This is a genomic window from Haloarcula sp. S1AR25-4, from assembly GCF_031624555.1.
Lineage (GTDB): Archaea > Halobacteriota > Halobacteria > Halobacteriales > Haloarculaceae > Haloarcula > Haloarcula pellucida.
The window spans coordinates 1-54,986 of record NZ_JAMQOR010000007.1; the positions used below are offsets into that span (position 1 = coordinate 1).

At 59.7% G+C, this 54,986-nt stretch carries 60 protein-coding genes, 1 tRNA gene and 1 pseudogene (1 of these 62 running past the window's edge); 36 read left to right on the plus strand and 26 right to left on the minus strand.

Features of this window, described 5'->3' with window-relative positions:
- Positions 1-83: 83 nt before the first annotated feature.
- From NDI85_RS20150 to NDI85_RS20160, 3 genes are all read left to right on the plus strand, one after another.
- Positions 84-527, plus strand: coding sequence for a disulfide bond formation protein B (locus NDI85_RS20150; RefSeq protein WP_310897979.1), 444 nt, complete (start codon positions 84-86; stop codon positions 525-527).
- 98 nt (positions 528-625) lie between these two features.
- Entirely contained in the window at positions 626-1,351 is a 726-nt protein-coding gene (locus NDI85_RS20155; protein WP_310897980.1) for a type II CAAX endopeptidase family protein, read from the plus strand.
- 168 nt (positions 1,352-1,519) lie between these two features.
- Entirely contained in the window at positions 1,520-2,674 is a 1,155-nt protein-coding gene (locus NDI85_RS20160; RefSeq protein ID WP_227262395.1) for a multicopper oxidase domain-containing protein, read from the plus strand.
- A 205-nt stretch (positions 2,675-2,879) separates the two neighbouring features.
- Here NDI85_RS20160 and NDI85_RS20165 read toward each other — a convergent pair whose 3' ends face one another.
- Together NDI85_RS20165 and NDI85_RS20170 are read right to left on the minus strand one after the other, a co-directional pair.
- On the minus strand, positions 2,880-3,065 hold the full coding sequence (locus tag NDI85_RS20165) for a hypothetical protein (protein WP_092635601.1): 186 nt from the start codon (positions 3,063-3,065) through the stop codon (positions 2,880-2,882).
- A gap of 167 nt (positions 3,066-3,232) precedes the next feature.
- Positions 3,233-3,796 (minus strand): plastocyanin/azurin family copper-binding protein, encoded by a 564-nt coding sequence (locus NDI85_RS20170; RefSeq protein WP_310897824.1) that lies wholly within the window; start codon positions 3,794-3,796, stop codon positions 3,233-3,235.
- Between the two features lie 98 nt (positions 3,797-3,894).
- Between NDI85_RS20170 and NDI85_RS20175 the strand changes: the two genes are divergently transcribed.
- From NDI85_RS20175 to NDI85_RS20190, 4 genes are all read left to right on the plus strand, one after another.
- A tRNA-Glu gene (locus NDI85_RS20175) sits at positions 3,895-3,969 on the plus strand.
- 40 nt (positions 3,970-4,009) lie between these two features.
- On the plus strand, positions 4,010-4,429 hold the full coding sequence (locus NDI85_RS20180) for a hypothetical protein (protein WP_310897825.1): 420 nt from the start codon (positions 4,010-4,012) through the stop codon (positions 4,427-4,429).
- A 536-nt stretch (positions 4,430-4,965) separates the two neighbouring features.
- Positions 4,966-5,769: a hypothetical protein gene (locus NDI85_RS20185; protein WP_218124107.1), complete on the plus strand. Its 804-nt coding sequence runs from the start codon at positions 4,966-4,968 to the stop codon at positions 5,767-5,769.
- 55 nt (positions 5,770-5,824) lie between these two features.
- Positions 5,825-6,007 (plus strand): hypothetical protein, encoded by a 183-nt coding sequence (locus NDI85_RS20190; RefSeq protein WP_227262400.1) that lies wholly within the window; start codon positions 5,825-5,827, stop codon positions 6,005-6,007.
- 63 nt (positions 6,008-6,070) lie between these two features.
- On the opposite strand, the gene NDI85_RS20195 is transcribed toward NDI85_RS20190, so the two are convergent.
- Complete coding sequence (locus tag NDI85_RS20195; RefSeq protein WP_310897827.1) at positions 6,071-8,446, minus strand: cation-translocating P-type ATPase; 2,376 nt, start codon at positions 8,444-8,446, stop codon at positions 6,071-6,073.
- A gap of 361 nt (positions 8,447-8,807) precedes the next feature.
- Here NDI85_RS20195 and NDI85_RS20200 point away from each other — a divergent pair.
- Positions 8,808-9,087: pseudogene (locus tag NDI85_RS20200) on the plus strand (PadR family transcriptional regulator).
- A 118-nt stretch (positions 9,088-9,205) separates the two neighbouring features.
- Here NDI85_RS20200 and NDI85_RS20205 read toward each other — a convergent pair.
- The gene (locus tag NDI85_RS20205; RefSeq protein WP_236044897.1) at positions 9,206-9,511 is read right to left on the minus strand and encodes an SHOCT domain-containing protein; all 306 of its coding nucleotides are present in this window, start codon (positions 9,509-9,511) and stop codon (positions 9,206-9,208) included.
- A gap of 114 nt (positions 9,512-9,625) precedes the next feature.
- Positions 9,626-10,192 carry a DoxX family protein gene (locus NDI85_RS20210; protein WP_220581175.1) on the minus strand — a complete coding sequence of 189 codons (567 nt, stop codon included), beginning with the start codon at positions 10,190-10,192 and terminating at the stop codon, positions 9,626-9,628.
- Positions 10,193-10,303: 111 nt separating this feature from the next.
- On the opposite strand from NDI85_RS20210, the gene NDI85_RS20215 reads away from it, so the two are divergent.
- The gene (locus tag NDI85_RS20215) at positions 10,304-10,654 is read left to right on the plus strand and encodes a winged helix-turn-helix domain-containing protein (RefSeq protein ID WP_144927678.1); all 351 of its coding nucleotides are present in this window, start codon (positions 10,304-10,306) and stop codon (positions 10,652-10,654) included.
- Between the two features lie 3 nt (positions 10,655-10,657).
- The gene (locus NDI85_RS20220) at positions 10,658-10,933 is read left to right on the plus strand and encodes a hypothetical protein (RefSeq protein WP_310897828.1); all 276 of its coding nucleotides are present in this window, start codon (positions 10,658-10,660) and stop codon (positions 10,931-10,933) included.
- Between the two features lie 55 nt (positions 10,934-10,988).
- Here the strand turns inward: NDI85_RS20220 and NDI85_RS20225 are convergent, their stop codons facing one another.
- Positions 10,989-11,672 carry an NAD(P)-dependent oxidoreductase gene (locus NDI85_RS20225; RefSeq protein ID WP_119712797.1) on the minus strand — a complete coding sequence of 228 codons (684 nt, stop codon included), beginning with the start codon at positions 11,670-11,672 and terminating at the stop codon, positions 10,989-10,991.
- Positions 11,673-12,008: 336 nt separating this feature from the next.
- Here NDI85_RS20225 and NDI85_RS20230 point away from each other — a divergent pair, with 336 nt between their 5' ends.
- On the plus strand, positions 12,009-12,284 hold the full coding sequence (locus tag NDI85_RS20230; protein WP_119712796.1) for a hypothetical protein: 276 nt from the start codon (positions 12,009-12,011) through the stop codon (positions 12,282-12,284).
- Between the two features lie 271 nt (positions 12,285-12,555).
- On the plus strand, positions 12,556-13,350 hold the full coding sequence (locus NDI85_RS20235) for an alpha/beta hydrolase (protein ID WP_310916813.1): 795 nt from the start codon (positions 12,556-12,558) through the stop codon (positions 13,348-13,350).
- Positions 13,351-13,354: 4 nt separating this feature from the next.
- Here NDI85_RS20235 and NDI85_RS20240 read toward each other — a convergent pair whose 3' ends face one another.
- Positions 13,355-13,675, minus strand: coding sequence for a YHS domain-containing protein (locus NDI85_RS20240; RefSeq protein ID WP_119712794.1), 321 nt, complete (start codon positions 13,673-13,675; stop codon positions 13,355-13,357).
- Positions 13,676-14,090: 415 nt separating this feature from the next.
- On the opposite strand from NDI85_RS20240, the gene NDI85_RS20245 reads away from it, so the two are divergent.
- From NDI85_RS20245 to NDI85_RS20260, 4 genes are all read left to right on the plus strand, one after another.
- Positions 14,091-15,563, plus strand: a complete 1,473-nt coding sequence (locus tag NDI85_RS20245; RefSeq protein WP_310916814.1) for an AarF/ABC1/UbiB kinase family protein — start codon at positions 14,091-14,093, stop codon at positions 15,561-15,563.
- A gap of 72 nt (positions 15,564-15,635) precedes the next feature.
- Positions 15,636-16,364, plus strand: a complete 729-nt coding sequence (locus NDI85_RS20250) for an SDR family NAD(P)-dependent oxidoreductase (RefSeq protein ID WP_119713009.1) — start codon at positions 15,636-15,638, stop codon at positions 16,362-16,364.
- 179 nt (positions 16,365-16,543) lie between these two features.
- Positions 16,544-17,044 carry a cyclic nucleotide-binding/CBS domain-containing protein gene (locus NDI85_RS20255; RefSeq protein WP_058365806.1) on the plus strand — a complete coding sequence of 167 codons (501 nt, stop codon included), beginning with the start codon at positions 16,544-16,546 and terminating at the stop codon, positions 17,042-17,044.
- Positions 17,045-17,103: 59 nt separating this feature from the next.
- Positions 17,104-17,739: an adenylate kinase gene (locus NDI85_RS20260; RefSeq protein ID WP_080508370.1), complete on the plus strand. Its 636-nt coding sequence runs from the start codon at positions 17,104-17,106 to the stop codon at positions 17,737-17,739.
- 259 nt (positions 17,740-17,998) lie between these two features.
- On the opposite strand, the gene NDI85_RS20265 is transcribed toward NDI85_RS20260, so the two are convergent.
- The 4 genes from NDI85_RS20265 to NDI85_RS20285 all read right to left on the minus strand — a co-directional run bounded on the left by NDI85_RS20265 (position 17,999) and on the right by NDI85_RS20285 (position 22,412).
- Entirely contained in the window at positions 17,999-19,099 is a 1,101-nt protein-coding gene (locus NDI85_RS20265; protein WP_058365807.1) for a succinylglutamate desuccinylase/aspartoacylase family protein, read from the minus strand.
- Complete coding sequence (locus NDI85_RS20270; protein ID WP_092893792.1) at positions 19,096-19,713, minus strand: isoprenylcysteine carboxylmethyltransferase family protein; 618 nt, start codon at positions 19,711-19,713, stop codon at positions 19,096-19,098. The genes NDI85_RS20265 and NDI85_RS20270 overlap by 4 nt, the downstream gene beginning before the upstream one ends.
- Before the next feature lie 5 nt (positions 19,714-19,718).
- Entirely contained in the window at positions 19,719-22,091 is a 2,373-nt protein-coding gene (locus NDI85_RS20275; RefSeq protein WP_396275600.1) for a copper-translocating P-type ATPase, read from the minus strand.
- A gap of 123 nt (positions 22,092-22,214) precedes the next feature.
- Positions 22,215-22,412, minus strand: coding sequence for a heavy-metal-associated domain-containing protein (locus NDI85_RS20285; RefSeq protein WP_115819795.1), 198 nt, complete (start codon positions 22,410-22,412; stop codon positions 22,215-22,217).
- Between the two features lie 132 nt (positions 22,413-22,544).
- On the opposite strand from NDI85_RS20285, the gene NDI85_RS20290 reads away from it, so the two are divergent.
- From NDI85_RS20290 to NDI85_RS20320, 7 genes are all read left to right on the plus strand, one after another.
- Positions 22,545-23,135: an AsnC family transcriptional regulator gene (locus NDI85_RS20290; protein WP_115819513.1), complete on the plus strand. Its 591-nt coding sequence runs from the start codon at positions 22,545-22,547 to the stop codon at positions 23,133-23,135.
- A 160-nt stretch (positions 23,136-23,295) separates the two neighbouring features.
- Positions 23,296-25,902: a heavy metal translocating P-type ATPase gene (locus tag NDI85_RS20295; protein WP_115819514.1), complete on the plus strand. Its 2,607-nt coding sequence runs from the start codon at positions 23,296-23,298 to the stop codon at positions 25,900-25,902.
- 20 nt (positions 25,903-25,922) lie between these two features.
- The gene (locus tag NDI85_RS20300) at positions 25,923-26,147 is read left to right on the plus strand and encodes a hypothetical protein (RefSeq protein WP_049983691.1); all 225 of its coding nucleotides are present in this window, start codon (positions 25,923-25,925) and stop codon (positions 26,145-26,147) included.
- Positions 26,144-27,145 (plus strand): DUF63 family protein, encoded by a 1,002-nt coding sequence (locus NDI85_RS20305; RefSeq protein WP_310916816.1) that lies wholly within the window; start codon positions 26,144-26,146, stop codon positions 27,143-27,145. The genes NDI85_RS20300 and NDI85_RS20305 overlap by 4 nt, the downstream gene beginning before the upstream one ends.
- A gap of 2 nt (positions 27,146-27,147) precedes the next feature.
- Positions 27,148-27,606: a hypothetical protein gene (locus NDI85_RS20310; RefSeq protein WP_115819516.1), complete on the plus strand. Its 459-nt coding sequence runs from the start codon at positions 27,148-27,150 to the stop codon at positions 27,604-27,606.
- A gap of 13 nt (positions 27,607-27,619) precedes the next feature.
- A complete protein-coding gene (locus NDI85_RS20315) occupies positions 27,620-28,324 on the plus strand; it encodes a DUF1405 domain-containing protein (RefSeq protein WP_310916817.1) in 705 nt (234 codons plus the stop codon).
- 41 nt (positions 28,325-28,365) lie between these two features.
- Positions 28,366-28,746, plus strand: a complete 381-nt coding sequence (locus tag NDI85_RS20320) for a plastocyanin/azurin family copper-binding protein (RefSeq protein ID WP_310916818.1) — start codon at positions 28,366-28,368, stop codon at positions 28,744-28,746.
- A gap of 23 nt (positions 28,747-28,769) precedes the next feature.
- Here NDI85_RS20320 and NDI85_RS20325 read toward each other — a convergent pair whose 3' ends face one another.
- The 3 genes from NDI85_RS20325 to NDI85_RS20335 all read right to left on the minus strand — a co-directional run bounded on the left by NDI85_RS20325 (position 28,770) and on the right by NDI85_RS20335 (position 31,027).
- Positions 28,770-29,282 (minus strand): metal-dependent hydrolase, encoded by a 513-nt coding sequence (locus NDI85_RS20325; protein WP_310909323.1) that lies wholly within the window; start codon positions 29,280-29,282, stop codon positions 28,770-28,772.
- Between the two features lie 57 nt (positions 29,283-29,339).
- A complete protein-coding gene (locus NDI85_RS20330; RefSeq protein WP_310909324.1) occupies positions 29,340-30,638 on the minus strand; it encodes an APC family permease in 1,299 nt (432 codons plus the stop codon).
- 92 nt (positions 30,639-30,730) lie between these two features.
- Entirely contained in the window at positions 30,731-31,027 is a 297-nt protein-coding gene (locus NDI85_RS20335) for a hypothetical protein (protein WP_310916819.1), read from the minus strand.
- Positions 31,028-31,507: 480 nt separating this feature from the next.
- Between NDI85_RS20335 and NDI85_RS20340 the strand changes: the two genes are divergently transcribed.
- The gene (locus NDI85_RS20340; protein ID WP_310909326.1) at positions 31,508-32,842 is read left to right on the plus strand and encodes a permease; all 1,335 of its coding nucleotides are present in this window, start codon (positions 31,508-31,510) and stop codon (positions 32,840-32,842) included.
- A gap of 170 nt (positions 32,843-33,012) precedes the next feature.
- Here NDI85_RS20340 and NDI85_RS20345 read toward each other — a convergent pair whose 3' ends face one another.
- The 5 genes from NDI85_RS20345 to NDI85_RS20365 all read right to left on the minus strand — a co-directional run bounded on the left by NDI85_RS20345 (position 33,013) and on the right by NDI85_RS20365 (position 39,182).
- The gene (locus NDI85_RS20345) at positions 33,013-33,693 is read right to left on the minus strand and encodes an isoprenylcysteine carboxylmethyltransferase family protein (RefSeq protein ID WP_220619855.1); all 681 of its coding nucleotides are present in this window, start codon (positions 33,691-33,693) and stop codon (positions 33,013-33,015) included.
- 6 nt (positions 33,694-33,699) lie between these two features.
- Positions 33,700-34,254 carry a DoxX family protein gene (locus NDI85_RS20350; RefSeq protein ID WP_310902004.1) on the minus strand — a complete coding sequence of 185 codons (555 nt, stop codon included), beginning with the start codon at positions 34,252-34,254 and terminating at the stop codon, positions 33,700-33,702.
- 95 nt (positions 34,255-34,349) lie between these two features.
- The gene (locus tag NDI85_RS20355) at positions 34,350-35,519 is read right to left on the minus strand and encodes an NAD(P)/FAD-dependent oxidoreductase (protein WP_277524700.1); all 1,170 of its coding nucleotides are present in this window, start codon (positions 35,517-35,519) and stop codon (positions 34,350-34,352) included.
- Positions 35,520-35,632: 113 nt separating this feature from the next.
- A complete protein-coding gene (gene acnA / locus NDI85_RS20360) occupies positions 35,633-38,410 on the minus strand; it encodes an aconitate hydratase AcnA (RefSeq protein ID WP_310916820.1) in 2,778 nt (925 codons plus the stop codon).
- Between the two features lie 103 nt (positions 38,411-38,513).
- Positions 38,514-39,182: a S16 family serine protease gene (locus NDI85_RS20365; RefSeq protein ID WP_310916821.1), complete on the minus strand. Its 669-nt coding sequence runs from the start codon at positions 39,180-39,182 to the stop codon at positions 38,514-38,516.
- A gap of 210 nt (positions 39,183-39,392) precedes the next feature.
- On the opposite strand from NDI85_RS20365, the gene NDI85_RS20370 reads away from it, so the two are divergent.
- Positions 39,393-39,926, plus strand: a complete 534-nt coding sequence (locus tag NDI85_RS20370) for a hypothetical protein (protein ID WP_144927782.1) — start codon at positions 39,393-39,395, stop codon at positions 39,924-39,926.
- Here NDI85_RS20370 and NDI85_RS20375 read toward each other — a convergent pair.
- Both NDI85_RS20375 and NDI85_RS20380 read right to left on the minus strand, forming a co-directional pair.
- Complete coding sequence (locus NDI85_RS20375) at positions 39,919-40,344, minus strand: hypothetical protein (protein WP_142980475.1); 426 nt, start codon at positions 40,342-40,344, stop codon at positions 39,919-39,921. The two genes, NDI85_RS20370 and NDI85_RS20375, sit on opposite strands and share 8 nt — an antisense overlap.
- Positions 40,345-40,404: 60 nt before the next feature.
- Positions 40,405-41,052 carry a plastocyanin/azurin family copper-binding protein gene (locus NDI85_RS20380; RefSeq protein WP_310916822.1) on the minus strand — a complete coding sequence of 216 codons (648 nt, stop codon included), beginning with the start codon at positions 41,050-41,052 and terminating at the stop codon, positions 40,405-40,407.
- Between the two features lie 116 nt (positions 41,053-41,168).
- Between NDI85_RS20380 and NDI85_RS20385 the strand changes: the two genes are divergently transcribed.
- The 3 genes from NDI85_RS20385 to NDI85_RS20395 are packed head-to-tail and all read left to right on the plus strand — an operon-like array spanning position 41,169 to position 42,088.
- Positions 41,169-41,519 (plus strand): helix-turn-helix domain-containing protein, encoded by a 351-nt coding sequence (locus tag NDI85_RS20385; protein ID WP_142980477.1) that lies wholly within the window; start codon positions 41,169-41,171, stop codon positions 41,517-41,519.
- A 2-nt stretch (positions 41,520-41,521) separates the two neighbouring features.
- Positions 41,522-41,809 carry a hypothetical protein gene (locus NDI85_RS20390; RefSeq protein WP_049983676.1) on the plus strand — a complete coding sequence of 96 codons (288 nt, stop codon included), beginning with the start codon at positions 41,522-41,524 and terminating at the stop codon, positions 41,807-41,809.
- 3 nt (positions 41,810-41,812) lie between these two features.
- Positions 41,813-42,088: a hypothetical protein gene (locus tag NDI85_RS20395; protein ID WP_115819528.1), complete on the plus strand. Its 276-nt coding sequence runs from the start codon at positions 41,813-41,815 to the stop codon at positions 42,086-42,088.
- Positions 42,089-42,100: 12 nt separating this feature from the next.
- Here NDI85_RS20395 and NDI85_RS20400 read toward each other — a convergent pair whose 3' ends face one another.
- From NDI85_RS20400 to NDI85_RS20410, 3 genes are read right to left on the minus strand one after another with little or no spacing between them, the layout of a single operon-like run.
- The gene (locus NDI85_RS20400; protein ID WP_310916823.1) at positions 42,101-43,000 is read right to left on the minus strand and encodes a universal stress protein; all 900 of its coding nucleotides are present in this window, start codon (positions 42,998-43,000) and stop codon (positions 42,101-42,103) included.
- A 24-nt stretch (positions 43,001-43,024) separates the two neighbouring features.
- Positions 43,025-43,558 carry an SRPBCC family protein gene (locus NDI85_RS20405; protein ID WP_310916824.1) on the minus strand — a complete coding sequence of 178 codons (534 nt, stop codon included), beginning with the start codon at positions 43,556-43,558 and terminating at the stop codon, positions 43,025-43,027.
- Between the two features lie 16 nt (positions 43,559-43,574).
- Complete coding sequence (locus NDI85_RS20410; RefSeq protein WP_310916825.1) at positions 43,575-43,817, minus strand: hypothetical protein; 243 nt, start codon at positions 43,815-43,817, stop codon at positions 43,575-43,577.
- 378 nt (positions 43,818-44,195) lie between these two features.
- Here NDI85_RS20410 and NDI85_RS20415 point away from each other — a divergent pair, with 378 nt between their 5' ends.
- Both NDI85_RS20415 and NDI85_RS20420 read left to right on the plus strand, forming a co-directional pair.
- On the plus strand, positions 44,196-45,599 hold the full coding sequence (locus NDI85_RS20415; RefSeq protein WP_220619864.1) for a permease: 1,404 nt from the start codon (positions 44,196-44,198) through the stop codon (positions 45,597-45,599).
- A gap of 129 nt (positions 45,600-45,728) precedes the next feature.
- Positions 45,729-46,331, plus strand: a complete 603-nt coding sequence (locus NDI85_RS20420; protein WP_220619865.1) for a MarR family transcriptional regulator — start codon at positions 45,729-45,731, stop codon at positions 46,329-46,331.
- A gap of 15 nt (positions 46,332-46,346) precedes the next feature.
- Here NDI85_RS20420 and NDI85_RS20425 read toward each other — a convergent pair whose 3' ends face one another.
- On the minus strand, positions 46,347-48,170 hold the full coding sequence (locus NDI85_RS20425; protein ID WP_310916826.1) for a class I SAM-dependent methyltransferase: 1,824 nt from the start codon (positions 48,168-48,170) through the stop codon (positions 46,347-46,349).
- A 147-nt stretch (positions 48,171-48,317) separates the two neighbouring features.
- Here NDI85_RS20425 and NDI85_RS20430 point away from each other — a divergent pair, with 147 nt between their 5' ends.
- From NDI85_RS20430 to NDI85_RS20440, 3 genes are all read left to right on the plus strand, one after another.
- The gene (locus tag NDI85_RS20430; protein ID WP_220619867.1) at positions 48,318-48,479 is read left to right on the plus strand and encodes a hypothetical protein; all 162 of its coding nucleotides are present in this window, start codon (positions 48,318-48,320) and stop codon (positions 48,477-48,479) included.
- 230 nt (positions 48,480-48,709) lie between these two features.
- On the plus strand, positions 48,710-49,264 hold the full coding sequence (locus NDI85_RS20435; RefSeq protein WP_310916827.1) for a hypothetical protein: 555 nt from the start codon (positions 48,710-48,712) through the stop codon (positions 49,262-49,264).
- A gap of 60 nt (positions 49,265-49,324) precedes the next feature.
- On the plus strand, positions 49,325-49,681 hold the full coding sequence (locus tag NDI85_RS20440) for a four-helix bundle copper-binding protein (RefSeq protein ID WP_220619869.1): 357 nt from the start codon (positions 49,325-49,327) through the stop codon (positions 49,679-49,681).
- A 125-nt stretch (positions 49,682-49,806) separates the two neighbouring features.
- Here NDI85_RS20440 and NDI85_RS20445 read toward each other — a convergent pair whose 3' ends face one another.
- Positions 49,807-50,592 carry a sulfite exporter TauE/SafE family protein gene (locus NDI85_RS20445; protein WP_310916828.1) on the minus strand — a complete coding sequence of 262 codons (786 nt, stop codon included), beginning with the start codon at positions 50,590-50,592 and terminating at the stop codon, positions 49,807-49,809.
- Positions 50,593-50,881: 289 nt separating this feature from the next.
- Between NDI85_RS20445 and NDI85_RS20450 the strand changes: the two genes are divergently transcribed.
- The 3 genes from NDI85_RS20450 to NDI85_RS20460 form a co-directional block, all read left to right on the plus strand.
- Positions 50,882-52,666 carry a 5'-nucleotidase C-terminal domain-containing protein gene (locus NDI85_RS20450; RefSeq protein WP_310916829.1) on the plus strand — a complete coding sequence of 595 codons (1,785 nt, stop codon included), beginning with the start codon at positions 50,882-50,884 and terminating at the stop codon, positions 52,664-52,666.
- 63 nt (positions 52,667-52,729) lie between these two features.
- Positions 52,730-53,878: an MBL fold metallo-hydrolase gene (locus tag NDI85_RS20455; protein WP_310916830.1), complete on the plus strand. Its 1,149-nt coding sequence runs from the start codon at positions 52,730-52,732 to the stop codon at positions 53,876-53,878.
- On the plus strand, positions 53,868-54,986 hold the 5' portion of the coding sequence (locus NDI85_RS20460) for a multicopper oxidase family protein (protein WP_310916831.1). It continues 315 nt past the right edge of the window; the window shows 1,119 of its 1,434 coding nt (coding positions 1-1,119); it begins with the start codon at positions 53,868-53,870; its stop codon lies beyond the right edge, outside the window. Before NDI85_RS20455 ends, NDI85_RS20460 begins: the two co-directional genes overlap by 11 nt.

A 54,986-nucleotide genomic window follows, 5' to 3' on the forward strand; every position in this document is an offset into this window, starting at 1 on the left:
CGACGCCACACCCACGCTCCTCATCGATGGCACGACGGTCAATCCACTCGGGAACGAAGAACGAACAAGACAGTTGATCGAAGATGCAACTGGATCAAACTGAGTCATGGCTGTCCGACGGACGATTCTGGCTTGCAGGCGGGGCAGGTGTCGCGGCGGTTGCGACCCTAGGAAGCCTCTGGTTCAGTCTCGGCCTCGGTCTCGTTCCGTGTACCCTCTGCTGGTACCAACGTATCCTCATGTATCCGCTTGTCGTCGTTCTCAGCGTTGGCGCCTTCGAGAGTCACAACACAGTCTGGCGAACAGTCGTGCCACTATCCGTGGTGGGCGCTTCAATCGCGGGATATCACTCCGTACTCCAAGCAACGACGGCCTCATGCACCTTTGCTGGTCCCTGTGCAGTCGTCCAGTGGCAGGCACCGGTGCTCGGTCTCACGATTCCGAATCTCTCACTCATCGCGTTCGTGCTCGTGACGATCACAGTCCTCGCTGGATCGAACCTCGTCGAACCTGAACATCAGCCATGAATAAAATCACTACCGCGGGAAGTCTTGGAATGAATAGCGCCGGAGTCGACCTATCGAAGCCAGCTTGTAGGGTGGAACCCTACGCTCACATCTGATTAATGTCGTCGATATCTCGTTTCCGGTCTGTCGCCTCGGCGATTGGTCTCACGTATGGATCATACGTCGCGGGTGCTATCGTCATCCTTGCCGTCGCGACGGTCGTCGGGTTGTTCGGAGTCAACCTCGCGTCGCGCCCAGCCCTCAGACTGGTTTTGAGTACGTTCTTCCTCCAAGGAGTGACGTTTGGAGGCATCGCCATCCTCTATCTCAAAGGCCGTGATCTCGGATTTGGGTTCGTTCCAGTTCGTCTACCTGACAAGCGTGATGGGGCGGTGATTGTCGGGGGGAGTATAGCGATCCTGGGGTTGCTCTTTGTGGCGTCCTCAGTAATCACAGCCCTCGGTCTGAACTCGGCTCAGAATCAGATCGTCGAGGTCGGGCGACAAAATCCGAGTGTCTTCCTTCTTCTGATCCCCCTCCAATTCCTGTTGGTCGGCCCGGGAGAAGAGCTGTTGTTCCGGGGCCTCGTTCAGGGCACCCTCCGTGAAAGTCTCCATCCGGCCCGTGCAATCGTCCTCGCAAGCGCTCTGTTCGCATCGATCCATCTCTTCTCGTTGTCAGGGGAAGGCAAACTGGTGTACATCGGTATCGCATTCGTCCTAGCCTTAGTACTGGGAGCAGCGTACGAGTATACGGACAACCTCACAGTGCCGGCTGTGATTCACGGGACGTATAATGCGGTGCAGTTCGCAGGAGTCTATCTGTCGTCCACTGGCGGGCTCTAACAATCTGATCGCTTTCTAGGCCCAATTTCGGACTCCTGACAGCGAACAAGTCTAGGTGAAAAGCCCCCATCTCCATTCGCCTTGTGCCGAACATATCCACGCGCTGTCCCGTGAATTGGAACACCGCAGTCGCCCTATGTTTAGGCCAACCAAAATGCCGAGTGTATCATGACAACACGTTTCGGCGCACCCGGAACCGGACTGTCCCGGCGTGAGTTTCTCGCGGCAACTGGCGCGACCGGTATCGCTTCGTTAGCAGGCTGTTCTGCGGGCGGAGCCAACGAGCCAGCAGCAACGAGCGATACGCCCACGCAGGCACAAACTGACTCGCCTGATCTCCCCTACACCAGCCCTCCAACAGTCGTCAACGTCGACGAGCAGGGCGGCGAAGTGACGATGCGGACTCAGCAGGCCCGCCACGCCGTCCACCCGCTCGATACGATGGGTGGGTCCGTCGAATTCCCACGCGTCTGGGCGTTCCAGGCCGACGACAACGACCCTAGCGTCCCCGGCCCAATTCTCAGAACGACCGAGGGTAACGCGATGGAAGTGACACTCGACAACACCGATGGCCGACGTCCCCACACGATTCACTTCCACGGGGTTCGCAAGACGTGGGAGAACGATGGCGTCCCGACGACGACCGGCATTCAGGTCCCGCCAGGGGAGAGTCACACCTACGAGATTCCCGCGAACGTCCCTGGGACGCATTTCTACCATTGTCACTTCCAGACCCACCGGCATATCGACATGGGCATGTACGGGATCTACCGAGTCGATCCCGAAGGCTACGAACCGGCGGACCGCGAATACTTCATGACGATCAAGGACTGGGATTCGCGGGTTCCACGGAAGTGGGCCGGAGAGGCGGACTTCACCTACAATTCGGCCAGTCGCAATCCAGACGTGTTTACCGTCAACGGGAAGAGCGCACCCCGAACGCTGCACCCCGAAGAAGGGTCACCGATCATCGTCGACGAGGGCGACTCAGTTCGTATCCACCTCGTCAACGGTGGGTACATGTCGCACCCGATGCATATCCATAACCACCGCTTCCAGCGTGTTGAAAAGGATGGCGGGACGATTCCGGAGGCTGCCCGCCACGACATGGACGTCACGAACGTTGCCCCTGCTGAACGACACACGATCGAATTTACTGCCGATGCAGACCCCGGCATCTACCTGATGCACTGCCATAAGGTCAATCACGTGATGAACGGCACGTTCTATCCCGGCGGGATGCTCACCGGCGTGGTCTATCGGTCCGTCATGGATACGGAAATCTTCAACCAGCTCATGGAGTACGCCGGCTACTCCACGTAGAGGCGCTCTACATGACGACCAGAACTGGATCTAACTGAAACATAGTGGTTGACCGGCTCTGGTAGACTCCTGGTGGTTCGACATCGTCCCGCTGAAACAGCCGTCGCTCGGACTCCGAATCGGTCATCGAAACGAATCGGAATCGACACCGCTAGGAGCTTGCGTGGACCGCAACCCGGCGGATTCCGGCTACCGGATCGGGCTGTTACGGACTGGCACGGAACTCGCCGTGTTTCATCCCGAAGAAGAACGCGATGACCGAGAAGACAATCATCGAGGGCAGAACCATCATGAAGACTGTCGAGGAGGTCATCACGGTCGTGAGCGCAATCGCTGCGACGGCGACAATTACGACGAGAGGAGCCACCGAGCGCACGAAGTCGAATTCCATATGTACTGTTGTGACCGGATAGACAAAACCGTTAACAAAGTAGATTTACTGGAAACCGGCAGTAATCGGGTGCCACATAGATTCCTGTAGGTCCGAAGCCTAGTCAATGTCGGCCATATGGTGTACAAGCGATTCCAGAGCGCACAGCTCGCAGTATACGCGGCCGCCTACCCGGAGAACGAGCTGTACGAGACGCTGCCTTGATCGACGATGGTCTGGCTTTCGGGAACGTCTCCGTCCGGCGGCATACTCCCCTCCGCGGGACCGCCGGGTTCGCCGACGACGATCCGGCCGACCATCCCCAGGGTCTTGTGCGGGATACAGAAGTAATCGTACGTCCCTGTGGTCTCGAACGTGTGCTCGTACGTTGCGCCCTGTTCACTCAGCGTTTCGCTATTGAACGTTTCTGCGCTTTCGGGAATCCGGGTAACTGATGCTGAGCTCGTTCCCTCTTTGTAGGCGGTTGCCGAGTGGCTCCCGCTCTGGATTTCGAATGTCACAGTTTCCCCAGATTCGATGAACAGACCGATGGGATCGAAATAGTACTCGCTCCCTTCGGTTACCATCATGACGGTATTCGAGTCTCCAGACCCACCAGCTGTCTCCTGCGGTTCAGTCGTGGTCGGCTCACCGCCACCATCTCCGTTCCCCGAACTACTACATCCGGCGAGACCAGTCACGCCACCTGTAGCCAGAATTCCAGCCGTCTTGAGAATCTGTCGACGCTCCATACCACAGTATCAAAGACCCCAACATAAGGGGAAACGGCGGATTCCCACTGAGTAGGACACCGGTCGTATTTGAAGTACTGAGGCCCCAAGTTAGAAATGCTCCGTTGGTGTAGCTCGGCCAATCATCTCGGCATCTCTCGTCGAGGACCGGGGTTCAAATCCTCGACGGAGCATCCCTGATCCATTCCACTGCTCTACTCATAACTGTCACAGATGGCCATCGCACAACAAGAGACCGAGGAACACATTTTGACCCGCTATCTCTCCGTAGAGATCGGTACAATCACTAGCCCGTGTCTGTTTGTTCTTGCCGCCGCCACGGTCGTATATAGCTGGCCACCGGCTGTACTCGAATGGTTTGTATCCGGCTTACTCGGACTTCTTGTCGCAGTAGCTTCCGGCCGGACGTCAGCGGTCGAGTTCAGTCTCATCAAGTGGCCCCGGCCTGAGTCGAAAGGCGATTTAGCGGTGAATGCGATTGCATACAACGGCGTCTTGATTATTGGAACCGTACTTGGACAGATCGTGTGGACGGCATCGAATAGTCTCCTACTCGCTGCAGGAGTTGGGGCCGTTCTTCCGGTCTGGTTCCTCAAGCACATACAGTTCCTCGTGTTTCTGGACGGCGAGTGAATTCACCGTGCCGGTCATACTTTCGGAGGAGGATATTTCCACACACAGCATGAGCCAACGACAGTCAAATCCAGAATATGAGAGGTGAATCAGTCAGGTAGAAGTGGCTCCCTGTCCAAGACAGAATAATGTCACCAGAAGAGCGTCAACCACGTGGGGACCCCTCCCGTGGACAGACCTCTCGAATCGGATCTATTCGGCCTCTCTCTGTACTTCTCGCCGCGATTGGTACGCTCACTCAGGTTCCCGTCGCGTCTGCCCACGGTACAACCGGAAGCGGTGGACTCTCGCAAGGACACGGTGTAATTATTGCTTTCGTTGGTGCCGTTATTCTCGGTGGATTCATCCTTCTCAAACGGACAGATCGGATCACGGCGACAACCGCTCTGTACGGCGTGTTCGCCGGTATCGCTATCACTGCACTCGGAGCCGTACTCTTCGAAGGGCTCTCCCCAGATCCGACATATACTGCGAGTTCGATGCCGTTCCCCCGAGCGTGGTATCAGCCACTGGCCCTGCTGAGTGGTTTGGGCATCATGGTCGCGAGCTTCGTCGTCGGGTGGCTCCGCTGGCCATCCCGACCACGGTACACGTTCCTCGGCATCCTCATGGGATTGTGGATCTCGTACCCCTACCTCCTTCCAGGACTGGCAAGCGATACGCATCCACTCGGGTACGCAATCGTCCTCGGCACGCCAATCCTGGTCGGTTATGTCGTCTGGAAGGACGCAGGGAGTGTCATTCGCGCAGTCATGCGTGATCCGGTTGCGCGTCGCTTCGGCATCGGCGTCGGTGTCGTATTAGCCCTCTTTTTCGTCTCGATAACGGGGTACCTCTCGTTGTTCCCCGAGGAAGGCTTCCCTGAGGAAGTGACGGTCGTCGTTCTGCCCGCAATCTATCAGCTGGTATCGTGGCCGACGCTCGAAATCGCGATTCCGCATCTTCCGTTCATACATATCCCGTTCTTCCTGGCCGTGTCGCCCGGTCAGGTCATCGTCGTCGGGATGCTGAGCGCACTCATCGGGTTAAACGCCGCTCTCATCGCCCGTCACTGGCGCGTCGAGGAACGAGCCGGCATGACCGAAGGGACCGCCGGAAGTGCTGCAATCGTCGGGACGTGTACCTGTGGGTGCTGCGGGCCACTCGTCGCGAAGATCGCGGTACTTGCTGCCGGGCCATCGATTGCCGCCCCCCTCTACTGGGTGTTCGTCGATTCGGCCTCGCCGCTCAGTGCAGTATTCATCGTAGGAAGCTTCGTCCTCTTCACTGGGAGCCTGATCTACTCGGTCCAAGCAGCCCGACAGCCCGATCAATCGGCCGCCATCATCCCCGCCGACTGAGATGACGGATCTGCCGTGAGAACACGGTCCTTAGGGTGGACGAATATCTCAAGATATGAAGAGGAAACGTCGACAGTACGTGTTTTTGGGACTGGCAGCAGTATTAATCGTTGTCGGCACCCTCGCGACCGGCTTCCTCCCGTCAACGCCGTTCTACCAAGTCCTCTCCGGAGGCATCATCGTTGCGGGCTTTGCGGTCGGGTACGCGGGCCTCAGTGCCTTCGAATTGCTCGACTGAAGCGATAGGACCCGTCTTCACCCGGTTACAGCAGGTATCTGCCGCTTCGCGGAGTGGGAGCCGCTACTCGTGAAGTAGGTCTCGAAACGAATTCGCTGCGAGGAGACCGCCGGTCGCCACGACCGCACCCATCGCGAACACCGGATTCAGCAACCCCGTCGCTGCGAGTGGCATCGTGACCCCATTATAGAGCAGCGCTAGCCCGTTGTTCTGTTTGACACGCCGACGAGCTGCATCTGCGAGGTCGAACGTCGTCCCCACCGCTGCGAGGTCATCATCGACGATAGAAATATCCGCGGCATCGGACGCGAGTGCCGTCCCACCACCGAGGGAGATTCCCAAGTCTGCTGTCGCTAGGGCCGGGGCATCGTTCGTCCCATCACCGACCATCGTAACCTGCCCACGAGACTGTAACCGCCGGATCGTCGCGGTCTTGCCTGCCGGCGGGACCCCCGCGAACACGTGATCGACGGCAGGATGGCTGTCGAGAAAGTCAGTAGCAGCCTCGTCATCACCAGTCAGAACGATGATCTCGATATCACGGTCACTCAGTTGCGTGAGTGTGTCATCCCAACTCGGGCGTGGTTCGTCGCCCACGACGATGACGCCCTCTGCACGACCGTCACGACCAACGACGACCGGAAGGTGACCGGCCGTTCGTGCCTCTGCGGCACGCGTCTCGATCTGTTCGCTCACCGACCACCCCAGTTCTGCGAAGAGATCGAGGTTCCCGACGAGAACGCGCGTATCTTCGACGACTCCTTCCACGCCGGTCGCATGGCTCGTGAATTCAGTGATGTCCTCTGCGTGCTCGTGGTCACTGCCATCGGCAACCCCCCCATCGGCTCTCGAGCGATCGCCCTCCTGATTCCTTTGTGCAAACGTATTCACGATTGCGTCGGCCGCTGGGTGGGATGCTCGCTGTTCGAGGGCCGCGACGATTGCAAGCAGATCCGACGGTGCATCCGCCTCGAGGACATCCATCTGGCCGGTCGTGAGAGTCCCCGTTTTGTCGAAGACGACGACATCGACGTTCCGAAGGCGCTCGAAGACGGTCTCGTCGAAGATGACGATGCCCCGCTCTACCGCTTGTTCGATACTGGTTGCCACCGAGAGCGGGGTTGCCAGGCCAAGTGCCCACGGACATCCAACCAAGAGAACCACCAGCGCCGTCAGGACGGCGACGGGAATGCCAGTCCCAACCAGAAGCGACCCCAATCCAGCGAGTACCGCCCCACCGACGACGGCCGGGATGATGACTGACGCGAGCCTATCGGCCTGCCGCTGGACGCCGTGATCCCCACTCTGGAGATTCCAGACAGAGGTGATGAGGCGATCGATACTACTGGTTGTCTCATCGCTCACCGTGAGGACAGCAGCCCCATTTGTGACGACCGCCCCGCCGACGACCTCGTCCCCAGCTTGTTTCGATACCGGGAGCGACTCGCCCGTCACGATCGCTTCATCGACCGTGCACTCACCCTCAGCGAGAACACCATCGACTGGGATGCGTTCGCCCTCACGGACGAGAACCCGTTCCCCGGGTTCCAGACCGTGTACGTCGACCATCGTCGTCGTCCCATCGGCGCCATACCGCCTGGCTTCGGTGACGTGGGAGATAGTGAGATTAGTCAGGCGATCCATCGCTCGCTGCTTGCTCAGTGATTCGTAGAAGATGGCAGCCACCACACTCGCGGCAACCACAATCGTGAGGTCGTAGAACACATCGATCCGACCGAGGAGAAAGGCGATCGTACTGTACACGTAGGCACTCACGATGGGGAGTGCGACAAGCAGGTCTGTGTTCGGCTGTCGCATCTTCAGACTGACATACGCACCCTGTAACAACGGCAGGCCGGTGAACAACAGAACCACCCCTGTCAGAACGAGAAAGAGCGGCAGGATCAACAGGCCATCTCCACCGCCGATCCCGGACGCACTCGCGAACATATCCAGCGTCCCCTCACCAAAGAACGACGAGAGCTGCGCCGGATAGAGGAGGACCGCATACGGGAGGAGCATGAACGTCCCGAAAATGACGCCAACAGCGTAACGGAATCCCAGCACCTCGTCAATTCCTCGTTCATTCAGCTCGTCCGACCGGCGCGACTGTCCGATTATAGTCGGTGCGTCATCACTCCCTCCAGCACGGGGGGTTGCCGAATAGCCGAGTGTACTCAGGGTATCACAGAGAGTACCCTTCGAGACGCGGTCAGGGTCGTATGTGATTCGGATCGTCTCGGTGACGTAACTCGCCGCGGCGTCAGTGACGCCCTCGCAGCCTTCAGCAATCGATTCCAGAAACGCTTCACACGTCGCACAGTGCATCCCGTCGACCTGGAAGAAGGCTCGTTCCTCAGTCCCCGTTGGACGCGGATCTGCCTCGCGTTCGCCCGCTTTAGTTCCGGATTCATGTATAGTGCCATCTGTCGAGGCCATCTGACTGTGAACCCCATCACCACCGAGCACTCGATGGACGTTTCGGCATCCAACACAGCAAAAGTCGATGTCATCCTCACCCACGACTTGATCGTCAGTGACAGCCCTACCACAAAGCGCGCACGGGGGAGATAGTGATTGAGATGAAGACACAATTGATTACCACCTGCTGACAGCGCGCCGAGTACAGCCACGGAACCTCAAGGGCGACCTCGTCCGAAGGGCCATTACCGGAGATACGGATGCCTCGATATTAAACGCTATTCGGTGACGAGTACACTAGTAGATACTCTTGGTCCAAATCTCCGCCTTTGAGGACCAGAGAGAACATATGCCACCCCTCAAAAATAGGGAACAAACGATGCACGACCTAACTGGGTTCCAGCGGGGACATCTTGTATGTGATCGCCGGCCTCTAAGATTCTCACGGCCTCGCCATCAAGCAGGAATCCGAAGACTACTACCAGAAGGGGATCCATCACGGGCGACTTTACCCGAATCTCGATACGCTCGTCAAGAAAGGCGAGAAAGACCGACAGACGAACGTCTAGACGCTCACGCGGCGCGGCCGCCGTGAAATCGAAGCCCGCCGTGAGTGGGAACGTCAGTACATCGAGATTGGTGAGTCTGCGCCTGTGTAGGTTCTCTCGTACAGATCAGCTACTCCATTGTCTATGAATCATCTGAAAATCCGCGATGGGCGTGATTTCCATCTCGGATGATGTCGGTAGTAGCTCTCCTCTTCGGGAGCGACGTACGTCAGCGATTCGCCGTGAGGCGGCCACGGCGGCGTTCGAATTCTTCGTCGTCGATCTCACCGCGGGCGTACTGCTCACGGAGAGCCACGAGGGCTCTATCCTCGGCGGGTCCGTCAGTCTGAGATCGAGCCACCAGCCAGTAGACGAGATAGATGGGAAGACCGATGATGAGGGCCATCCAGAGGAGGCCGAACAGCATCATCCCCCATCCCCATAGTCCCCAGCCGGTCATGTGGCCGTCGTCCCACATTCCGTAGTGCCAGTCCCACATCACCGCATCCGGGACGGCTGCGTGCGTCAGGGCCATACCCCCGATAACCGCGACCGTCAGCGCACCGACGACGATCAGTCCGAGGGATCGAGTACCGCGTGGTTGAATTGAGTTTGTCATGTGTATTTCTCCTGAAATGGTTCGGCGTGGTTAGCCGAGGATGTACTCGAGGACGGGGTAGCGCTCGACGAGCGCCTCGCCGCCGACCTCGTACTGTTCGATGTACTGGTCGAGCCCGAGGATGCGGCCCGCACCGAACGCCGCAACCGCGAGGAACACGAGCATGTACGCGAAGTCACCGTTGATGACGCCGTGGGCGATGTCCCAGTTCCCGAAGTAGAACATGAGCATCATGAGCGCGCCGAAGAACGCCGCGAGGCGGACGACGGCACCGACGAGCAGTCCGAGACCGATGAACAGCTCGCCCCACGGGACAGCGACGTTCGCGAACTCGACGAACCACGGGGTCGACCCCATCCACGCGAACATACCCGCGAGGGGGTTGCCGTTGGTCGCCGCGACGTTCGCCAGATAGCCACCCGCCGAGAACGGCTCGGCGGCAACGATCTTCGTGAATCCCGAGTACGCAAACGCGTAGCCCATCATGAGCCGTAGCGCGAGCACGAACCATGCGCTCAGGCTGTGGACACGACCACCGATGGTCAGTCCGCCGACCTTGCTCTCTAGCTGGTTGACTCCAGAGGGAATCGTAGACATTGTTACTTCACCGAGTGAGTGTAGGCAGGGAGAGACGATATACCGGTGAGCCAGTGTTCTGAGTCAGAAAACCGGGCGGCTATTTTACCCCACTAGGACGAGTATGCGAGTGTGACTGAGGAGTTGAGCCCACCAGCCGTCTTTGCCACACTCGACGACGAGTACGCTCGCGATATTCTCGTGGCGACGAACACGGACCGACTCTCTGCAAAAGAACTCAGCGAGGAATGCGATATGTCACGCCCAACCGTCTCTCGTCGCGTCAACACACTCGTCGAGCAAGGACTTCTCGAAGAGTACACGCACGTCGATCCCGCTGGTCGGCACTATCGGGAGTATGAGGCACGTCTCGAACGTATCGAAGTCCTCCTCCAAGACGAGGGGTTTGACATCCAGATCGATGTCCGGCCGGATCCCGCGGACCGGATCACCTCCATCTTTGAAAACATGCGGGGAGACTGATTCATGGAACACACATTATTCGTCATCGCCAAGTTGTTCATGACCGCGTTGGCTCTGGTTATCGCGTACCAAGCCTATCGCGGCTACCAACGCCACGGAACACAGCTGATGCTCTACGTCGCCTTTGGGTTCGCACTAATTGGCCTCGGTGGACTCCTCGAAGGAGTTCTATTCGAACTGCTCCAGGTGTCAATCTTCCAGGCAGGTCTCGTGGCTGCACTAGTCGCGGCGGCGGGAATGCTTTCTATCTTGTACGCGCTCTATGCGCCGAACCCCTGAATTCCCGATTCAGCAAAGTATCTTGGAATCGTGAATTAGTGAGACGGTTATTCACTCATCCTCGTAGACGTTGCGCGACAGCCGTGACTTGGTCCCAGAGGAATTCGGCGTCAACGCTCTGGTTCGTCGTTACGACTGGCACGTCACGGAGATAGGAGTCCGTCTGAAGGATCTCAAGGAGGAAGTCCGCAACGTCAGCGCGTGAAATCGGACCAGCCGTGGCGTCAATGTCGACGCCGTGTTCGTACTCCCCGGTTTTGGGTCCATCTGTAAGACCGCCGGGGCGGACGATCGTCCAGTCGAGACCGCTCCCAGCGACGAGTTCCTCCTGTCTGGCTTTGTCGGCCATCAGGTCATAGAGCACCGTCACGTTCGCAAGGCGGACGTACCACGGAACCTGCTGGACGCTCGATCCTAACCCCATCGATGTCAGGACGACCAGGCGTTCGATCCCCCGTTCCTGCATTGCATCGATAATGTTCGCGGTCCCGCGAGAGACCACGTCGGAGGGATTGTCCGACGTTCGACCGAGAAGACAGATGACCGCATCTGATCCGTTTACGGTGGCTTCGACCGCGTCCGGATCGAGTACATCCCCCTCTACGGCGGTGACTGCCTGGTTCGGTGGGAGTTTTGCAGGGCTTCGAGTGAGCGCGCGAATCGAGTGATTCACTTCGGTCGCTTGTGCCGTCAGTTCACGTCCGGTCCCGCCTGTCGCACCGAAGAGTGCCAGTTCCATATGGTCACCTACGTTTTCATGTTGGTTGTCGTTCCCCTCGTTTCAGTCGATTACGCTTACAATTCTAAAGGACGACCGAGCGTTCGCTCTGGACGCTCGATTACCAGAGAACTCCGAAATTTGATTCGACAGGTTGGGGTCATCGTCACTACAGCCACGGATCGGTTTCACATTCTAACGAGAGGTGTTCTGTCATGCCAGTATCGAAACCACAATCGTAGTGAAATAGGCGACCGTAGCCGGTGCTACAAGTATGACAGACATGCTGGGTTTGTTCGCTGATGAAACCGCCCCTGAAGAGCGACCAGCTCATGACTCGATAGGAGAGGCGGAACCATGAGCGAGGAAATCTCCGCCAACCGGGCAGGACTCATATTCGGTGCCATCTTCGCAGCGTCGCACGCTGCATGGATCGGATTCGTCGTCTCGGGCGTCTCTGAAACAGCGGTCGCCACTGTCGCCCGGACCAACTTCGTTGAGTACGAGGACACGGTCGATTTCGACCTCTCTCTGGCTGGTGCCGGCCTCATGATCGCGTTAGTTGCAGGATATCTCATGGGCGGGTTGTTCGCCCTGCTCTGGAATCGGCATGAGATCCACGATGACGGGTAACCCGGTCATCCAGACAATCGCCCTCAACCGATAACTGTCAAGGATGGTTAGTGTCCACCGAGACGATCCTCGGAGCAGGCTCTCAGATGGACCGTCTATTCGACACCACCGCAGGGGGTATCTCTAACTCAGTATGGCGTCACCATCTTTTCCACCGGGATACGTCCGGTTCGACGACGTTTCCGAAACGCTTCCTGAACCGACACCCGTTCCGGTGTCGGAATCAGTTGAACTGGAGACGCTTCACCTCCCCGGGCCGGACCCGGCGATCGTGTTCGTCCACGGTGGTCTCGGGTCGCTTTGGAACCCGTATCCACAACTAGACGCGTTCGAGGGGCCCCACGAGTTGGTCACGTATGCGCTCGCCGGCAACGGAAACTCGACCATGCGGCAGGAGCAGTCCCTCTCCGGGCATGTAGCTGACCTCCTGAATCTCCTTGATGAACTCGGTATCACGAATCCGATCATCCACGGCCACAGTTACGGTACCGCCCTCGCTATCGAGTACGCGAAGCGCCATCCCACAGCCGGGCTCGTGTTACACGCAGGGGGCGATCATGATCTCACCCCCGCGGGGGAGAAACCGCTTTTGCGACTATTTCTGGCACTCCGACTCTATAAGATACCCGCGAACGACGCGCTCATCCGGCAGTTAGCCTACAGCGTCGGCTTCCACGAGGAGACGCCATCGGTCGTGGTTGAGGACTTCCTGCAATCGAACCCGCTTCCCCACCGTCGCTCAGCGTGGACGACTGTCACCGAGGCCTTCTGGGGGTACGACGGTCGCCCCGATATTGAGCGAGTCGATGCCCCAACGCTCGTCATCCACGGACCAGCCGACGGTATTGTTCCCATCGAGGTGGCACGCGGAACCGCGAGGCGGATTCCCGAGAGCGTTTTCTGCAGGCTACAGCGTACCGGTCACGTCGCTATGATAGAGCGCCCGAATGCGTATAACAGTCTGCTTGAAGCACTCATCAAGACGGTTCGAGAGGACCGGGATTTGGAAATGACGGTTCGAGAATCGGTCGACGAAAACGGTAGCGAAGTATCCGAAGTTCGCTAAGGAATCAGGATCGTTCTGCAGCTTTATTCGCCCGTTCGAGATCGAACTGAAGGTCGGTGTCGTCCTCGAGACCGACGCTCAGCAATTCCGGGTCGGCGACCGTCAGGTTGAACTCACCGACGGCGCGGCCGTAGTGCAAGCGCGGTACCATTACGCCACTCGCATCACAGAGGTGGGGTCGTGGCTCGTCGACGAATCGCTTCGGGTGCTCTTCGAAGAAATCACGACAGTCGGACGAACAGAAGTAGAACGTCGTCCCCTCGAAATCGGCGGTGATTTCGCTTGAGTCGCTGGCTTCCATACCGCAGACCGGCTCAACTGGCATACTGGCAGTACGCCTCGCCCTTCCATAAACGTCAGTCGGCCATTTGCTACTGTGCGTAGGCTCCCTACTCGGTGTATACTGCGGGCTGTTTCTCGAAGCGCTGTCGACATTCTTCGCTACAGAGATAGTACGTCACCTGGTCGTGCCGGACTGAAGCTACCGCTTCGTCAACTCTGAGTTGCATACCGCAGACGGGATCCCTCGGCATTCTGTTCACAGATCCGTCTCCAAGCCGATTGGGTATTTCGAAGTAGGTCGACGGGCACGTATTAAGGGCCGTCGGAAGAACTCTATGACAACGCCCATGGTTCGATTTCTTCTCCGTCTAATTCGTATTCTTGGGACGTTCACCCCGTTCATCCTACGCTTTCTCCGTGATCGGCATCGGTTTCTGATCGTCGGTGGGTCACGCACTGTGCCACGGGACCAGCACGAGCAGCGTGCCCGCCGTCTACGGGAGGCGATGCTCAACCTTGGGCCGACGTTCGTAAAGATCGGCCAAGTTCTCTCGACGCGCCCAGATCTCGTTCCGCAAGTGTACGCGGAGGAGTTCGCAGTGCTCCAAGATGCGATCCCGGCGGGTCCGTATCGCGAGATGATTCCGGCTCTCGCCGAAGACGTCGGGTATCACTCGTACGACGACTTCGATCCCGAACCCATCGCCGGCGGATCGCTAGCACAGGTCTATCGGGCGACCTATCAGGGAAAACAGGTGGTCGTGAAAGTAAGACGCCCCGGAATCAAGGACCTCATCGAGACCGATCTGCGCATTATTCGTCGCCTCGTTCCCCTTGCATTGTTTCTCGCACCTGATCGGTTCAGTTTCTCACTCCGGAACATGGCGGACGACTTTGAGCGCATCATTCTGGAGGAACTGGACTTCGAGCGAGAGGCCCAGATGATGGAGGAGATTCGGGAAAATTTCGCTGCCGACGAGAATGAGACCGTTACGATCCCACGCGTGTTTCGTGACGTCTGCTCCGAACGTGTCCTCACCATGGAGTACGCCGAGGGAACGAAGGTTACTGACCTCGAGGAACTCGAAGCGAAGGGCTACGATCCGGAGAACGTCGCCCGACGAGTGGCGAATGCCTACTTCACGATGGGACTCGATCACGGTGTGTACCACGGCGATCCCCATCCTGGAAATCTCGCTGTCGACGATGATGGCCGCATCGTCTTCTACGACTTCGGGATGAGCGGTCGGTTCACGCCGGCGATGCAAGCGAGCGTGATCAACCTCTATCTGGCCGCTGTCAACCGGGATGTCGAATCCCTCATCGACGAACTTGTCGCCCTTGGTGCACTCGATCCCGACGCCGACAGGGCCGCCGTCGGCCACGTTCTCGAGTTAGTTATCGATGACCTCGAAGGGAGTGGTGATGTGAACTGGCAGCAGATAATCGACGTGGTCGTCGGAATGCTCCGAGAGTTTCCGTTTCGTATCCCGCCAGACGTGATGTTAGTCATTCGGGTGGGATCGATCGGTGAAGGTGTTCTTAGACAGCTCGATCCCGAGTTCAATATCCTCGCAGCTGCGCAGGCGTTCCTCCGTGAACACGGCTTCCTCCAGCGAGCAGCCCGGATGAAACTCGCCGAAGCTCAGTCCGACATCGAAACCTCCCTCTGGGCCCTCCTCCGGCTACCCACGAAATTGGATCGTGAACTGGACGCACGAGAACAGGAACGCACAGTGATACCTCAGGAGATCGCACAGAGCCAACGACGGCAGACTCGTTCGATCGGGTACGCCATCCTCGCAGGAGGAACATTTGTAGCGAGTGGTCTCGCATTATCCGTAAGTCAGATCTCTGCTACTGTTGGGATCGTCGTCGCACTCGGCTTCACCATTTTATTCATTCATTCATCAAGGCAACAGCGTCGATAACTGGTATCTCGAATACGGAGTACCCCCACGACGCCTCAAACTATTTTGTGGCGTCTATGCGAAGTACCTGATATGCTCAAAGATAAAGTTGCGATCATCACTGGTGGTGCAACCGGGATCGGCAAAGCAATTGCTTCGAAGTACATTGATTACGGAGCCGAAGTCGTTATCGCAGGTCGCACGGAAGAAACCGGCCGAGAGACTGCCGAAGAACTCGGCTGTGAATTCCACCAATGTGACGTCACGGAGTATGAGCAGGTAGAGACCCTCGTCAACAGTACGGTTGACGAATACGGACAGCTTGACGCAATCGTAAACAACGCTGGAATTGGCCAAGTAGGGTCCATCGAAGAAATGTCGCTCGAAGAGTGGGATACGGTCATTCAAATTAATCTCACAGGGGTTATGTACGGCTCGCGAGCGGCGATCCCGTATCTCAAAGACAGTGAGGGGTGCATCATTAATGTCGCGTCGATTTATGGCCTCGTTGGTGGTCCTGGATCACCTGCCTATTCGGCAGCAAAAGGTGGTGTCGTGAATTTCACACGAGAGCTCGCCATCGACTACGCCACAGAAGGGATACGTGTCAATAGTATCTGCCCTGGATTCGTTGAAACGCCGATGACAGACGACTACCTCGACCAGGAACAGTTCTACGAGTTCGTCCGAGACGAGACACCCATGCAGCGAGTGGCCGAACCCGAGGAGATCGGCGGCATTGCGATGTTTCTCGCCTCTGATGAGGCGACGTACATCACAGGCACAAACATTCCTGTCGACGGAGGCTGGACTGCCCACTAGTAACTACGGTCGCACATTCACCACACTTGGTTCCAACATTACGCGGGAGACCAGTCGGATAGTAGCAGCGCAAAACGTGCTACTATCTACCGAAGGCAAGCACCGTAACTCCCTGAGATGCTTCTATGAAGTGAGGAACTGCCGCCATATTATTTAGTCTCTCTAACCAATCCCCCAGTATGGAACAGAATCGATCCGATCTCACACTACGTGTTGGGAGTATCGCCGACGAGTCAGTTGGTCGCGTTATTCCGGATACGTCGGTAGCAGAGGTCGCCCAAACGATGGTCGCGCAAACCAAATGTGCCCGCTACGTCGTTGTGGAAGAAAACGACCAGCTCGTGGGCATCATTACAGATCGAGATTTGATTGGCGCGCTCCTCACGCCAGATAGTGAGTTCAACGTTCTCGCAACGGATCAGAGCGAATCCAACATAACCGCCGGAGATGTGATGACCTCCGACCCCCTCACCGTAACGCCTGAGGCGGAGGTACCGAGGGTACTGCGACAAATGAACGAGGCGGCTGCCCGCCATGTTCCCGTTGTCGAAGATGGCTCAGTTGTGGGGATCGTCACCCTTGACGATCTCATCACTCACCTCGCGGGAGAAGCTGCCCATGTCTCCGCACAGATGGACAATCTCTCCGGGATCATCCGGTCAGAGTCCCAGAGAAAGTAACCTCCGCATCTGAGACTCTCGATACGTGTCTTTTTCGTGACTGACATCAAAAGAGAGACATGGCCGAACCACGGATTCTAATCCTCGGTGGACCAGGCGCAGGAAAGGGGACGCAGAGTAGAAAGGCTTCTGAGGAGTTTAATGTAAAGCATATCACTACCGGGGAGCTCCTTCGGGCAAATAAGGACAGGGATATTTCAGAATTTGAATCAGAGTATGATGTCCCGCGCACATATATGGATCAAGGTGAGCTTGTTCCGGACGAGGTTGTCACTCTGCTCGTTAAAGAGGCTCTATCGCAAGTCAATGGCTTTGTTCTGGATGGGTATCCCCGCAACGTAGAACAGGCTGAGGAACTCAATAATATGACCGACGTTGACGTTATTCTATATCTTGACGTAGACGAGGAGGAACTTGTTCAACGACTCACGGGTCGCCGTATAGACCCAAAAACAGGGGACACTTATCATATAAAATATAGTCCGCCTGAAGATCCTGAAGTTGAAAGACGACTTGAGCAGCGGGATGACGATACCGAGGAGACAGTCCGTGAACGTCTACGTGTATTTCGTGAGACCACTGAACCAGTTATTGAATACTACGAAGAACGAGGTCAACTGGAACGTGTCGACGGAAAACAGTCTCCTGATGAAGTCTGGGTTGACGTAAGGAAAGCGGTTGAAAACGCGCAATAGGTCGCGAAAAAGTTGGGGTGAGCGTTACTATACCGGGCATCACCTAGCAGATCTGCACAGTTTACACACTGGTACCCGGCGAGTCTGTAGTTGAGAGGGCACGATCTTGCTGAGGTGATCTCGACGATGTTCGATAAAAGCCGACCATCATACCGTACGAATTAGAACTTGGAACGGTTATTGGCCGAAGAACGATCCAGTAGGCAATTATGGGGGGCTCTTCGAACCGATGAAGAGCCTGTCAGCAGACGCTGGCCCGTCAAGAGAGCGGATCTCGTCCTTCATACTCACCGCTCTCACCATATTCCGGCCGCTGGAAACCACCCTCACGGTAGACATCGAACTCACCCCGCTCGATGTCGTCCCGGATGATGTCTGCGGTCGTTTCGTCGACGCTCACGAAGTGACACAGCGGATGCCCCGGGTACGCGACTGCGTTCTCGAGGACACCGACGACGAGGCCAGTTGACGGTGCACGAACGACTTCGACCTCATCTTTGAAGTGATCGGAGATAGTGAACAGCTGCTCCCCGTCCTCGACGAGCGGCTGTGGGCCCCACTTCATATCGACGAGTCCGCCGGTGGCAGCACGAAGCCACGTCTTCTCACCGTCGCGTGCGACCACACGCGTCCACCCAGGCCAAGAGACCGGCCGGTCTGGCAGAACCTCATGTTCAGCGAGGACACTCGCCACGCAGTGAAGGGCGCGTTCGAGATGCGTCGATTGGAACCGGTGGGCGCGCCCCATCTCCACAGTTACGGTCGGAACCCCCGTCTTCGATGCTGCCTTTCGGAGCGTCCCGTTTGAGCCTTCACCGTCGAGAATCACGCTCGTTCCGAATGCACGGGCGATGCGTTCGACGTCAGAGTCGCGCATATCTGCCCGAACGTGATACATCGTCGTCCTGTTGCGCGTCGAGGTGTGGAAATCCAGCCCTAGGTCGCACTTCGAGACGAATTCCTCGAAGATAGTATGGGCGAGACGTTTCGCCATCGTTCCCTGTGGATTCCCGGGGAACGACCGGTTGAGGTCCTCGTCATAGATCGGGATGTAGCGCTGTTGGGCCATGAATCCCGGGACGTTCAGTACGTGGAGGCAGACGAGTGCCCCGTGGATGTCCGGGGGACCGTAGGTTTCTGCGACCTCTTGGACGATCTTGATGCCGTTCAGTTCGTCGCCGTGCACGGCAGCACTGAGGAACATCGCCGGGCCATCATTCTCTCCGTTGACGACCGTGACCGGAATGTCGATCGGGTCGCCGTGGAAACTTGTTCCCACCGAATAGCGGAACTGGCGCTTCTCTCCGGGTGAGATGGTTCGGCCGCCGACCTCAATCGGTTGTGTCGCGGATCCAGTCATTGAGAATCACTCTCGGACTGCTCTGAATGTGTCTGCGCTGCACGTCTACTGGGTTTACCAAGGAATCGTGGAACCGCCTCGCAGTATGACTCGTATTCGCCCCCGTACTGCTCGCGGAGCCACGGCTCTTCGGCGAGTGGTGCGAGCAGGAACCACACGATTCCACCGATAGCGAGAATGACCGTTTGAATCGAACCTGCGAGGAGGCCTCCGCTGGCGAGCATGGTGATGAACCCCACGTACTGTGGATTGCGAGAGAAGCGATACGGTCCCTCAGTTTGAAGGTGGCCTTCGAGACCACTGCTCTCCCAGAATCCGAGTGTCCACATCGCCCAGATAGACAGCGCTGTGCCTGCTACGAAAACAAGCACACTGACGAGTTGCACCACCACCGGTGGTTCGTACCAGTGCCACCAGTCGAGGTATGCAATGCCGACCAGACCCACGACGTATAGCGTCCAGGCTGTCCAGCTGACCCAGAACGTCCAGTTCCGCGTCCCGTGCGGCCAGAACCGGAATGTCGGACTGACGATGGTGGCAAGGAGGCCACCCAGTAGGAGTCCCCCGGATAGGAGACTGACGCTGAACAATGTCTGTGTCGCCTGGAGTGCCATAGGGATCACGCACCAATGTCGGGCACGGAAATATCGGCGCTGCGGAGACGACGGGCGTTGATAGCGACGATGATTGTCGAGAGAGACATGAACACCGCGCCGATCGCCGGCGACAGCAGGATACCGATAGGCGCGAGGACTCCGGCAGCGAGTGGGAGCGCGAAGACGTTGTAGCCGGTCGCCCAGACCAGATTCTCCTGCATCTTCCGGTAGCTCGCCTTCGAGAGCTTGATGAGACGGACGACATCCAGGGGATTGTTGTCGACGAGGATGATATCGCCCGACTCGATGGCGACGTCAGTCCCAGAACCGATGGCGATACCGACGTCGGCTCGTGTGAGCGCGGGCGCGTCGTTGACGCCGTCGCCGACCATCGCGACCAGTTTCCCCTCGGACTGGAGCTGTTCGACCTTCGTATCCTTCTCGTCGGGGAGTACCTCCGCGAAGTACTGGTCGATGCCAAGTTCCTCCGAGACAGCCCGTGCGACGTCCTCCGAGTCACCGGTCAGCATCGCCACCTCGATATCCATCGCGTGTAGCGCCTCGATGGCCTGCCGGCTTTCTTCCCGAATAACGTCCGCCAGCGCAAATGCTGCGACAACTTCGGATTCGTCGTGAACCAGGTAGATAACCGTCTCTGCGTTCGAGCCAGCTTCCTCCGCGAAGGCAGCGATTTCGTTGGACCGCTCGATACCGAATTTCTCAATCAGGTTCGGTCCACCGATATGAACCGTCTCGCCGTCCACAGTGGCTCTGACGCCGAGACCGCGGAAATTCTCAAAGTTCGAAACCTTCGCTCGCTGGATATCCCGTTCCTCGGCGGCGTCTCGGATGGCGCGAGCGATCATATGCTCGGAGTCACCCTCGACACCAGCGGCGACTTCGAATGCTCGCTCTTCAGTCCAGTCGCCTGCCGTCTCAACACCGACGACGCCCTGTTCGCCCTTCGTGAGGGTCCCGGTCTTGTCAAACATCACCGTGTCCAGATTTCGAGATTCCTCCATGGCGATGCGGTCGCGGATGAGCATCCCGTTTTGGGCAGCCGTGGAAGTGTTGATCGCGACCACGAGCGGGACGGCAAGTCCAAGTGCGTGGGGACACGCGATGACCAGGACCGTCACGACGCGCTCGAGGACGGTGATGTTGTACCCGACCGCGACGACCCACGCGACGGCAGTAATCGCCGCGACGCCGAGTGCAATATAGAACAGCCAGCCAGCTGCCTTGTCGGCGAGCAACTGGGTTCGAGATTTGGACTGCTGGGCCTCGTCGACCAGTCGCATGATGCCCGCCAGCGTCGTCTCGTCGCCGGTCTTCGTGATTTTGACGCGGAGACTCCCGTCCTGGTTGACCGTCCCGGCGACCACCTCTGATCCGGGCTCCTTCCCAACTGGTCTGGATTCGCCGGTAATCATCGACTCGTCAACGGACGACTCGCCCTCGACGACTTCGCCGTCGGCAGGCACGCTCGCGCCCGGGCGAACGAGCACGACATCGTCCTCGCCGAGTTCGGAGACGGGCACTTCCTCGGTATCTCCACTCTCGGTGATACGCTCGGCGGTATCGGGCATGAGCTTCGCGAGTTCGTCCAGCGCCCCCGAGGCCGCCCGGACCGACCGCATCTCCACCCAGTGGCCCAGCAGCATGATGTCGATCAGCGTGACGAGTTCCCAGAAAAACGGTGTCGTCCCTTCGAGAAACAGACTCGCGATCGAGTAGACGAACGCCACCGATATCGCCAGCGAGATGAGCATCATCATCCCCGGCTCGCGGTTTTTCAGTTCCGTCCGGGCCATCGAGAGGAAGGGCACGCCACCGTACGCGAAGATCACGACCGCAAGTACCGGCGTTATCCACGTACTCCCGGGGAACGTAGGGGCCGTATAGCCGAAGACGTCCTGAATGAATTCGCTGAAGACGATGACCGGAATCGAGAGGACGAGCGACACCCAGAACCGCCGCCGAAACATCGCCTCGTGGCCTGAGTGATCCGTGTGATCGCTGTGATCCCCGTTTCCACCCCCGTGTCCCTTCTCGTGGGCGTTACCACCATGGTCGTGCTCGTCGTGTACGTGCTCTGCTTCTGTAGAGTGAGCGTGCTCGGCCGCAGCGTGGCGGTGCGCGTGTTCGGCTTCGTGGTCGTTATGTGCGTGTTCGTCCGTGGATTCGGACTCCGTGGTGGCGTCTGCCGCAGTGTGAGTGTCGTCCTTCGGGAGTTTGGACTCCGGCTCGGATGACGCGTGGGCTGATGCTCGTGGTTCCGACTCTGCTTTCAATCGGCAAATTCGACAACAGTAGACGGGTCCTTCGGATTGATGCGAGGGGTGCCCCTCTTTAGAGGGATTTTCGGATGTCTCGTGGTCTGGATTGTTGCTCATGGCGTGGGTATTGGTGCCGTCCCTTATTATGCTGTCCAGACCCTGATACGGCGCGGTACCGTCAAGAGGGCCGGTGTCGAACGAGAACGGCGGGGCACTTGTGGACGTACGTTCCGGCGGTTCTCAGGCGTGGGCGGTGTATCCAGCGTCCTCGACGGCTTGAACGAGTGACGTGACGTCAGCATCGCCATCGACGCTCGCCTGTTTGGCCTCGCGATCGGCAGTCGCGTCGGTCACGCCGCTCACTTCTCGAAGCGCGTCTTCGACTGTCTGTTCACAGTGACCGCACGTCATTCCTTCGACAGTGATGGTCTGCGTCATACACTGGTACATACGGGAGGGGAATCTTTGTCAGTTTCTGCTTCGAATCCAAAGTCTATCTTGGAAGTGGGATGGCATTCAAATCTTGGCGCTGGGAAACAATATTGTGGTTCGGGGGTTCAATGGGGAGATATGCGTGATTTAGACGAGACAGACATGGAGATCCTCTCGCTACTAGCAGAGGACGCGCGACGCCCGTTCAGCAGCATCGGTGAGGAGGTGGATCTCTCGGGGCCAGCCGTATCAGACCGCGTGAAACGGTTAGAGGAGGCCGACATCATCAACGGCTTCACCGTCGACGTGAATCGCGCACAACTGCGAGCTGGCGTTCCGGTGTTCGTCCAGCTCGAAAACGATACCGCTGCCATCGAGTCACTTCGAAGCCGGCTCCACGACGCGGATGGTATCGAACACCTCTTCGTCACTGCCGAGGGGAAAATATGGTTCTACGGTCGTGCGGAAGGACAGAACGTTCGCCGGTGGGTCGAGGGTCTCCTCGAAGACGCGCCATCAACGGAGTACTCGGTGACGCTCGTCGACGACCTCGAATGGACACCCTCACTCGACGGCACCGAGTTCGCAATCACGTGCGCCGAGTGTGGGAATACGGTCGATAGCGAGGGCGAATCCGCTCGAATCGACGGAGACATCTATCACTTCTGTTGTCCGTCGTGCCGTGGCCGCTTCGAAGACCAGTATCAACGTCTCGAAGACGGAGTCTAGTTGTAGCCGCGATTTCCGCTCCAGATCGGCGAAGTCGATATTGGCATCCTTCGGTAGTGGAACGGAACTAGGCCTTTGAATCTAAATTCTATACTGGTCTAAAACACTGGTTTCGAAACAGTAACTGCACTAAGGAAGGACTACGTAGTATAGGGCAAGAATGGGAACGCGAACTGCACATCTCGACATCACAGGGATGACCTGTGCTAACTGTTCGGCGACAGTTGGCGACGCGCTAGAGTCCTTCGACGGCGTCGTTGAGGCGAACGCGAACTTCGCCACGGATGAAGGCTCCGTCGAGTACGATCCTGACGAGGTATCGCTCGAAGAGATATACGAGGCGATCGAAGATGCCGGGTATGGTGCAGTGTCTGACACAGTGACCATCGGCATCTCCGATATGACCTGTGCCAACTGTGTACAGACCAATGAGACTGCCCTAGAGAACACACCCGGTGTCATCGCGGCCGAGGCGAACTTCGCCACCGACGAAGCCCAGGTCCGGTACAACCCCGCGGACACGTCGCTGGATGCACTCTACGATGCCATCGAGAGCGCGGGCTACTCGCCCGTCCGAGAGGACGGCGACGACAGCGACTCTGGCGAGGACGCGCGCGACGCCGCGCGACAGGCTGAAATCCGTAAGCAGCTTCGACTGACCCTGTTTGGTGCGGTGCTGTCGGCACCTCTCCTCTTTTTCCTCGCCGAGAAGTTCCTCCTCGGCGGTGGCGTCCTCCCGGAGACCATTCTCGGAATCGAGTTCGGCTGGGCAGAGTTCCTGCTGGCGACGCCCGTCCAGCTGGTGCTCGGTTGGCCGTTCTACAAGAACTCGTACAATGCGCTGGTGAACAACAAGCGCGCCAACATGGACGTCCTGATCGCGCTGGGCTCGACCACTGCGTACGTCTACTCTGTCGCAGTCCTCTCAGGGCTCATCGCGGGCGGCCTGTACTTCGACACCGCCGCGCTCATCCTCGTGTTCATCACCCTCGGGAACTACCTTGAAGCCCGCTCGAAGGGCCAAGCCGGCGAGGCGCTCCGCAAGCTGCTGGAGATGGAGGCCGAGACGGCCACCGTCGTCGATGAGGCCGGCAACGAGGAGGAGATCCCACTTGAGGACGTCGAGGTCGGCGATCGGATGAAGGTTCGGCCTGGCGAGCAGATTCCGACCGACGGGGTCGTCGTCGATGGCCAGTCAGCGGTCGACGAGTCGATGGTCACCGGCGAGTCTGTCCCCGTCGAGAAGAGCGAGGGTGACGAGGTCGTCGGCTCGACTATCAACGAGAACGGCGTGCTCGTCGTGGAGGCGACGAAGGTCGGGAAGGACACGGCGCTTCAGCAGATCGTTCAGACGGTCAAGGACGCCCAGTCGCGCCAGCCCGACATCCAGAACCTCGCCGACCGCATCTCGGCGTATTTCGTGCCGGCAGTCATCGCCAACGCCGTTCTCTGGGGTGTCGTCTGGTACTTGTTCCCCGGAGCGCTCGCGAGCTTCGTCGAGTGGCTCCCGCTGTGGGGTGCCGTGGCAGGTGGACCTGCAATCGCTGGAGGGACCGTCACCGTCTTCGAGTTCTCGATCATCGTGTTCGCGTCGGCCGTACTGATCGCCTGTCCCTGTGCGCTGGGCCTTGCGACGCCTGCCGCGACGATGGTCGGGACGACTATCGGTGCACAGAACGGCGTCCTGTTCAAGGGCGGTGACATCCTCGAACGAGCGAAGGACGTCGACACGGTCGTCTTCGACAAGACAGGGACGTTGACGAAAGGCGAAATGGAGCTCACCGACATCGTCGTGTTCGACGGTGACGGACAGCCTCTCACGGATGGCGGCGATACTGCTGCAGATGGTGGCCAACTGACCGCTCGTGACCGTCTCGGTGAGGAGGATGTCCTGCGGCTCGCGGCCACGGCCGAACATGCGAGCGAACACCCGCTCGCCCGTGCCATTGTCGACGGCGCCGAAGAACGGGGGATCGACGTGAGCGACCCGGACCACTTCGAGAACGTCCCCGGCCACGGCATCAGAGCGACTGTCGGCAACAGTGAGGTCCTGGTCGGGAATCGGAAGCTCCTCCGTGACAACGATATCGACCCCTCGCCCGCGCAGGACACGATGGAGCGCCTCGAGAACGAGGGGAAGACGGCAATGCTCGTCGCCTACGAGGGCGAACTCGTGGGTGTGGTCGCCGATGCCGACACAATCAAAGAGAGCGCGAAGGACGCTATAAGTCAGCTCCAAGAACGTGGTGTCGACGTGATGATGATCACCGGCGACAACGAGCGGACCGCCCGCGCGGTCGCCGAGCAGGTCGGCATCGCTCCCGAGAACGTCCGCGCGGGGGTTCTCCCCGAGGACAAATCCGATGCCGTCGAGAGCATTCAGGACGAAGGCCGGAAGGCGATGATGGTGGGCGACGGCGTCAACGATGCGCCCGCCCTCGCCGTCGCGTACGTGGGGACGGCCATCGGCTCGGGGACGGACGTGGCCATTGAGGCGGCGGACGTGACGCTGATGCGCGACGACCCCCTCGACGTCGTGAAGGCCATCCGCATCTCGGACGCGACGCTCGCGAAGATCAAGCAGAACCTCGTCTGGGCGCTCGGGTACAACACCGCGATGATCCCGCTGGCGTCGCTGGGCCTACTCCAACCGGTGCTCGCTGCCGGTGCGATGGCGTTCTCCAGCGTGTCGGTGCTGTCGAACAGCCTGCTGTTCCGACGGTACACCCCCGATCACGACTACAAACTGCTCGGGAAACTCCGCTGAACGCCAAAGCCACTTGCTCCATGTCCTCTATTTCCCGCCGCACGGTGCACGCGTACCTCGTCGAGACGGCCGATACTGAGCCCACGTACCTTCGGGCTCGGGATATCGCCAGCGACCTCGACGGATCGCCGAAAGCCGTCGCACAGTATCTGAGCCAGCTCCAGGACGACCTCACCGACGTGTCGCTCGAACAGTGGGGACGCTCGAAAAGCACGACGTGGCGACTGGAGGTGAGCGAGTCGTGAGCACCGTCACTCGCCGCGTCGGATCCGCCCTCCCCGCCACTGGAACTCGGGAGTGGTGGGTCCTGTATCTGCTCGCCCCGGTCGTCCTCGTCGGTGCAGCACTCCTCGCATTCCCGACGCTCGTCTACGACCGATTCGTCTGGCAGTATCTCTGGGGCCCGGTCGTCGCTGACGCTGCCGGCCAGCCAGTCACGCACGAGGGAATACGGGCCGTCCGCGGATACAACGCCGTGAACACGGTGACGTACCTCGCGGCCGTCGTGTACAGTCTCCCCGGGCTCCGAGCGTATCTCGACTCCCTCGATGTCACGTACGACGCTCGACTCGCGTACGGGTTCGCGCCAATCATCGTTGCTGGCGGAGCGATGCGCGCCCTCGAGGATATCGGCCTGCTCGGTGACTACGCCGTGCTGTTCATCACGCCGTCGATCTACTTCGTCGTCACCGCCGTCACCGTCCTCTCACTCGGCGTCGGCGCACTCGCGCGTAACCGGAATATCGGGCCCATCCCGTCGATAGTCGGTCTCGTTGGAACGGTCTGGGCGATCGGTGCCGTCGGGTGGGCGCTCTGGCACGGGCTCTCGACGTCGGCTCCACTCCGCGTGTGGGTGCCGGTCGCGACGACGGGGATCGCCCTCGGTGTGACCGCGCTCTACTACTGGGGAGCGAGTCTCGTCGATGTCGCACACCTTCGACACCCGTTGTTCCTGCTGGCCGTCTTCGGCCAGATGTGGGATGCGGCGCAGAATCTCATCGGCGTCACGTTCCTCGGCTATTCACCCAAGCTGGTCGTGACGAATCTCGTGTACCAGGCGACCGGCTTCTCGGGGTCGACGTTCGTCCTCAAACTCCTCGTGACCGGCGGTATCGTGTGGTACCTCGCGGACGCGAAAGACGAAATGAACCACACCTGGTGGTGGCTCATGACGTTCTTCATCGGAGCGATTGGGCTCCCGATGGGCGTCCGTGGATCGCTTCGGATGATGCTCGGAGTCTGACAATGGAGACGATGAACACAAACGGTACGACACGACAGTACGGCGCGGCAATCGCACTCGTCTCGGGAGTCTACTCGCTGCTCTCCGCGACAGGTGGCACCGGGATGATGGGCTCGAACAGCGGGCTCCTCATGGCGCTCCTCGGCGTCGTCGTGGTCGTCCACGGCGTCGTTCTGCTGACGCCCTATGCGGATCGGCTCGGGAACGCGAGTGGTCCCCTGATGATCGGCTACTCGCTCGTGATGTTGCTCAACCAGGCGCTGGTCGGCGTCACCGGGAGTGTGAACTGGGGAATGGGTAGCGGGATGGGGTCCGGTATGAACGGCGGGATGAGCGGCGGCATGGGGTCGTCGATGACTGCCGGGATGGGCTGGGACCTCGGAATGGTCGCGCTCGCAGTCCTGATGTTGATCAGCGGCGTGATTATGACGAACCGACGAAACGACAGCACAGGGATGTAATTCGGCGAGACGAATGACATCCGCACCTACAGCGACCACGAATCGACTGCCCAGCTACCTTGCCCCACTCCCCCGGCGCGTCGAGGACTTCGCACTTCGGTACGCGTGGGTCATCGTCGCGATTAATCTGGCCGGGACTGCGTTCGGGTTCTGGTACTACCGCTTCCAGCTGGCCCAAACCCCGATAGTGATGTGGCCGTTCGTCCCCGACAGCCCCGCCGCGACGCTGTTCGTCGCGCTCAGTCTCGCCGCGTGGAAACTGGATTACGACGTCGAGTGGCTCCATATGCTCGCCTTCTTCGGCAACATCAAACTCGGTCTCTGGACGCCGTTCGTCCAGCTGGTTCTCAACGGACCGGGCGGTATCGAACCCTGGCTCTACTGGTTCCTCATCGTAAGCCATCTCGCGATGAGCCTCCAGTCGTTCCTGATCTATCGCTACGCCGAGTTCACGGTCGGTGCGGTCGCCGTCACCACCGTCTGGTACGGCCTCAACGACATCGTGGACTACTTCGCGCCGCTCGTCGGGGAGTTCCACCACACGTTCCTGCGGGCCGAACTCGTCAACGGCGCACTCGATCACTCGGTGCGAGCGCACGACCTCGCAGCGGCCGCGGCCGTGACGCTGACGCTCGCCGCGACGTTTCTCGCACTAGCGACACGGGTGAAGAAGCTCGAAACAACTGAGGAGTCCTCCGCACGAGGGGTGCGCCGATGAACGGCTATTCACGACGGTCGGTACTTCGCCGGAGCCGGAGTGTGCTAGCAGTCGGGGCAACCGCGATTGCTGGCTGTCTCGGAGGTAGCGGCCCGTCGGGTCCGACGGTCACGATGACGGGCGACCTCCGATTCGATCCGGCCGAAGTCACAATCGACCCCGGTCAGCAGGTCACCTGGGTGAACGAGAGTGGAGTCCCCCATACCGCATCGGCATACGAAGAAGCGATTCCCAACGAGGCGTCGTACTTCGCAAGCGGCGGCTACGAGTCCGAGCAGGCCGTCCGGCAGAGTACGTCAGCGAGAGGGTTTCTCGAACGAGGCGAAACCTACAGTTACACGTTCGACGTCACGGGGACGTACCAGTATTTCTGCCTGCCACACGAGGAAAGCGGGATGGTCGGACGTGTCATCGTCGAATGACCACGAGACTCGACCTCACTCGATCACTGACGGTGGATCGATGGGTATCCCGGCATTCCATCGGCCATCCATAGCCAGAGCCCCAGTATCGTGACGACGGTTTGTCCGAGTACATACGGGGTCGGAGACACCAGCGCGAGCAGGTCTCCGATCGTCTCGACATGGTGATAATCAGTTACGACCGGCCAGAACAGAAACAGTAGCGTCTCCCCGGGGACGAACAGGTAATCCACGAGGTCCGCAGCGAGGTGTGATCCATATCCGAGCGCGTACGCCGCGCCGACCTCCCACCGGTCTCTGTGTTTCGTGACGTAGAAGACAATCAGGACGACGAGTGCCGCGGCGAACACTGAGTGCGCGACCGACCGACTCGGGAGCGATGGAAGTACAAACGCGAGTGGTTTGTCGACGAGATCCGGGAGCAACGCGCCTCCGAACAGGGCGATGATCGGGACATCGTCACATCGGTCAGTAGCGCCACCAGAAATGCCTCGGTAAACGAGATACGCGACTGCAGCGTGGACCCAAAAGAGCACACTCGACAATACTGTCCAGGTTACGTAAACCGTTCACGCACTGCTGCCCCGTCAGCATCACACGCCATCGATTTCGGAGCGAATAGTCTCGCGCTCGAAGTAGATGATTTCCAGTCCCAGGAGGACGACCGTCACAACGAGAACCACACTAAAGACGGCGGGTTCCATCACGGCGAGGTGGTACACTAACGACGGGAAGAACAGTACTGCACCCACCACGCCGACGGCGGGGAGGATACCTGTTCGAAGCCCCGCTCGATGCCTGAACGCGAGGAAACTCATCGACCCAAAGACGGTGATGAAGGCAAGCGACGCGAACGACGTGATTCCCTGAAGACTACCGTAGGCGGTGAACGCGGCCGTTATCAGGCCCAAGATGAGAAGTGTTCGCGTAGGAGCACCGTCGGCATCGGCATCTCCGATCCGGTCAGGAAGTAGGTCGTCTTCAAGCATTCCCGTCGCAAAGTGGGCCGCCGAGAACAGCGTGGCGTTGATCGCGCTCCCAGTCGAGAACAGTGCCGCCACGGAAATGAGGATGAACCCCATCTGCCCCATGAACGGTTCGGCCGCGATGGCGAGTGACACCTCGGGGTTCGCGGCGATCGTTTCGGGCCGAAGCAGACTCGTCGTGACGACTGCCACGAGGACGTACAGCCCGAGAGACGCGGGAATTGAGAGATAGATCGCCTGCGGGATGGTCGTCCGGGCGTTCCGAAGACTTCCCTCGTCGTAAAAGAGTAGCTGCCAACCCTGAAAGGCGACGAACGAGAGGGCAGCGGACATGAGCAACCCGCCCGTCGCGACGGAGGAGAACCCGGTCGTCAGCTGTCCTGTCCGCGCTCCAAAATAGAACCCCCACACACCGAAAATGAGGAGAATCCCGACCTTTGCCGCGACGAGGAGCACCTCGGTCACGCCACTCGCCCGGGCGCCGAGGACGTTCAGCAGTACAAACCCCAGGACGCTGAGAACCGACACGACGGGGCGGAGTGGAACCCCGAGGGCTGTTTCGACGCCGAGAAGTTTCGTCGCGAAACTACCGAATGCGAACGCGTACATCCCCATCGACCCGATATAGCCGAACAGAAGCGTCCACCCGACCATCCCAGCGACCGTCGTCGACTCACCGAACTCCTGTAAGAAACTGACCGAGCCGCCGGACACGTCGCCAAGCCGCTGGAGACGAACGTACGAGTAGCCAGCGCAGAACGCGACGACACCGCCGCCGGTAAAGGCGAGCCACGCCGCAGGCCCCGACATTTCCGCAACGACGCCAAGTACGGCGAAGATCCCACCTCCGATCATACCACCGAGCGCAATCGAGACTGCACCGAGACGGCCCAGCTTCTCGCTCATCGTCTCTCCGTTGGGGCGCCATCTTTAGACTTCTTGTTGTTTAGAATCCAAACCACCTCAGCCTGGGGAGTAGAAATCGTCTACTTCGATGCTCAGGTTCCGAAAAGCGAGTAGAACCACGCTTCAGTATCTGGATGGAGACCGTTATGAACCGCTTGGACCGCCGCAGCGACTGACACGGCGAAGATAGCGTGAACGAGATGTGTCGGAACCCACCCGACCACGACTGCACCCGCTCCGAGGACGGCAGCACAGAGGGCTCCAACGCCGATTCTAAAAAAGAACGGCCGCTGAATCACCAGCACGGTGTCCCCGTAGAGCAGGATGTAACAAAGGAACGCAAGCCCACCAGCGATGACTGCCGAGAGTAACGAGAAGAGGAGCGCCATCATCGGGATTCTCCCCTAGAATACCCAAGTCGCGGGTGAATGTACCCGAGTGCGCCGAGTACGGCCACGAGACTAAGGAGAGCACCGGTTTCCACTGCAGCGAGCGGGCCATGCGGAAGCGGTGTGAGCATCCCGAGATGGGCGATCCCGAACAGTAACCCAACGAGCGGTACGCCAACGAGTAGGTGCCCATATATTCCCTCGTACTGGTGCCAGATAGCGGGCGTTTTACTCACCGTGTACACGGTGCTCGCGAGAATGATACCCGTCACGAGAAGTTCGCTAAAGGACGTGAGCATACGACTATCCTCCCCAGCCAGCCACAAGTCAATTACTCCGCACCCGAAGTGGCGTACCCCTTGATTCCAAATTCCACTAGGGTTGTGATGCCGGTATCCAAAGGATCACAAACGAAATATCCCAGAGATGTAGCCACAACCGCATTAGGAGAGGAGCCCCTAGATGTAGGCCACCACGATAATGGACAGATCAGATTACGCGATCCTCTCGGTCATCGCCGTAATCACCGTTGCCATCGGCATCGTCACGACGACGAAACCGCTCGGAACGTTTTTCGTGGAGAGCACGAGGCAGGCCGCGACGACCACCGCCGCGATGGCGTGGATCACCTGGTGGGCGCTCGTGATCGGGTTCGCCATCGCCGGCGGCGTCGAGGCGTGGGTCTCGACCCAGCAGATTTCGGAGCTGCTCGAGGGACACGGGCCTCGCTCCATCGGCCTCGCGACGTTCTTTGGGTTCGTCTCCTCGTCGTGTTCGTACTCGGCGATCGCCACGGCGAAGAACCTCTACAAGAAGGGGGCGTCGGCTGCGGCGGCGCTGGCGGCGTTCCAGTTCGCCTCGACGAATCTCGTCATCGAGATCGGCATCGTCATCTGGTTGTTGCTGGGCTGGGAGTTCCTGCTGGCCGACGTGGTCGGTGGGCTGCTCCTCATCGGCCTGATGTCGGTCGGCTTCGTCTACGTCGTCCCCGACAAGATTCTCGATGAAGCCCGCGAGAACGTCACCGACGATGAGGGCATCACTGTCCAAGACCCGGTCTGTGGAATGGAGGTCGATCCCGAGGAGACCGACTACTCTATCGAGCATGGTGGGCAGACGTATTACTTCTGCTCGCAGTCCTGCAAGGACTCCTTCGACCCTGAGGAAGCGAACACGTCGATTCCGGAGAAAGCGACCTCGTGGTCGGGGTGGAAATCGCTCGCGGACAAACAGTGGAAGGAGTGGGCGATGCTGTGGGACGAGATCGCCATCGGGTTCATCTTCGCCGGCCTCATTGCCGGGTTCATCCCCGAAGCCGTCTGGACGAGCGTCTTCTCCGGGGCCGTGTTCGGTTTGCCGGTGTACGTCCTCTGGACGGCCGCGCTGGGTGCGATCATCGGCGTCGTCACCTTCGTCTGTTCGGTCGGGAACGTCCCGTTCGGGACCGTCCTCTGGACGCGCGGGCTCCCCTTCGGGTCGGTGCTGTCGTACATCTTCGCGGACCTCATCGTTCCGCCGATCATGAAGGCTTACGACGAGTACTACGGGACGACGTTCGCGGCGGTGCTGTCCCTGATGATCTTCGTCACCGCCGTTATCGCCGGGTTCGTGGTCCACTTCCTGTTCCTGGGCCTGGGCCTCATCCCCTCACGAGCCTCCGCGCAGATCGCCGAAGTGTCCATCGAACTCAACTACAAGCTCGTGTTGAACGTCCTCGCGACGGCGTTCTTCGCGTTCCTCTACTGGCTGCACAAACAGGATTCGGTGGCTGGCGGGGAACGCGGTGAGGAAGGGCATGCGGCGATGACGGACTGACGGGTATCTACCTGCTCACGTAGTTCACAATATGAATTTCGTCTATCAATAATTCGACGACACAGACAAGGAACATCCACGGTGTCGGGCAATTAATCCCTGACTCCCTTCCACTGCCCAACCACAGTTTCGATACGAATACCATTCATTCCAGAGCGGTCTCGTCGAAGTCATGGGTCTTTGAGATCGTCACTGCTGCTACGAGACTCAGCCACGAGATCGCGCCACTGCTCCCAGCGGGGGATAAACATCGGCACTTTGCGCTGATAAGTGCGGTAGTCCTCACCGAATGTATCGATCATATCACGCTCTTCTCTCCGTGCAAGCCACGTAAAAATCACAACGACGAGCGGAAATAGAGCGACAGAGAAGATTGTCGGCCAGTGAATGATGCCCTCGCCAAACAGAGCGATGAACAGACCGGTGTATTGTGGATGGCGGACGTACCTGTAAAGCCCGTCTGTGACCAGTCGGTCGTCCTGTCGGGCACGATAGACTTGTCGCCATCCCTGAGCAAACAGGCCGATGCCGACAAACGCCACAGCGTAGCCGAGGAGCATTGATACGAACATACCCGTTTCGCCAAACCCGATCAGTGTAGACCAGAGATTGGTACTGACGTACTCGCGGTCCAGACCGAAAAACCGGACCAGCAGATAGATCGTCAGTGGAAACCCGTACATCTCCGCATATAATGCGATGATGAACGCCTGTACCACTCCTGCGCCGACCCACTCCCGCCAGCTGTCAGGAGCGAAGTACCGATAGAAGAACCAAGAAACGACGACAATGAAGATAATCGCGAGGCCCCAAGCACCGGGATTCGTAATAGTGGTATCTATTGATGACACGCTTACTTACCCGAGTAGATACTGAGTCCAGGGATGCCGTTCGACAAGCGGCACTCCACCAACCTCGTACTGTTCAATGTACGCGTCAAGGCCGAGTATCCGTCCCGCACCGAACGCGGCGACTGAGAGGAACACGAGCATGTACGCGAAATCACCGTTGATGTAGCCATGTGTGACATCCCAGTTGCCGAAATAGAACATGAGCATCATAAATGCCCCCCAGAACGCAGCGAGCCGAGTGAGGGCACCGAACAACAACCCGAGGCCGATAAGCAGCTCTCCCCACGGTACTGCAACGTTCACGAAGTCAACAAACCACGGCGTGTTCCCCATCGCGACGAACAGATCAGCGAGTGGACTCCCGCTATTCGGAACGGCCCCGGTGAGATATCCACCGGCACTAAAACTCCCCGAGAGGACCTTGTCGAGACCACTCTGGAAGAACGCCAGTCCCATCATCAACCGAAGCGCGAAGATAAACCAGACACTCAACGTGTGTAGTCGACCGCTTGCGGTGAACCCCCCGATCGTACTTTCTAATTGAACTTCTTGAGATGCCATATCGTGCTAATTCCCGGGAAGGTGTTATAAAATCGCGGTGGGATCTCGCCATACCGGAATAAAGAGCCCTTTTCGGGGTGATCTCTCCGATACCGTCATACTGGCTGAATAGTATCGTATTCCCAGGCGTCTGTGACGGCGGCATACGTCTGCTTGATTACAGCCGGGTTGGAGAAGATCCGAGCAGCCACCCGTGGATGCCCCAAGAAGCGACGAAGAACCGCCCGTGGGGATCGATCGATGTCTTCGATGTCGATTCCAGACACCACTTGGACGGCATCACCGAGAACGGTCATCTGACGCGTCTCGACGAGGTGCCGCATAATCCGGGCGAGCAGGTACTCCCCTTTCATCGTCCGATAGAGTCGGTCTGGATACTCCTGAAGGCTTCCCTCCGCCGTCAACTTGGCTGCGAGATACGACGACTGAATTGCTTGCGAGATCCCCTTCCCGGTCAGCCGATTCGCGAGTCCAGCCGCATCCCCGACACGAACGACGGGCCACTCAGGTAGATAGGTCAGCGCAGGATCGAGACTCGGTCCTTCGGGGATGATAGCGATATTCGTCTGACTCCGAGATGGTATCGGCCAGCCGTTTCGTTCACACGCCGCCTCAAATGCGGCTATGTAATCGGCTGGGCGTTCGCTCTCAGTCCACCCGATGCCGACGTTTGCCCGCTCGGGCGATTTCGAGAACGCCCACGCGTACCCGGTATAGCCCTCAAGAACGATCTGGCTATTCGGGTAGAGATCTGAAAAGTCGCCCTCCACGTCAGCATTGAGGGCGATCATCCGACCCGCGTACTCGTCCGTTCTCCCTCGAACTTTGCTGGTAATCGACGGTTGGCCAGTCGCGTCGACCAAGAGGTCGTATTTATCGGCCAACGTCCGGAACTCCGCCTTCGTGATCTGGTGGTTTTCGTGAATCGAAACGCCCTTTTCAGCGAGGCGTTCGGACCATCGTCGTTCAACGATGTTTCGGTCGGTGATGTACGTATCGGAGGCCGGGAATCTCCCACTCCCGGTGTGCTGTCTGCTGGATGTCGTTCCGTCGTAGATATCCACACGTAACTCCGGAAGAGCATTGACGAACCCATTCGCCGACATCGAACGGAGTGGAATCTTCGAGACGGCCGTCATCGCTTCCCCACAGTTGACTCGTTTGTCGTCGTACGACTGACGTTCGAAAAGGTCTACTTCGAAACCTCGCTTGGAAAAGCCTTCAGCAGCGGCGAGACCGCCGACTGCCCCACCGAGTACTGCCACGCGTTGGATTCGCGGTAACGGTTCAGACGACTGCTGTGAGCGAGAGCGGAAACTTTCAGATCGTGAAGTAGTTGTCTCTAATACCATTTGTCACTCAGGATAGTTGCCCCTTATTAGTCCTCGGTGAGCAGTCGGCGGAGTACTAGATGCAGGATTCCGCCGTTCTCAACGTATCGAACGGCTGCGGGCGTCCCAACTTGTGCCGTGACCGGGAACTCGACTCTCGAGCCGTCGTCCCGCTCTGCGACGACGGTCAACTCGTCGTTCACGTCTAGGCCGTCGTCCAATCCACGAATCTCAATCCGCGCCGACCCGTCGAGACCGAGGGATTCCCACGAGTCACCGTCAGCGAACTGCAGCGGGAGGACACCCATGCCGACGAGGTTGTCACGGAAGATGCGCTCGTAGCTCTCCGCGATGGTTGCGCGAACGCCCAAGAGGTCAGTCCCTTTTGCGGCCCAATCGCGGCTCGACCCGGTGCCGAGTTCTTCGCCGGCGAACACCACCAGCGGCGTATCATCTTCCCGATAGCGGCGGCTCGCCTCGAAGACGGTCGTCTGCTCGCCCGTCGGCTGGTGAATCGTGTAGCCGCCCTCGACGTCGTCGAGCATCTCGTTCTCGATGCGAACGTTGGCGAAGGTGCCGCGCATCATCACCTCGTGGTTGCCCCGGCGGGCACCGTAGGTGTTGAACTCGTGAGGTTCGACACCCTGGTCGACGAGCCACTCGCCGGCGGGCTGCTCCCGAGAGAACGGTCCGGCCGGGCTGATGTGGTCGGTGGTGACGGTGTCCCCGAGCAGCATCAGGGTGCGAGCGTCGGCGATGTCGCTGACACCGGGCTCCTCCAGCGGGAAGTCCTTGAAAAAGGGCGGCTCGCGGATGTACGTCGAAGAATCGTCCCACTCGTAGACGTCACCGGTCGGCGCGTCGAGTGCCTCCCACCGTTCGTCACCCTCGAACACTTCGGCGTACTTCTCCTCGAACATCGAAGCGTCCACGCTCTCATGGATCGCCGTGTGGATTTCGTCGGCGTCCGGCCAGATGTCGGCGAGGTAGACCGGGTCCCCGTTATCGTCCGTCCCGAGTGGGTCCGTTTCGAGGTCGATGTCCATCCGACCGGCCAGCCCGTAAGCGACCACCAGCGGCGGACTGGCGAGGTAGTTCGCTCTGACCTTCGGGTGGATGCGCGCCTCGAAGTTCCGATTGCCCGAGAGGACGCTCGCCGTCCAGAGGTCCTCGGCGTCGATGGCGCGCTCGATGGGTTCGGGGAGTGGCCCGGCGTTCCCGATGCAGGTCGTACAGCCGTAGCCGACGACGTTGTAGCCGAGGTCTTCGAGATACGGCAGTAATCCCGAGGCTTCGAGGTATTCGGTGACGACGCGGCTCCCGGGCGCGAGGCTAGTCTTGACGTACTCGGGGACATCGAGGCCGTACTCGACGGCGTTGCGGGCGAGCAGGCCTGCGGCGAGCATTACCGAGGGGTTCGACGTGTTCGTACAGCTGGTGATGGCGCTGACGACGACGCTCCCATGCCTGATTTCGGTTGTCTCGCCGTCGAGGTCGACGTCGACCGTGTCGTTTAGTTCGCCCACGTCCGGTTCCGGGAGGTCGGCGTCGGGGCGGTCGGCGGCGACGCTGCTCTCGCCCAGCCAGCGGGTGAGTGCGTCCTCGTCGACGTCGTCGAGTTCGTCCTCGAACTCGCCGTGGACCAGCCCCCGGAAGTGGGTCTTCATATCGTCCATCGGGACACGATCCTGGGGGCGTTTCGGGCCGGCGAGACTCGGCGTGATCGTCGAGAGATCGAGCTCGACCGTTTCCGTATACTCGGGGTTCTGCTCGCCGAACAGCCCCTGCGCATCGAGATATTCGCGAACGAGTTCGATGTGTTCCTCGTCACGACCCGTGAGTTCGAGGTAGTCCAGCGTCGCCTCGTCGACGCCGAACATCGAGATGGTCGAGCCCTGCTCGGGGGCCATGTTCGCGATAGTCGCCCGGTCGGGGACCGTGAGATTCGCCACGCCAGGACCGAAGAACTCGACGAAGCGATCGACGACGCCAACCTCGCGAAGCTGTTCGGTGACGTGAAGCACGAGGTCAGTCGCAGTTGCACCCTCGGGGAGTTCGCCGGTGAGGCGAACGCCGACGACTTCGGGAAGCTTCATCGTGATGGGCTGGCCGAGCATCGCAGCCTCTGCCTCGATGCCGCCCACGCCCCAGCCGACGACGCCGATGCCGCCGATCATCGGCGTGTGACTGTCCGTGCCGACGAGCGTGTCCGGAAGCAGCCAGTTCTCGCCGTCACGCTCACGAGCGTGGACCACTTGGCCGAGATATTCGAGGTTTACTTGGTGGACGATTCCCGTTCCCGGCGGGACGACGCGGAAGTCGTCGAAGGCCTGCTGAGCCCACTTGAGCGCTCGATACCGCTCGCCGTTGCGCTCGTACTCCAGTTCGACGTTCTTCTCGTAGGCATCCTCGGAGCCGAAATAGTCGACCTGGACGCTGTGGTCGATTACGAGGTCAATTGGAATCTCTGGCTCGACGATCGCGGGATCCTTGCCTTTCCGGTCAACCGCTGAGCGGAGCGCAGCGAGGTCGACGACGGCAGGGACACCGGTGAGGTCCTGCAAGACGACCCGCGAGGGTGTGAACGGGAGTTCGACATCCGGTACGTCAGGTTGCCACGACGCGACGTTCCGAACGTCCTCGGCGGAGATCGTGTCGCCGTCGACGTTCCGGAGGACGGATTCGAGGAGGACACGGATGCTGACCGGGAGACGGTCCAGTTCACAGAGTCCCGCCTCTTCGAGGGCGGTGAGGTCCGCCATCCGATAGGCATCTCCGTCGAACTCGAACTCGCGTATCGCGTCGAAAGGATCGGTTTCGGCCATACCCTAAGCTACGGCGACCCGGCTCTTGAATCGTTTCCCGTAAGCCATCGGCTAGGCTGGACCGATTCGCTCCTTGGAGCCAATCAGCAGTGAGACGCCCCGGTCACAGAATCCGGTCGAGTGCATCTGTAATCGAGGGAGATTCGACGATTCGGAACCCTTGAACAGCCACGTCCGTCGGTTCGCCCGCCGGGACGATCAGCTCCCGTGCGCCGACTGCCCGCGCCGCGCGCGCTTTCGTCTCAACCCCGCCGACGGGGAGCAACGCGCCCTCGTCGTCGACGATTCCCGTCATGAGCGTCTCCTGTGAGAGCGACTGCTGGCGGAGGCTAGCGACGAGTGCGACGGTAAGCCCGGCCTCCCAGCTCTTCCCGCGGAGTGCAAGCACGCCGGAAGAGGGGGGCTCGAACGTGATGTGCGTCGCCATGTTGGTGAGCGACTCTCCGGTGAGACGTGTGGCCGTCTCCCTCGCTTCTCGGAGCGAGAGCTGGAGGTCGTGACGGACTTCGATTCCGTTCAGGTTGACGAACAGCTCACCGTCCCCGTCGGTGAAATCGAACTCGAACGGGACGACGAGCCCGTCGCCCGAGCCGTCGACCGCTGGAAGATAGTAGCGTGTTGTCGCGGGAAGCGTGGCTCCACCCGCAAGCGTCGCCAGCGACTGAAAACCCTCCCCCGCTCGCGTTAGACCGAGAACCACCCCAGCGCCGCCGACGCTCCCCAGGCCGAGTCCTGCGAGGAACCCTCGCCGTGACAGAATCGTCTCTTCCACCCGTCCTACGACGTCTCTTTCCGTATCGGACGGGCGAGAGACGGACGCGGAGTCATCGGTGGGCATAGCAGTATGGTGCGTGGCTACGCTGGGTTCCCGTGGTACCATGTAACACGGGTGCAGTAATAAATGCTCTTCGTGTACGCGTTTCGAACGGGTACGCCTATTTCGGTCGCGCACCGACGGATAGACACAGTCTCGTCACCACTCATGACGCTCCGGTATCGGTCGTTGGTCGGGCTCGTGGGCGTGAGCAGCGTCGTGACCGGGGTCGGCGTGTGGATCGCCTACCAGTTCGAACTTCTCTTGCTCGGAGTGACGACCCTCGCGACCTGGACACTTCTGGTCGGACTCGTCGAGGAGGCATTCGTCCGGTTCGTCCCATTGATACTCGTCTTCTACGGCTGGAGTTACCGTCGGGGGACGCTCCTCTCGAAGACCGAGGGGTTGCTCGCGACCGTGGCCTCCGGGCTGACCGTTGCGCTCCTCGAACTCGTGCTCAAACTCGAGTACCTGTCGCGGCTGGAGGCGACAGTCCGGTTCGACTCGCTCGTGCTCCCGCTGGTGTTCGTCCACCTGCCGTTCGCGTTACTCGCCGGGCGGTTCGCGTACGCACTCGGCGAGCGGATTCACGGCTCCGACGACATCGGGTTCCCATCACTCTCTCGGCGAACCCTGGCGGCACTCGTGCTCGGGTATCTCGCACTTTCGCTCGCCCACGTCGGGTACAATCTGCTCATCTGAGAGCCGCTCGAACAGAGGGAAGAACTGAAAGACCGACGATCACCACACCCTGGATTAGGTGGGGATACTGCAACCGTTTCCCGAATCCGATGACGGCCCCTTCGACGAGGACCCAGACGACGAGCGCGACGCCGACGGCGATGGCCGCCGGCCACGCCCATCGTTTTCGACGGAAGAGGCCGTACACGACGACCAGCGGGAACACACCGAGGATACTGAAGAGGATGACCCCGGGAACCAGATAGCTATCGAACGGGGAACCAGCCAGAAGCGTCGGCGAGATTCCAATAAGACGCCCCGAGGGAGCGAGGATGAACTGGCCGCCGCCGGCGAGTCCCGACACGCCGAGCACACCAATCGTCGCGATGAGTGCCCAGAGCGCGAGTGGTCGATCTTGGTGCTGTGTTGAAATACCCATCCGTCGACGCTCCTCCGTCCTGATGAGAAGTGCTTGCTACGGTGGGAAAGCTATGTGGGTCTACTGGCTGTCCTCTTCGTGGTCGTCGCCGAGTGCCGTCCGAATCATCCCATTGAGTTCTTCGAGCTTCTCGCGGACGCGCTCGGGCTTGTCGGCCGGCGGCTCTTCGAGTGCGACCTGCTCGTGGGGGTCCGGCTCACCGACGATGACGCTACCGAGCATCCCGAGGCTCTCGTGGGGCGTACAGTAGTAGTGGTAGACACCCTCGGTCTCGAAGGTGTGTTCGAACGTCGCACCCTGCTCGGAGACGATGCCGCTGTCCCAGGCCGCTGCGCCGTCGGGGACGAGCTGGGGCTGGTCGTTGTCGGGGTGGTAGGCGGTCGTCGAGTGACTCCCACTCTCGTTGTTCCAGGTGACCGTTCCCCCGACGTTCACCCGCACGACGTGGGGCTCGAAGTGGTAGCCACCGTCCTCGGTGATCATCCGCACCTCGGCCGTATCGGACGGTGCCCCGACTGCTTCGTCGTGGTCATCCTCGTCGTCGCTGTGACCGGACTCCGTGCCGCCGTCGTCGTGGCCAGTCTCAGTCGGCGTGCCGTTTGCCGCTCCGCCATCGTTGTTCTGCGTTCCAGTGCACCCGGCAAGCCCAACGACTGCCGCACCGCCAGTCAGCTGGAGCATCCGTCGACGCGTGAGTGAATCGGTCATGGCATCGGTCACCTTACAGGTGAACCTACACGGTCTGGGCATATAGTCCGGAAAGCAGATTTGCTGGGTCAGCAAATCGGCGTTCCTTTATATACCCACCCACAACAACACGGATTGTGAGTGAGGAGCGAGACATCTCGGGGATTCTCGAAATCCTTGACGACGACTATGCACGCGCCATCCTCGAGGCGACTCGCCCAAAACAGCTGTCCGCCAAGGAACTCAGCGAAGAGTGTGACATGTCAGTCTCGACAGTTTCCAGACGGGTCAACACGTTACTGGAGTACGATCTGCTTATCGAGCGAACGCACGTTGATCCCGACGGTCATCATTACAGCGAATACGAAGCCCAACTCGACCGCGTCGAGGTCCAGCTCCTCGAATCAGGATTCGACATCCGTATCGAACTTCGAGAAGACGCGCCCGACAGATTTGCTCGGTTGTGGAACACAATGAGGAACGAATAACCATGCACCCCGGACTCATCGTCGCAAAGCTCGTCACAATGGTTCTGGGATTCGTGATCGCCTATCAGGCCTATCGAGGGTACCGACGTAGCAACAGTCAATCGATGCTGTACCTCGCGGTCGGGTTCGCCATTATCAGCTTCGGCGCGATCGTCGAAGGAATCTTGTTCGACGTGGTTGGCCTGACCTTACATAATGCGGGAACGGTGGCAACAACCATCGTCGCGATTGGTATGCTCACGATCCTCTACGCTCTATACGGACGTGACCCGCAGAAACTGGAGGACTGACTAATGGTGGATACGACAACAGCCGTTCTCGTGGCCGTCCGCCTGGCTGTCCTTGCCCTCGGTATTCTGATCACGTACTACAGTTTCGAGGCGTATCGACGAACGGGGACGTACTATATGAGAAACGCTGCAGTTGGCTTTGGAATTATTACCCTCGGTGTGTTCATCGAAGGAGTACTGTTCGAGTTCGGGGGGCTTGATCTCGCCCTTGTCCACATCATCGAATCGGTCGCCATCGGTCTCGGATTCGTGGTTCTTCTCATCTCGCTTCGCCGGTAGCTCGAGCCACGGCTATACTCCTCGAATGGTCAATACTGGCTCGTCCGAGTTCCGAAGAACCCGTTCGGTCACACTTCCGATGATCCGTCGTGAAAGGCTGGACCGTCCGTGTGTTCCCATCACGACGAGGTCGATTCCGTGTTGATCGCAGTAATCTCCGATTGCCTGATGAGGAACACCGTGGGTGATCTCAGCAGCGACTGAAACACCGTCGGCAGTTGCCCGGGACTGGACATCTTCGAGGACAGTCTCTCCGTTTTGCTCCAGTACTTGCTGCAGTTCGTCCCACGTCCATCCCGGACGAGACGCGTAGGCACCTCTATCCACAACGTAGAGGGCATGAAGTGTCGCATCGTACGTCCGAGCCAAATCAAGAGCGTGCGTGACTGCCTCTCGTGCGGGCTTACTCCCGTCAGTCGGGACGAGGATAGTCTCAAAGCCTCCCCGCATTCCGGGTTCTGATAGCGCCTGTTTTGCTTTGACACTGAGCACGGGGATATCGACAGTACGGACGAGTCGGGTCGTTACACTGCCGAGCAGGACTCGGTCGAGACCAGTATGTCCCCGGGTCCCCATACACACAAGGTCGATCTCATTATCGGTGATGTAGGAACGAATTTCACGCGCTGGAATGCCACGGCGAACCTCAGTTACTGCGTCGAGACCATGTTCTGCAGCTCGAGTTTCGATCTGCTTGGTGGCGGCATCGCCAGCCTCATACCACGTGTCTGGGAGTGTCTCCAGGTCGGTTTCCAGCGCAGTCAGTTCCAGCTTTCGCTCGATGGGCGAACTGTCGACGACGTGGAGCGCGTGGACAGTTGCGTCGTATCGGCGAGCGAGCTCAAGTCCGTACTGGATTGCAGGCTCAACGTTATCACTGCCATCGGTTGGAATGAGGATGTCGGTATACATAGTTGGATGTGTGCCTTGATTTTACTACGGACTCTCGTCCGTCGGTTTTGGCGGCTCATGGGCTGTCGACTCGATGCGATCCTTGAAGAAGACGAGTTCCTTGTTCGTGTGGTCGTAAAGTTTCGCCTTTCCGTCGAGAGCGGTCGTGAACACCCATTTTAGCGCCCGACCACGTCGGTTATTCGAAAAGTCCATCCAGACGGCGTGTGACATCCGAGTCCCGTCCTCAGTCTCTTCGAGTCGAATGGTCCCTCCTTCGGGAATCCGAACGGTGACGAGTCCTCGAAGGAGCGGATAGTACGCAGTCCCAGTCCAGACCGCCACGTTGGGATGGTCGATATACTGGAATCTGCCATGCAGGTCGGCGTACATCCCGGCCACTTCTTCGGCCTGGTGGAACGTCGCACCCTCGCGCGGGCGGTTGTCGGGCGTGTCGTATTCGAGCCCATAGTGTTCCTCGGGGTTCGACGCCGTCCAGTGGACGGGGTCAGTCACGTATTCCCAGATCTCCTCGGGCGATGCGTCGATGACGATTTCGGCGTTGTCGGTGACGTACATGGCTTGATACCTCGATTCAGCGTGCGAAGGTGTTGTACAGCCATGCGAATGCGTACATCACGACGAAGCTGATCACCGCTGCTTCGACCATGCCAGCCACCGTCCCGATGACGGTCGGCTCGAAGAACAGGTGCCACTGCTCCATCGCTTCGACTGCGCCCTCGTAGACACCGATCGCTCCGAAGACACCGAGGAGGAGCATCACGATGGCAGAGACGACTGCTGCTGCGCCCGCCAGTGCCTGCGAATCGAGCTGCATCACACTGGTCGTGGATTCCGGTTCGTACGCGTCTTGGTTTGTGGTAGGCGTGCTCATGCCTAGAGATACGCTCGACTCCTTCATTCGGGTTTCTCTTACAATTCCAAAGGGAGAGTCGCTCTATCAACACTGCACGGGACTATGGCGCGAAAAATAGAGGTACTACGCTCATCTCTGCGGAATCTCTCTACGAAAGAACAAGCAACAATCAGCGAACCGAATCAGTGACGCGCATCAACTGTTGAGCGCGAACGCGGTGCTCGAACGGTTGGCCACAGCTAATAGCACGGATTGCCTTTGAATCCAAGAATTATCCCGCGGAACTACCGCCGTTTCTTAAGAACAACTAACAAAACAGATGGCTGTGATGGTATAGATATGCAAGCCGCCCTCGTCAACGGAATTCTTGAGTCGCTACGGATCGGCGTCGGGTTCCTCTGGACAGCGGCTTGGGCGATCATCATGGGGCTCGTCATCACGAGTCTCGTCCAGGTCTACGTCTCCAAAGAGCGGATGGCTCAGGTTCTCGGAGAGGGAAACTTGAGTGGTCTCACGAAGGCAACAGTGTTCGGCGCCGCGAGTAGTGGGTGTAGCTTCGGCGCGGTCGCCATCGGCAAGGGGCTGTTCAAGAAGGGAGCGCATACGGTGAACTTCCTCGCGTTCATGTTCGCCTCGACGAACCTCATCGTCGAACTCGGGCTGATGATCCTGATCCTCCTTGGCTGGGAGTTTCTAGTTGCCGAACTCCTCGGTGGGGTCATCCTTATCGCTGTCATGGCACTCCTCGTCTATCTGACCCTCCCGGAGAATCTCTTTGATGAGGTCCGACAGGAGCTGAATCAGCGCGATCAGGAACATGGCATTACCGAGGATCCGACGTGTGGGATGGAAGGCAAAGACGAGTACTCGATCACGACCGATGGCGGCGAGACGTTGAAGTTCTGTTCGGAGGGGTGCATGGAGACCTACCAGCAGGAGGCCGCTAGCAGCGGCGGCTGGCGCGACGAACTCCTTTCGTGGGGCGGCTGGTACAAGATCGGGAACCAGTACCGCAAGGAGTGGTCGATGATCTGGAAGGACGTCGTTGCGGGCTTTCTCATCTCGGGATTCGTCATCGTGTTCGTCCCGCAGTGGGTGTGGAACACGCTCTTCCTCCGAGGCGATGGGCTGCTCGTGAGTGCCGAGAACGCGATTATGGGGGTAGCGATCGCGGTCATCAGCTTCGTGGGGAGCATGGGGAATGTCCCGTTCGCCGTCGCGCTCTGGGGCGGGGGCATCAGCTTTGCGGGAGTCATCGCGTTCGTCTACGCCGACCTCATCACCATCCCCGTCCTGAACGTTTACCGGAAGTACTACGGCTGGAAGGTCATGCTGTACATCCTCGGCATCTTCTTCGTGACGATGGCGTTCACGGGCTTCCTCATGGAGGAACTGTTCGCGGCGCTTGACATAATCCCGAACCTCGCTGGCGGGCAGACAGCCTCCGAACAGACGTACTTCGAGCTGAACTACACGTTCTATCTAAACATCATCGCGTTCGCCCTCTCTGGGTTCCTTCTCTACGTCTACCGGCGCGGGCTCGGTGCACCCGGGCAGTACCGCGACCCAGTCTGCGGAATGCGAACTGACGATAGCGGGCCGAGTCTCACCCACGACGGCGAAATCTACTACTTCTGCTCGAAGCGGTGCAAACGCTCGTTCGAGAACCATCCCAACGAGTTCGCACAGCATCACCTAGGGGTTGCAGGGGCGGAGTCTTCACAGAGCCATGAGCATCACTGAGCACCGCGTCTCGACTCCGAAGAGCGTGCGCGGCGTCTGGGGTCCTGCGAACCCAATCACAACTGGTACAGCGATGTCTGGCCAATTCACAGGCATGAACGAGTATCAGAGCAACTCGAGGTGGGATGGATGAATCGACGGCGAGCCGATGCAATCGTCGGTCTCATCGTCACTGCCGTCGTTATCATCGGTGGAGCACTCAGCTGGCAAGCGTACCAGCAACAGCAGGCGTTCGAGCAGATGGGATCGATGATGGGGACGTCAATGGGAGCAGTTCACGGCACGAATCCGCTCTGGTACGTCCTCGGAACCATCCTCGTCTCGGTTGTCATCGGCGGAGGATATCTGATGATTCGCGACGACGTCACCAGCACGGAGGCGGTCGATCGGCAAGGGAGTGATGTCTCGAATCAAATCGACCAGGAACGCTCTGAATTCGAATCCGAACCGTCGACCAACACCGCTCAACCAAGTGACGGCATCAATCCGGAAACTCAGCCTCGGGCCCGCGTACTGGACCTGTTGCCGGACGACGAACGCCGCATCCTCGAGCCGGTCCTCTCCTCACCCGGTATCACGCAAATCGAACTCCGGGATCGGTCGGACTTCTCGAAGAGCAAGGTGAGTCAGACGGTCAGTTCCCTCGAGAAGCGCGGGCTGCTGTACCGCGAGCGCCAGGGGCGGACGTATCGTATCTATCCGAGTGACGAGTTGCTGAACCCGGACGGGTAGGGGTAGCGACCCGTCTCACGGGTTCACAGTCGGTTTCTTTGCGACGTAATGGGGGTCGACTTCGACGTATCTCAGTATCGTCTCGCGCTTCCCGACGACCGCGAGCACGTTGAACCCACACTGCTCGAGTTGTCGTCGTTGCTTTGCTGGGCTGGAGAGATAGACCAGTGTCTCGCCGACCTTCACCTCGACAGACGTATACCTGTCCCGGGGGTCCAGCACGCGTTCACGGTCGAGAAGGGGCTGTAGTGCGCTCTTTCCTTCGAAGATCGTCGACGGGAACGCGTTCCACCAGTTGTGAGAGCTGAAGACGAATATCCCACCTGGCTTCAGTACTCGATAGATCTCCTGCAGCGCACGGATCCGGCGCTCCTCGGGGTGGATGTAGTCCAGCCCGTAATATGTGAACAGGACGTAGTCGAAGGTGTTGTCCTGAAAGTGGAGGTCGGTCCCGTCACCGACGGCGAAATCGATCTCGGGGTGAATCGAGGTCGCTTCGCCTATCATCGCCTCGCTGGGATCGACACCGACGACGTCGTACCCCATCTCGAAAAGATGGTGCGTCACTCTCCCGGAGCCACAGCCGAGATCGAGAACGCGGGCATCCGACTCATCGAAGTATCGATCGATCGCCTTCTGCTCCTGTGCGAAGAGTCCGTCTGTCGCTCGGTCGGTGTACTGGTCGATGGCGTTCGACGACGAGAACGTCTCGATGTTCGCTTTCGACGCTGCACTCAGGCCGACCGCCCCGGAATCGAGGGTCGGTTCGGTCTCGACGCGCGCACGGGGTGGCTGGACGACGTAACTCACTGTGAGGCCGACGAGGCCAGATAACGCGACCGTCCCGGTCCAGATCGTCGTCCTCCACGCGATTGCATCGACGAGCGAAACCTCGAGGAAGTAGAAGACGAAGAGTACGGTCGGCACGGCAAATGCAAAGAGCCGGAAGGCGTTGGTCGCGCTGAAGCGAGCCTGTGCCCACACGTAGAGCCCATCTGCCGTGAGCCCCGCGGCGACGATGACGGGGAGAAAGTGGAGTTCGTTCACGAGCAGGCTCACCAGTGCAGCGTGGATACCGAAGAGGAGAGCGAACGAGCCGAACGGGAGCGAGAACCGCTGGACGAGAGCGAGGACGACCAGCATCAGGATTGCGGTCTGGAGCAGGATACTGAGGACGCCGAGTTCTTGGGTCAGGTGGAATGACGGTTGTATCGACGGGATATTGGCTTGGAGATGCGAGGAGTCGGAGATTGCGGCGAGCGGATTGACGAACGGATTGATGACCATCGTCACGAACGACGCGACCGAGAAAAGAGCGCTCGCCGACAGCAACGTCGGAAGGTGCATCCACCAGCGACCACCGTCTGGCTCGGCTCTGGCGTCTCGCCACTGCGACCGGAGCGGCCCGCTCACGATGAGGCCGCCACTGACGAGGAGGAGGAGATGTGGTGGGCTAAACACGGCCCAGACGTCCGCGCCCGCAAGCGAACTCTGGTGCCAGTAGAGATCCATCAGCCCGCCGATTCCGAAGAGAGCGGTTCCGACGAGTGAATAGCGGTACTCGTTCGGGATGCCCCACGTCGTCTCGTTCGTTCCGTCCCAGTTCGAGGCGAACAGGAGGTAGAACATCGTCGCGAAGAGCGGAAATGTGGTGTAGAGTACCGCGTGTTCGGGGGTGAAGAACTGCCAGTGACCGCCAGCGAGATGGCCTCGTCCGTCGAGGTACAGCCCGACGACCCACCAGATCGAGAGGAGGGCCAGTAACGCGTCGAATCTCGCGCCGGGCGACGTCCCGTCTTCCCCACACGAGATGACGATGCGGTCGGCCAAGGCAGACATACCACAACCCACGGCTCTGTCGCGTAAGAGGGTGACGGGAACTCGTCATTCTCGGAGAACTAGTATCGGTCTCGGGCTGTGACGGACACTCGAACCAGCCTCGTAGTTTATCGAACAGTTATGAGCGTGGGAATCGTACTCCCTCCCATGTGTAACCGCCACGTCGCCCATATGATTGCGGACTACGAAGCGGCGAGGCTCGACGAAGACAGGGAGGCGACCGAGGGGTCGAAGTCCCGCGACGCGGAACAGACGGCGAGAGGGCAGCCCGGATTGCTGGCGACGCTCAGAAGCCGCCTCGCTCGATAGTCCCCGACCAGGTCGACCTCACTCGCTGTCTCGAAGGCTGGATTCGGGAATCTAACCGCTCGAATCCGCAGACTTCTGATTTGAAAGAACAACTGCAATCAAGCATTCCAGCGTAACTCGTTGGTATGGGAGCGGATGCCCTCCATCCCGATCGGTTCGACGACAGTGGCGGAGATGAGTCGCGCCACCAGCCGTTACCCACCTCACTCGCACGGATGACGACATCGGGTGTGTACACACTCGTCGCCGGCGTCTTCCTCATGGGACTGTCCTTCCTCACGAATCCCGTCCCCGACCCGTCGTTCCCGTGGGCGACGCTTCCCGAGTCACTCAGAGTCGCCTCCACTCAGCCACGGATCGAACACTGGCCCGTCACCTACACCGTTGGCCTGTGGCTCGTCGTCTTCACGCTTCCGCTGGTGCTGTTACATGCCTACCACCGATACGGATCACGGTTCTCGTTTCAGCCGAGTACGTGGCTCGCAGCCTTGCCCGTGACGGTGATGCTCGCATTCACCACCTACTGCCGGTTCTTCTGGCCCAAACTCCAGCCGCCGACGTGGAACGCCCCCTCATACACGCTCGTCTGCTGGGGCTACTGTTCGACATACGACCCGCTCTGGAGCAACCTAGCATACGCGGTGGCAGCCCTCGGGGCGGGTGCTACGTACCTCGCCTATCGAGAGTCGTCGTACGCGAAACACGCGCTCGCGACGTTCGGGATCCTCGCATTCCCGCTCGGTGTACCTGCCCTCGTCGACGCCTATGGCCGACATAGAACGTAGGATGACCCCGCAAGGGCAAGCAGGATGATGAACTCGACGGGCATCGTACGATGACGTGTAATGTCCCTTGCAGAAACGGTCTCCAAGATCGACCGGCTGAGCGACGAGGAACGCGAGTGCATCGAGATCTGTAACGAGGCAGCAGAGGTCTGTGAGTGGTGTGCCGACGAGTGCCTCGGTGACGAGGAGATGGAAGAATGTGCCCGGCTCTGCCGTGACGTCGCCGATATCGCCTCGCTGCACGCCCGATTCATGGCTCGCGATTCAAACTACAGCCCTCAGCTCGCCGAGGCCTGCGCCGGTGCCTGTGAAGAGTGTGCCGAGGAGTGCGAGCGCCACGACGCCGACCACTGCCAGGTCTGCGCCGAGGTCCTCCGGGAATGCGCCGAGAGCTGTCGGAACATGATGAGCGCCTGACGACCGTCTGAATAACACTCGGATCGGCGATCGGCGCGATGCTGATTTTTCGCGATTATAACCAGTACAGCACAGTCAGGAGGCATCGGAACCCCCCTCCCCGAACTGGCGACCGTTTGACGCGGTTAGAGTTCCGGAACTGCTGTAAACAGGAGGACAAACGCGTTCACCGTCAGCAGCGCCAGCACGACCCACTGGAAGATACGCTCGGGTATGTGGTCGAAGATGTAGACGCCGACCCACGCACCGAGGAACACCATCGGAACGGCTATTGCGGCCTCGATCATCAGCGGCGTCGTCACAGCCCCCGTGTACGTGAGGCTCCCGAGACGATACAGCATGAGCGTCCCGAAGAACGCGGTGAACGTCGCCTTCATCTCTTCACCACTCCAGAACCCGCTCGCCGACATGAACGCCCCGTAGACGATCATCGGCGGGCCGGGGACGGCGACGGCACCGCCGAAGATCCCCGCGAGGAGCCCTGCCGTCGCGCCGACGATTTTCCCCGGCCTGTAGTCCTTGTCCTCGATCCAGTCCGTGACGGAATCGAGTTGCTGGGTCGCGCCGACGACGATGACCGCGAGCACGAGCACCGCCCCGATAGCGACGCGCATCTGTGCCTTGTTGAACTGGCTGAACACGTAGATGCCAAGCGGCATCCCGACGACGAGTCCGCCGACTGGAACGATCCACTTGCGCCAGTCGAACGCGTCCCGGACGCTCCACCAGACGCGGGCGTTGCTCACGACTGCCGTCGCGGTGAAAATGATCGAGGCACTCGAAGGCGACCGGAACAGCGGCATCAGACCCATCGACACCTGCGCGAAGCCGAACCCGGCGATCCCGTGAATAACGGACGCGACGAGGATGACGACCGCAGACAGCCCCGTCGTTACCCAGTTAGCTGTCATCGAGACCACCTCGACGTTCGAACAAGCGCGTACATCTCTGCTCGGCCAATACTACGGCCTTCTCCCTTAGGGAAGTTCTCCCTAAGAAGCGTAAGGCCAGTGTCTCACTCATCCTTTGCACCTGCCACTAGAACGCACTACGAGACTGTTTTACAAACCGAACTCGACCGGTCTCGGCTTTCAATCGACTATGTAGCCGATAGCGACCCCATACGTGGTCTTGTGCGGTCTTTCGAATTTCAACCACAACTTATGAACAGCCAACGGTCGTATCTACAGTCGCGTCACGATGAACCAGGACGAGACATCCGTCGGCGAGTGGCAATCCCTAGACGGTGACCCTGCGCGTGACAGCACAGGCGACCCAGACGTCGTCTTCGCGCACGTCAGCGACCTCCACGGACAGCTCACGCCACGCCACCAGGTCTACTACGACAACCCAACGTCGAAGCCGAACTTCGACTTCGGAGAGGACGACCATGTCATCAAGCGCGGTGGCGGGGTTCCACTGCTCGCGGCCAAACTCGACGAGCTCCGCGCGGACTACGAGGTCTGTACATTGATGAGTGGTGATACGTTCCACGGCTCTGCCGTGACCACCTACACCGACGGGCGAGCGATGCTTGAGCCCATCAACGAGCACGTCGCGCCCGACGTCTATGTCCCCGGGAACTGGGATTACTCGAACGAGGCCGTCGAGGACGGCAACTTCGTGGAACTCATGGATGATCTTGACGCCCCGGTCCTCGCGAACAACCTCTACGACTGGGAGACTGACGAGCGGCTGTACGACGCATACAGCATCCTCGAGGTCGGTGGACTCTCTGTAGGCGTCGTCGGCATGACGAACGTCTACGTCGACCGGATGGCTCCTTCGTTCTGGGAAGGGAAGTACCGCTTCGGGAAGCATCCCGCGCTCCTCGAAGAGTCCGCACAGGCCGCCCGCGATGACGGCGCGGATGTCGTAGTCGCAGTCACCGAAATCGGCCTGCCGTGGATGGTCCAGGCTGCGAAAGACTGTGCGAGCGTGGACGTGATGTTCAGCGCGCACACCCACGAGTATACGTACGAACCTATCGTCGTCGAGGAGACCGAAACCGTGGTCCTCGAATCCGGCATGGGCGAAGCGCTCGGCCGTGTCGACCTCCGAATTCGAGACGAGGAGATACAGTTCAGACACCACCTCTACTGCCTCACCGAGGACGGCGAGTACACGCCGGACCCGGACGCCGATGCACAGGAAACCGTCGAGTCGGTGCGTGCACCGTTCTTCGAAGAGAATCCGGGATTCGAGCGTGGAGCCGGCACGCTCGAACGCCCCCTGGATACGACCGTCGGGCAGACGGACACGCCACTCTATCGGCAGTCGTTCCTCGAAAGTGCCTGGAACACGCTGTTCAATGACGCACTGCAGGCACACTTCGACACCGACCTCGCCGTCTCCCACGGGTTCCGGTACGGGACCGCCATCCCACCCGGTGACATCACGCTCAGCGAACTGTACACGTTCTTCCCGATGGCGACGCCCGTTGCCCGCGGCGTCGCGTACGGCCAGCAACTCACGAGCCACATGGAGGAGTTCCTCGAAGACAACTTCACGCCGTACCCCTACGACCAGGAGGACGGCCGCGTCCGAAATTTCTCCTCGAATGTCGAGGTGACCGTCGACCCGACCGCCAAGCGCGGCCGTCGCCTCGTCGAGATGCGTATCGACGACGAGTTGGTCGACCCGGAGGAAACGTACTCGGTGGCGACGTTCCGCCGTCCTGGCGACCCAGAACGTGACCTCGGCAACTGCGGGTTCCCGTTCCAGGACGTTGAGGTCGACGACGGGACGATACCTGTCGACGTCATCGTGGAGTACCTCGAAGAGCACTCACCAGTCGACTACGAGGTGATGGGGCTGGTCGAGACCGCAGACGACGGCGGTCGGGCACAGAACACGCCCGCCGACGGGCCGTATCCGTTCATCCAACCGGGCGTCGACTACCGGGATGGAGAGGCCTACTGCGAGACGTCCATGATTCCCCGTGGGAACGTTTTCCCCGAAGAAGGGCGTAATCGAATGCGTTAGATAGCGACGGTACACGCGACAGATCCAACGAACGGCGAACGGACACTATACAGGTGAGATACGATGGTCAAGAACATTACCGCGGAACGACTCGCGGACGAGATCGACGCCGACGAACAGTTCACGCTCATCGACACGCGTCCCGAAGACAGCTTCGAGGCCTGGCACGTGCGTGACGCGGAGAACGTTCCGTACGACCCCGACGAGGGGTTGAGCGAGGACCAACTGAACGAGGTGAATGCACTGGTCGACGGCCGGCCGGTCGTCGCCATCTGCGGCAAGGGCCTGACGTCGACGCCGTTCGCGTTCGATCTCGACGAGCACGGTTATGACGACGTCTCGGTCGTGACGGGCGGGATGGAAGCGTGGAGCAAGCTTTACGAGGTCGTCCCCATCGAGACGACCAGCGACGACCTCGTCGTGCGGCAGGTCCAGCGGCGGGCGAAGGGCTGTCTCGGCTACGTCGTCGGCTCGAAGGAGGCGGGAGAAGCCGTCGTGGTCGACGCAACCAGACAGACCAACCAGTTCAAAGTCGCCGCCCAGGACGCCGGGTTCTCGATCACACGCGTGCTCGATACGCACGTCCACGCCGACCATATCTCAGGCAGTCCGGCCCTCGCCGACGAGATCGGCGTGCCCTACCACCTCGGCGAAGCAGCCAGCGAGCGCGATGTCGAGTACGAGTACGAACCGCTGTCGGACGGCGACGTCGTCGAGGTCGGCGACGTCGAGATCGAGGCGCTGCACACGCCCGGGCACACCTCGGAGATGATGAATTACCTCGTCGACGGCGAACTCCTGTTGACGGGCGATACGCTGTTCGTCGACTCCGTCGGCCGGACGGAACTCCAATTCGGCGAGGACGATGCCTCGCGTGGAGCGGAACTGCTGTACGACTCGCTCCACGAGACGATCCTCAACCTCCCGGACGACACGACGATTCTGCCGGGCCACCTCACCGTCACGAGCGACGGGCGCTACGAGAACGGCTCGCCCGGCGAACCCCTCGATGCCCAACTCGGGGATCTCCGCGAAGAACTCAGCTTCCTCGGGCTCGATCGCGAAGCGTTCATCGAGCGATTAACCGAGGATGCCCCGGAGAAGCCCCCGAACTACGAGACAGTTATCGCCATCAACACCGGCAAAGAGACCGTCGACGACGAGGGCGAGGCGACAGAACTCGAACTGGGGCCCAACAACTGTGCCGCATAGAGAACAACGGTCGCTCTCGCGCCGCAGGCTCCTCCAACTGACAGGGGCAACCACCCTCGGAGCGCTCGCGGGTTGTGCCGGCCAGTTCCCGGGCACCGACGATGGTGAAGGTCGTGAGGTGACGCCACGCTCGACAGTCACGGCCGAGCCAGATACATCCGTCAGCCTCACTGCAGCGTCCGGGACGTTTCGACCAGCGCCCGATACATCGACGGCTAACTGGATGTACGAGGGTCAATTTCCGGGACCGGAGCTGCGTGTTCAGGAGGGTGACGTGCTCAGTGTCGAACTGACCAACGACCTCCGAGAGGAGACCACGATTCACTGGCACGGTATTCCGGTTCCGAATCCGGTCGATGGCGTGCCGAACGTGACCCAAGACCCGATCGCTTCCGGTGATACGTTCACCTACACGTTCCGTGCCGAACCCGCTGGAACGTATTTTTACCACAGCCACGTCGGGCTCCAGCTCGACCGCGGGTTGCTCGGTCCACTGATCATCGAAAAATCCGACCCACACGTCGAGTACGACCGCGAGTACGTCGTCGTCGTCGACGATTACCTCCCTGGAGAGCCACGCCTCCCGTCGGACGGAGGGATGGGTGGCGGTGGTGGAATGGGTGGGGGAAGCGGGATGATGGGTGACGTTCGGCCGCCATACGAGGGACTCCTGATCAACGGTCGACTGCCCGAGGACCCCCAGACGTTCGACGTAGCTGAGGGCGATCGGATTCGCTTCCGGTTCGTGAATGCTTCCAGCGCGACGGTCTTCGGGGTGCGGATCGCCGGCCACGAGATGACGGTGACCCATGCCGATGGCCAACCCGTCGAACCCGTCGACGCAGACTCGTTCGTCTTCGGTGCCGGCGAGCGGTACGACGCCGTCGTCGAAGCGACGAATCCGGGGAAATGGTTCGTTCAGGCGGACGCACTCGACGGGAACGAACCACCAGCTAGAGCCGTCGTCGAGTACGGGTCTGCAGGTGATTCGGGCACCCCACAGCCTCCATCGTCTTCGAGTAACCGATTGCAGTACGGCGACCTACGAGCGGTCTCCGCACTCGACGGTGTGAGCGGGCGTCCCGACCGGACGTTCGATCTGACGCTG

What these genes read in the sequence shown, in the direction of transcription:
- NDI85_RS20415 (WP_220619864.1), top strand. Translation starts at nt 44,196, where the DNA reads ATGCAAGCCGCCCTCGTCAACGGAATTCTTGAGTCGCTACGGATCGGC.
- NDI85_RS20330 (WP_310909324.1), bottom strand. Translation starts at nt 30,638, where the DNA reads ATGAGCGAGAAGCTGGGCCGTCTCGGTGCAGTCTCGATTGCGCTCGGT.
- NDI85_RS20335 (WP_310916819.1), bottom strand. Translation starts at nt 31,027, where the DNA reads ATGGCGCTCCTCTTCTCGTTACTCTCGGCAGTCATCGCTGGTGGGCTT.
- NDI85_RS20195 (WP_310897827.1), bottom strand. Translation starts at nt 8,446, where the DNA reads ATGGCCTCGACAGATGGCACTATACATGAATCCGGAACTAAAGCGGGC.
- NDI85_RS20425 (WP_310916826.1), bottom strand. Translation starts at nt 48,170, where the DNA reads ATGTCTGCCTTGGCCGACCGCATCGTCATCTCGTGTGGGGAAGACGGG.
- NDI85_RS20315 (WP_310916817.1), top strand. Translation starts at nt 27,620, where the DNA reads ATGACATCCGCACCTACAGCGACCACGAATCGACTGCCCAGCTACCTT.
- NDI85_RS20400 (WP_310916823.1), bottom strand. Translation starts at nt 43,000, where the DNA reads ATGTATACCGACATCCTCATTCCAACCGATGGCAGTGATAACGTTGAG.
- NDI85_RS20300 (WP_049983691.1), top strand. Translation starts at nt 25,923, where the DNA reads ATGTCCTCTATTTCCCGCCGCACGGTGCACGCGTACCTCGTCGAGACG.
- NDI85_RS20260 (WP_080508370.1), top strand. Translation starts at nt 17,104, where the DNA reads ATGGCCGAACCACGGATTCTAATCCTCGGTGGACCAGGCGCAGGAAAG.
- NDI85_RS20310 (WP_115819516.1), top strand. Translation starts at nt 27,148, where the DNA reads ATGGAGACGATGAACACAAACGGTACGACACGACAGTACGGCGCGGCA.
- NDI85_RS20205 (WP_236044897.1), bottom strand. Translation starts at nt 9,511, where the DNA reads ATGGCCCTGACGCACGCAGCCGTCCCGGATGCGGTGATGTGGGACTGG.
- NDI85_RS20285 (WP_115819795.1), bottom strand. Translation starts at nt 22,412, where the DNA reads ATGACGCAGACCATCACTGTCGAAGGAATGACGTGCGGTCACTGTGAA.
- NDI85_RS20185 (WP_218124107.1), top strand. Translation starts at nt 4,966, where the DNA reads ATGGTCGCGAGCTTCGTCGTCGGGTGGCTCCGCTGGCCATCCCGACCA.
- NDI85_RS20390 (WP_049983676.1), top strand. Translation starts at nt 41,522, where the DNA reads ATGCACCCCGGACTCATCGTCGCAAAGCTCGTCACAATGGTTCTGGGA.
- NDI85_RS20420 (WP_220619865.1), top strand. Translation starts at nt 45,729, where the DNA reads ATGAATCGACGGCGAGCCGATGCAATCGTCGGTCTCATCGTCACTGCC.
- NDI85_RS20375 (WP_142980475.1), bottom strand. Translation starts at nt 40,344, where the DNA reads ATGGGTATTTCAACACAGCACCAAGATCGACCACTCGCGCTCTGGGCA.
- NDI85_RS20220 (WP_310897828.1), top strand. Translation starts at nt 10,658, where the DNA reads ATGGAACACACATTATTCGTCATCGCCAAGTTGTTCATGACCGCGTTG.
- NDI85_RS20275 (WP_396275600.1), bottom strand. Translation starts at nt 22,091, where the DNA reads ATGAGCAACAATCCAGACCACGAGACATCCGAAAATCCCTCTAAAGAG.
- NDI85_RS20250 (WP_119713009.1), top strand. Translation starts at nt 15,636, where the DNA reads ATGCTCAAAGATAAAGTTGCGATCATCACTGGTGGTGCAACCGGGATC.
- NDI85_RS20395 (WP_115819528.1), top strand. Translation starts at nt 41,813, where the DNA reads ATGGTGGATACGACAACAGCCGTTCTCGTGGCCGTCCGCCTGGCTGTC.
- NDI85_RS20405 (WP_310916824.1), bottom strand. Translation starts at nt 43,558, where the DNA reads ATGTACGTCACCGACAACGCCGAAATCGTCATCGACGCATCGCCCGAG.
- NDI85_RS20240 (WP_119712794.1), bottom strand. Translation starts at nt 13,675, where the DNA reads ATGCCAGTTGAGCCGGTCTGCGGTATGGAAGCCAGCGACTCAAGCGAA.
- NDI85_RS20430 (WP_220619867.1), top strand. Translation starts at nt 48,318, where the DNA reads ATGTGTAACCGCCACGTCGCCCATATGATTGCGGACTACGAAGCGGCG.
- NDI85_RS20380 (WP_310916822.1), bottom strand. Translation starts at nt 41,052, where the DNA reads ATGACCGATTCACTCACGCGTCGACGGATGCTCCAGCTGACTGGCGGT.
- NDI85_RS20170 (WP_310897824.1), bottom strand. Translation starts at nt 3,796, where the DNA reads ATGGAGCGTCGACAGATTCTCAAGACGGCTGGAATTCTGGCTACAGGT.
- NDI85_RS20410 (WP_310916825.1), bottom strand. Translation starts at nt 43,817, where the DNA reads ATGCAGCTCGATTCGCAGGCACTGGCGGGCGCAGCAGCAGTCGTCTCT.
- NDI85_RS20290 (WP_115819513.1), top strand. Translation starts at nt 22,545, where the DNA reads ATGCGTGATTTAGACGAGACAGACATGGAGATCCTCTCGCTACTAGCA.
- NDI85_RS20445 (WP_310916828.1), bottom strand. Translation starts at nt 50,592, where the DNA reads ATGACAGCTAACTGGGTAACGACGGGGCTGTCTGCGGTCGTCATCCTC.
- NDI85_RS20225 (WP_119712797.1), bottom strand. Translation starts at nt 11,672, where the DNA reads ATGGAACTGGCACTCTTCGGTGCGACAGGCGGGACCGGACGTGAACTG.
- acnA (WP_310916820.1), bottom strand. Translation starts at nt 38,410, where the DNA reads ATGGCCGAAACCGATCCTTTCGACGCGATACGCGAGTTCGAGTTCGAC.
- NDI85_RS20190 (WP_227262400.1), top strand. Translation starts at nt 5,825, where the DNA reads ATGAAGAGGAAACGTCGACAGTACGTGTTTTTGGGACTGGCAGCAGTA.
- NDI85_RS20160 (WP_227262395.1), top strand. Translation starts at nt 1,520, where the DNA reads ATGACAACACGTTTCGGCGCACCCGGAACCGGACTGTCCCGGCGTGAG.
- NDI85_RS20370 (WP_144927782.1), top strand. Translation starts at nt 39,393, where the DNA reads ATGACGCTCCGGTATCGGTCGTTGGTCGGGCTCGTGGGCGTGAGCAGC.
- NDI85_RS20255 (WP_058365806.1), top strand. Translation starts at nt 16,544, where the DNA reads ATGGAACAGAATCGATCCGATCTCACACTACGTGTTGGGAGTATCGCC.
- NDI85_RS20455 (WP_310916830.1), top strand. Translation starts at nt 52,730, where the DNA reads ATGGTCAAGAACATTACCGCGGAACGACTCGCGGACGAGATCGACGCC.
- NDI85_RS20340 (WP_310909326.1), top strand. Translation starts at nt 31,508, where the DNA reads ATGGACAGATCAGATTACGCGATCCTCTCGGTCATCGCCGTAATCACC.
- NDI85_RS20230 (WP_119712796.1), top strand. Translation starts at nt 12,009, where the DNA reads ATGAGCGAGGAAATCTCCGCCAACCGGGCAGGACTCATATTCGGTGCC.
- NDI85_RS20210 (WP_220581175.1), bottom strand. Translation starts at nt 10,192, where the DNA reads ATGTCTACGATTCCCTCTGGAGTCAACCAGCTAGAGAGCAAGGTCGGC.
- NDI85_RS20165 (WP_092635601.1), bottom strand. Translation starts at nt 3,065, where the DNA reads ATGGAATTCGACTTCGTGCGCTCGGTGGCTCCTCTCGTCGTAATTGTC.
- NDI85_RS20270 (WP_092893792.1), bottom strand. Translation starts at nt 19,713, where the DNA reads ATGGCACTCCAGGCGACACAGACATTGTTCAGCGTCAGTCTCCTATCC.
- NDI85_RS20350 (WP_310902004.1), bottom strand. Translation starts at nt 34,254, where the DNA reads ATGGCATCTCAAGAAGTTCAATTAGAAAGTACGATCGGGGGGTTCACC.
- NDI85_RS20295 (WP_115819514.1), top strand. Translation starts at nt 23,296, where the DNA reads ATGGGAACGCGAACTGCACATCTCGACATCACAGGGATGACCTGTGCT.
- NDI85_RS20265 (WP_058365807.1), bottom strand. Translation starts at nt 19,099, where the DNA reads ATGACTGGATCCGCGACACAACCGATTGAGGTCGGCGGCCGAACCATC.
- NDI85_RS20450 (WP_310916829.1), top strand. Translation starts at nt 50,882, where the DNA reads ATGAACCAGGACGAGACATCCGTCGGCGAGTGGCAATCCCTAGACGGT.
- NDI85_RS20155 (WP_310897980.1), top strand. Translation starts at nt 626, where the DNA reads ATGTCGTCGATATCTCGTTTCCGGTCTGTCGCCTCGGCGATTGGTCTC.
- NDI85_RS20440 (WP_220619869.1), top strand. Translation starts at nt 49,325, where the DNA reads ATGTCCCTTGCAGAAACGGTCTCCAAGATCGACCGGCTGAGCGACGAG.
- NDI85_RS20150 (WP_310897979.1), top strand. Translation starts at nt 84, where the DNA reads ATGCAACTGGATCAAACTGAGTCATGGCTGTCCGACGGACGATTCTGG.
- NDI85_RS20180 (WP_310897825.1), top strand. Translation starts at nt 4,010, where the DNA reads ATGGCCATCGCACAACAAGAGACCGAGGAACACATTTTGACCCGCTAT.